A 57,051-nucleotide genomic window follows, 5' to 3' on the forward strand; every position below is an offset into this window, starting at 1 on the left:
GCTTCGACGAGTACGGCAACCCCGCCACCACCCTTCCCGCGACCGGGGCCGGGACCCGCTACGGCTGGCACGGCGCCGATCAACGCGCCACCAACCCCACCAGCGGCCTCATCCTCATGGGCGCCCGGCTCTACAACCCGGCGACGGGGTTGTTCACGACGCGGGGTCCTATTGCTGGGGGTAACACCACGACCTACGCTTACCCACAAGACCCGATCAACCAAGAAGATACAAGCGGGCTTTGGGGCAAGAAAGCTTGGCGATTTGCCAAAAAGGCGTGGAAAAACCCATGGGTTCAAGTCGGCGTAACGGTCGGGTTAGCCTTCATTCCAGGTGGCCTCGCCATACGAGTCGGTCTCGGAATACTGTCGAAGTCCGCTCGTATAAATTCTGCGTTGCGTGCGTCGTCAATGGTTCGCAGGAGTCCAATCCGAAGCATGTCACGTCACGGTTTGAATCAATCTATTAATAGGAAGATATCTCCGCAGAATTTGCGATCGGCGGTCGTTCATCCAATTGCAATGAAGCCGCAATTGAGAAAGACTGTCTACTTTGGCGCACGGGCCTCGGTCGTTCTAAATTCCGAAAGGCGACTGGTTACGGTTTGGAGAAACAGTCTATGGCGAAAGAAGAAGTAACTACGGGTGCAGCTTTGAACAGGAATAGTGTGAAGACCATTGCCAGGACGACTAGTCGAGAGCTGCGGGCTATTCGCCCTGCGCTCATTGATGCGGATGTTCCTGAAGACGAATGGGATGATCTTTCGTTTCGAATAGTCCGATGGGTTCTAGAGAAGCATTCATGCGAATCGGCACTCGTTAAGGCCGTTGAGTATCTCAATCTAACAGTGGGAGTCTCATTGGGACAGATGCAAATTGAGGGACTAGAAAGAATTGTGGATGCTGTCCATGAGAAGATAGGCGAATAGACGTATGTCAGTGAACTAATCTAACAAGTAAAGCCGAAAAACGAGAGGGTAGCAAGTATGGGATCACGCGAGTTGGACCATCTCGTCCAGCCGCGCAGGTTGCCGGTTGCAGCAGGGCGACTCGATCCAGGTGCACTTGGTCGATTATCGACTCGGCTGCGGGGTTTTACAATGCAAGACTAAAGGAGGTAAAGTACGTGTCCCGACACTACCAGAAGCATAGAAAATGCCCCCCGGGTCAAGCAAAGAGCTGTCGATGAACTGGAACATACACGAGGAGCTTCACCTCGTGCACAGAGATTTTACCGAGCAGATTTCTTGTATCGAAGAACATCTGGCGAGTCTCAAGTCCCATGAAATTTTGAGCTTGCACGAATATTTGACGGCGCGGGCAATCGATCGATTAACTTCTGTTCCGCTCGATCCGTTATTGGCGCACCAGTATGATCTCGAGAAACCGAGCATGGACGAATTTCCGGTGGCCATGGTATGGTTCGAGCAATTGCGGACCTCCATCATGGGATTTCACGCCTACAGTGTCCTCTGCGGACTTCCGCCGCTCACCTCGACCGATGCGCCGAGCCTTTCGGCTCCGCCCTATGCTGATGTTTTCGATGATTCGGAGATGGCGTGGATGGCAGGCAACATCGGCCGCTCCGTCCTCAGCGACCTCATCCCCACGGCTTACGAAACAGAATCTGGTGAGATGTGGCCGCGCCATATTCGAGGCCGCGGTGCCTCAGAGCTTGTCACCATCTGCTATGAGCTGACGGACTCTCAGCGGAAGAAAAAGTTCAAAACCGAAGCCCGTCGCTACTGGGGCGCGATGGAAAGTGCGGTTGAAAAGATAAACACTTCTGAGTCTTGGTGGGAATGGTTCAGGGGTACCAACGTTCGGGAAATACGAATCAAAGCAGCTCCGGCCGTTAGCACTGCCGAGGCCTCGCCTCGGCAGTCGACATCGAAACTGGTCGGGCGAAGGCACGAGGCCATTCTGAGTCCGTCATTCGGAAGCATGCCCGTGGAGGACGGCCAACTGATCGTGGACGTTCGCCTGGATCTAGTGAACATACTGGCGCAGGTGGAGAGCTCCTCGCCAATTCCTCAGGAGTGGAACTTCGACGGATGACCCCGTCGTCTTCGGAGTCTTCCTTTCGCAGCGCCCGCTGGCGCGTCGGCTGGCCTCCACACGGACTGGATTGATCTGGATGTTAAGGACGACTTCGGCTCGAGCCTCGGACAGGACCACCTCGATGACGCCGCTGTCGACGGCTTCGCTGACGCAGACCTCGACGACCCTGATTACGAGGCGTCGGCGACGAACGGGCCTAGTGGGGTCGCGGTCGCGTCGCCGCAGCCGCGAGCCGGCACTCGGGAACGCGTTGCTGGCGTGGAGGCGGTGTTGGAGGCGGAGTGAACCGCCCTGGGTTTAGTTCCGATCTCCTATGGAGAGGATTGCTGCCGCGAGCGGACTCGTGGGACATGATTTCAATGTCGGTGTCCACAAGAAGAAGATTCGTCATTGAGGAAGGAGGCGGTAGGCCGTGCCCGACATAACGTTCTCGGCCTACCTGGGCAGCCTCGCCCTCATGGCGGTCCTGTATGCCGCGCGAGCCTTCGCCCTACTGCGTTCAGGCGTTAATCCACTCTCGCTAGGGCACCTATGGCTGTTGTTATTAATTGCCTTGGCCCCGATCTCGTCAGTACTTGTATCCCTTCGAATGCATGAGCCCATGGACATGGCATTCGTGTTTGGGTTGTTTGTCAACATCTCCATAATTGGTTTCACGCGGGCGGATCCGCTTCAAGCCTTCTCTGGCAGGGAACCAACTCGGGATTCAATGTGGGGAAAGAGATACTATGACGATTCGAAGTCGCTTAACCGCTCGCTCTACACGTGGATTATTCTCACTCTGGTGGCATCGTCTTTGTGGTACATCTTCGTCGACGGAGCCTAGGAGCCAGATCCCGGTTCCAGGCGGGGATCGAGGTGCGCGATAAGGCGAGCGGGCTTCGAGACTAGATGAAAGTAGTTCTTCGGCGACTTTCTTAGTGCGATGTAATGGATCGTGGAGTTCGTTTGTCCGAAGTCCCGTCCGCCTCCCTGGAAGGTTCTCCAGGTCCGGACCCTGTGGTCCACACTGTGGATATCCCGGAGGCCGGGACGAACGCGGTGAATGGTGGTGGGCTGCGACGACGATTGAGCACTACGTCAACCAGACCACCACGGTCACCCGGTTCGAGGACGTCATCGGTGGGGATCTCGGGATCGTCATCGAGAAGGGCACGGTCAAGCTCTCTGTTAACAACCCCCACGGGGACACCGTCGCGACCGTGACCCTGCCGTCCAGCGGCAACGCCCAGGGCATCGACTCCTGGTCGAGTTTTGATGAATACGGGAACCCGGCGGGGGCGTTGGATGCTATGGGTACTGGGACCCGGTATGGGCGGCATGGTGCTGGTCAGCGGGCGTTGAATCCGACGAGTGGCCTGATTCTGATGGGTGCGCGGTGGTATTACCCGGCGACGGGGTTGTTCACGACGCGGGATCCTGTTGCTGGTGGCAACACGACGACTTACGCTTACCCACGAGACCCGATCAACAAAGAAGATGTGTCGGGCGCATGGTCAAAGTGGAAGAAATCGTGGCAAACCGCAAAAAATGGACCAAGCGGGGATGGGGCGGGCTCGGAGGTACGTACGGAGTCCTGAAAAAGATATCGACCATTAGCGGCTTCTTTGGTCCGGCAGGTGTCGGTATCTCACTAGCTACCGGAGCGGGTGTCGCATATCTCGACTATAAACGTGGAAACAAGAAGGCCTAGCGAAACTATGCGGTGTCCGCTGTTGCGGCGGTGACTTTTGTTGGCAAAGGCATGGCCATGGCCCGAGCCATCAGATCCGTCGGAGGTAAGGCCGCGGCGAGGAGTGAAAATAGGTACAAACGCTACAACAACTATGCCTCCGAATTCCTGGGGGCTGGCCAGAACTATGAATGTCGGGCGGGCAATTGGTACGGGAAAAGTCTCGACGATGCTAAGGGAAGAAGTGTGTAATGACGAGTGATGTTGGCATATTTATATCATTCCTCCTCACCATCTCCCTAGCGGTATTGACCGTCTACCTGTGCCTGAAATCGGCTCATAAAGTGGATGATCTCGGCGCTCAAATCCCAGTGCTGTTCATATTAATTGTCGGCCCCCCGGGCATCATAATTCTCGGTGGAGCAGATTGGGATTCCTTGGTCCTATCCGTGACTCACGTATCGGCAATCTCTTTAAGTCTGCTCGTCGCTGGCGCTGGTTACCCTTCGCGTATTGTCGGCCATTTGGCTCGGCATACCGAACGGGTTGTAGGGGAGAAGCATATCGAGCCAGAGTCGTACGAACTCAAGAAGAATGCGTTGCGCAGATCTCGACCCTTTGCTCTGGCGTTTCTTGGAATTCTTCCGTTAATGTGGATTGGTTTCTTGATTTTATTTGGTGAGCTTATGCTTGCTGGAAACTCACGTTGAGATATATAAGGGTCGCCTTCCCTTCGGGCCCTGTCTTTTCGTGGACGTCCGCGCGGCCGCACGACGGCGATTCCCGCGGCGGGGACGAACGCACCCAAGGGTGGTGCTGGCGGGGCTGGGATCACGATCGCGTACTACGCCAACGACACGGCGAAGACGATCAGCCGCAACGGGCACAACAGCACGATCACCATGGATGCGTCCCTGCGCCGTCACGTCATCTAGGACATGAACGGAGGCACCCGGTACCGGTACGGGGACACCTCGGACAACCCGGCCTGGACCACCAACTACGTCAACCAGACCACCACGGTCACCCGGTTCGAGGACGTCATCGGTGGGGATCTCGGGATCGTCATCGAGAAGGGCACGGTCAAGCTCTCTGTTAACAACCCGCACGGGGACACCGTCGCGACCGTGACGCTGCCGTCCAGCGGCAACGCTCGGGGCATCGACTCCTGGTCGAGCTTCGACGAGTACGGCAACCCCACCACTTCCCTGCCCGAAAGGTATTTTGGTTCAATGGCAAATCTGGTAAGAAGATAGATGTTTTCTACTGGGGGAACAAGGAGATGAGTCGAGTGAGGTTTAGCGCGGCACCCCTCTATGAAAAGTTGAAGCAGGATGGCGAACTTAACATCGGCCCAATTTCCGGTGATCGAAATGCGTCAAGCTTCGAGATGGAATGCGATGATGTGTTAGCACTCGTTGTTTCAGGCGATCTGTCCCACAACCCTCACGAGTCTCAAACGAGTATGATTGTAGGCTTTGAGTATGGTCATCATATAAAAGGTGTGTCGATTCCAGATAAATCTGCATACATATATGGCTGGTTTTCCGGCGTTGTGGGGCGGATGGTTCCAGAGGGGTTTGGAAAGCCAGAATCTGAGGAGTATTTGCAGTTCTTGTTGGATGACCTGCTGGAGAAAGGGTATTCTGATCGAATCACTGACTCGAGCGAATCATGCCTGACGCTAGGATTCTCATCTCGCGAGCTCATGGTTGAAGTTCAGGATAAATCCCTAGTGGTCATTGCAGTCAAGAGCGAAATTAAATTTGGTCTGCCGTTCCACCTGAATTCACAAAGCACATCTTGGGTTTTGGGGATGCTTGATGGATTGACCGGTTATGAAAGCGTGGATGAGTAGGCATGGGTGAAAAATTTATGGGACCTATATCCGCTTCCAATCGCAGTGAAAAACATGGGTAAGTATGCAAATCTAAAACCTCGCCTTGGCCCTTTGGTGCCGCTTCGGGGTGGCGGCGGAGGGATACCTCATGGAGCAAGGTAAAGCTTTGAAGGCCTTGCGCCGGCTGAGCCGGAATTTCGATGTCGCGTCGAGGGTTCTGTACCCGGAAAGGGACAGCATTGAAGATCTCTCCCAGATTTCTGAGCTTCATCCCGTGCGGGCTGTGGTGATGGACGAGCCGGTGAAGTATTTCCCGGTGGACTACTCGTGGGAGTCGCTGGAGCGGCTGACGGCGCAATGGGACGAGCGATGGGCCCCGGCGCTTCGGGCGCCGGGGTTGCGATGGATCGATTTGAGTCGGGCGGATCAGTCTGCCCTGGATGCGCTCGACCGCTCCCTGGACACGCCGGAAGGATTCGGACGCCTGTACCTTCACGGGTTCGTGCAACGGCCTGGGGCCGCGTGGTTCCGGGAGAAGTTCGTCTCCGACTTCGTGGGTATCGAGCAGAGCCGACAGGTGGATTTCACGCACGCCGGACCATTCTGTTCGATCGGTCTGCTCAGTCTGGGGGATGTGAAATCGGTCAGGGGTCTGGCGCACTTGTCACAGCAGGGAACCATCAGATTGCTCGACCTGACTGCAGTTAAGTTTGAGGACCCCGACGAGTTCTGGAACATCCGTGCCGAGCGGATTGCGCTCTCTCCGCGAAATCGGAAGGAGGCCGCCTGGTTCTACGAAGCTTGGGACCGGCGACCCCCGGACTGGATGGATCGCGTCCGTTTCGGCGAGTTCCTCGCCCAGGACCTGTACCCGGACTGGGCCGACTTGGAGATCAAGGACGGCTTCTACGCCAGCTTCGAACAAGAGGACCTCGTTGACATCGGTGTCGACGATCTCGATGACGCTGACGTTGAGGAGGTTGCGGGAGGCGGGCCTAATCGGTCGGGTGACTCGTCGCCGCGACCGCGAGCCGGCTCTCAGGGACGCGTTGTTGGCGTGGAGGCGGTGTCGGTGGTGGAGTTTTGGGAGGTGGTGGAGGGTTCCCGTCGGGTGGCTGGTGGGGATGTTGAGGCGCAGGTGGAGGCCCTGCAGGGGGCTCTGGGGAGGTTCGCTCCGGAGCGGATCGCCGGGTTCGAGCAGGTGTTCGTGTCGTTGCATCGACGGCTCTATGACTGGGGTCTCTGGGGTGTGGCGTATCTGCTGCTGGGCGGGTGCAGCGATGACGGGTTCGTGGACGTGCGGTCCTGGGTCATCGGTCAGGGGCGTGACTTCTACGAGCGGTGCCTGGCTGATCCGCGGGCTCTGGCCTCCGGTGGCCTGGAGGATCGGGAGGACATCGGGGATGCTGAGCTGCTGGCCTATGCCGCGGGGGAGGCGTACGAGGAGGTCACGGGCCGGGAGCTGGAGGAGGACTACCCGGACCTGGGCGGGGTCTTCGACGTCGACGAGCCTACCGGCGAGCCCTGGACGGACGAGGACGACCTCCAGGCCCGCTTCCCCGACATCGAACCACTGGACTGACGGTCGGTCCCGCGAACCGGCACCTGCACAACGAGGAAGGAATTCATCCGTTGGAGAGCATGGTTTACTCGTCCGGACTGAGTCGTCGGCATTGACGCAGGGATTGACGCGTGGCACGTGTAGCGAGACTCTATGGCCTGGAATTCCGGCCCGGTCGAATTCTTCGGGAGCGCGTTGTAGGGCCCGAGAAGAATCATCGTCTATTGACTTTCAATCTCAATCGAATGATGCTCGATATGTGAACAAGCCGCTGGTCCTGTCCCTTCGAGCCGTCCTCATTCTTTTGCTCGCGGCTGCGCTCACCGCGCAGATCCTGATCCCGTTCGCGGCGGAGAAGCTGGGCGGACCCTTCGAAGAAGTCAGCCATCTCGTGGCGCCGTACTCGGTGGCGGGCATCCTCTCGCTGCTCTGCTGGCAGGTCGCCCTGGTGGTGGTCTGGCGCCTGCTGTCCCTCGTCAGCCGTCGGCAGTTCTTGGCGACGAGGTCGATCAAGTCGGTCGGGGCCATCATCTATGCGGTGGCCGGAGCCGCACTGCTACCCGCCCTCACCATGCTGCATCTTCTGTTCGTCGCGGGCGTCGGGGGTCCCGGCGTCGTTCTGGGGGTCGCGTTCTGCTTGATCTGCGGGGCAGCGCTCGTCGTGGTCTTGATCGTCATGAGAGCACTCCTCGCCATGGCGGCGGAGAATCAGGGCGGACTCGACGAGGTGATCCAGTGCCCACAGCTCGACGTCGGCCACCCCACGATGGTTCACCGCGGCACTGATGAGAGGGAGAGATGAGCGGTCCGAACTACCTGGAGCGTCGGCTTGCCTCCATGTTCCCGACTCTTAATGTGCGCTCCTGGTACGAGGCAGCCGCTCTGGCCGGGGAAGGCGCCCAGTGTCTGGGAATCGAGGGGGAGGGCTTCAAGCTCGTCCTCTTTCAAGTCGCCGACGACGACTTCCGGCTGGAGGTCTATACATCTGCAGGCACCTGGGTCAGCGGCGAGAACAGCCAGATGTGGGCGCTGTGGAGAAGCGGACATCTTCACGATCGATTGGTCGATGCCATCGCGCGGCTGCTCGACGAAGCGGCATTCACGGGGTGGAGCCCGAACCACGACTATGTCGTGGACAGCAGGCCGATAGGGTTCGTGTTCGAGTACTCGCCCGAGTGAGGGCTGGTCTGGCGAGGCGTTAGCGGCCGGTTGCCGCGTGCCTCGGCCGCCTGAGCCTTCAGCGCCCGGTAGATCCGGTCCCGCGTGGTCGGCGGCGGGGCGAACCGCACGACCGTCTATGCTGAGCGGACGGGACCCTCCGCCGGCGGAAGACCATCCGGTCGACGCGACGGGAGGCCCGGACCCGCGCGCTCCCCCTGGATCAGCAGCGTGCCCCTGGATCAGCAGACAGGGCCCCACTGAGCTGGCTCGTCGGCCCTCGCCGACGACCGTCGACGTCGAGCACCGCAGTGCACTGCACCGCACTGTCCCAGGAGGCCCCGCATGAACGCCAGCACGAATGCCACTACGAACCCCGCCCCGTCCCGTCTCTGGATCAAGGACCCGCTCGCCGTCTTCACCGCCAACGGGCTCGACGCCGGGGGCGGCCTGGTGGTGGCGGACGGCCGGATCGCCGAGCTCGTCCCGGCCGGCGGCTCCCCGGCGCAGCCGTGCCAGGAGGCGTTCGACGCCGGCCGCCACGTCCTGCTGCCCGGCTTGGTCAACACGCACCACCACTTCTACCAGACCCTCACGCGGGCCTGGGGCCCGGTGGCCGATGCGCCCCTGTTCCCCTGGCTGAAGAACCTCTATCCCGTCTGGGCGCGGCTGACCCCCGAGGACCTGGAGCTCGCCGTGGAGGTGGCGCTCGCCGAACTGCTCCTCTCCGGCTGCACCACGGCCGCCGACCACCACTACCTCTTCCCGGCGGGACTGCAGGAGGCCGTCGACGTCGAGGTCGCGGTCGTGCGCCGGATGGGGATGCGGGCCACGCTGACCCGGGGCTCCATGTCCCTCGGCGAGGACGACGGCGGACTGCCGCCGCGCTCCACCGTCCAGCGGGCGGACGCGATCCTCGCCGACAGCGAGCGGGTGATCCGCGCCTACCACGAGCCCGGCGACGGGGCCCTCGTCCAGATCGCGCTGGCCCCCTGTTCCCCGTTCTCCGTCACCACCGAGATCATGGCGGAGAGTGCGGCGCTCGCCGAGCGCCACGATGTCCGGCTCCACACCCACCTCGCCGAGACGCTGGACGAGGAGGAGTTCTGCCGGCAGCGGTTCGGGTTGCGCACCGTGGACTATCTGGAGAGCGTCGGCTGGCTCGGCAACCGAACCTGGCTGGGTCACGGCATCCACTTCGACGACGCCGAGATCGCCCGGCTGGGTGCCGCCGGCACCGCGGTGGCGCACTGCCCGACGTCGAACATGCGGCTCGCATCCGGGACGGCGCGCGTCCTCGAGCTGGAGGACGCCGGCGTCCCGGTGGGGCTGGGTGTGGATGGGTCCGCCTCGAACGATGCCTCCAACATGATCCTGGAGGCGCGGCAGGCCCTCTATCTGCAGCGGCTGCGCTACGGCGCCCAAGTCCCCGTGGAGCGGGCGCTCGGGTGGGCCACTCGAGGCTCCGCGGCGGCGCTGGGCCGGTCCGACCTCGGTCAGTTGGCGCCCGGACTGCAGGCGGACCTGGCGCTGTTCACGCTCGACGAGCTGCGGTTCTCCGGCAGCCACGACCCGCTCGCGGCGCTCCTGCTCTGCGGCGCGGACCGCGCCGACCGGGTCATGGTGGGCGGCCGTTGGCGCGTCGTGGACGGGGCGATCCCGGGCCTGGACGTCCCGGCGCTCGCGGCGCGGCACTCCGCGGCGGCTCGCCGACTGGTGGCAGGTGCGTGACGACGCGGCGCGACGACGGGGCATGACGACGGGGCACGACGCCGTGGCTGGATCGGCGGGCGGGGGCTGCGTCCGGTCCCGCCGCGGCCTCCCTGAGGGGAGCGCCTGCTTCCGGTCCACGGAAATACTTTCCCGAAGACATTCCCAAAGAGCCGGAAGCGGGCTACTGTGATCCACATCTCGTGATCTCGGTCACGTAACCTGGGAGCAGCAGGCAGGGTCGTAATGAGCTGGCATCAACCGATGCCGGCTCATTTTTTTATGCCGCACCGTCACCCAGCCGCCGTCCCGGACCACCACGACGCATCCATCACCACGCAACCATCACCACGCAACCATCACCACGCACTCGTCACGACCCATCCATCACCTAGCACCGCGGCCACTCACCTGTCCGGCGACGACGCCGGCCAGAGACAGGACCAGCACCATGACCAGCAAGAAGACCAGCGCTTCGCAACGCCCCTCACGGCGCCCCTCCTCGGGGCCCGGACGGAACCGGCCGGCGTCCGGCCGGCCGGAGGACGAGCGGCTGCCCCTGGGCAGCACGTTCGCCTACGGCTTCCAGCACGTCCTGACCATGTACGGCGGGATCATCGCGCCGCCGCTGATCGTCGGCGCCGCGGCCGGCATGACCGCCCAGGACATCGGCCTGCTCATCGCGGCCTGCCTGTTCGTCGGCGGTTTCGCGACCATCCTGCAGACCGTCGGCATCCCGTTCTTCGGCTCCCAGCTGCCGCTGGTGCAGGGCGTCTCCTTCGCGGGCGTCTCCACCATGGTGGCGATCGTCCACGGCGGCGGGGGCATCCAGTCCGTCTTCGGGTCCGTGATCGTCGCCTCCCTGGTGGGCCTGGCCATCACGCCGCTGTTCTCGAAGATCATCAAGTTCTTCCCGCCCGTCGTCACCGGCACGGTCATCACCACCATCGGCCTGACGCTGATGCCGGTCGCGGCCAACTGGGCCATGGGCGGCAACTCGTCCGCGGAGGACTACGCCAGTGTCGCCAACATCGGACTCGCGGCGGCGACCACCGCCGTCGTGCTCCTGCTGAGCAAGATCGGCAACGCGGCCATCTCCCGCCTGTCCATCCTGCTGGCCATGGTGATCGGCACGCTCATCGCGGTCTTCACCGGCATGGCCGACTTCTCCAAGGTGGGCGAGGGCGCCATCGTCGCCTTCCCCACGCCGTTCGCCTTCGGCGCCCCGACGTTCGAGCTGGCCGCCATCATCTCCATGCTGATCGTCATCCTGGTGACGCTGACGGAGACCTCCGCCGACATCATCGCCGTCGGTGAGATCACCGGCTCCAAGGTCGACTCCAAGCGGATCGGCAACGGTCTGCGCGCCGACATGCTCTCCTCGGTCCTGTCGCCGGTGTTCAACTCCTTCACCCAGAGCGCCTTCGCCCAGAATGTGGGCCTCGTGGCCATCACCGGCATCAAGAGCCGGTTCGTGGTCAGCGCCGGTGGTCTGATCCTCGTGGTCCTCGGCCTGCTGCCCGTCCTCGGGCGCGTGGTCGCCGCGGTGCCGACGCCCGTGCTCGGCGGCGCCGGCGTCGTCCTCTTCGGCACGGTCGCGGCCTCCGGCATCCGGACCCTCGCCAAGGTCGAGTACCGGAACAACATGAACCTGGTCATCGTGGCCACGTCCATCGGGTTCGGCATGATCCCGATCGCCGCCCCGCACTTCTACGAGAACTTCCCCACCTGGTTCGCCACGATCTTCCACTCCGGCATCAGCTCGGCGGCCGTCATGGCGATCCTGCTGAACATCCTCTTCAACCACGTGAAGAAGGGGAACTCGGAGAACCAGTCCGTCTTCGTCGCCGGCACCGACCGGATCGTCACGGACCAGGACATCGCGTGCCTGTCCGAGGGCGACCACTTCGTGAACGGCCGGCTGATCGACTGCGATGGCCGGGAGGTCCCGGTCCGGTCCACCGCGGCCGAGCACTAGGGCCCGGTCCGCGCCGCAGGCCGGGAAAAGGAAGCGGGACCCCGGTGGCCCGGGGTCCCGCTTCTCGGATCGAAGGGAGAGGGACATGCGCAGCAGGTGCGGTGCCGACGCCCCGACCCTTGTCTGGGCTCTACGACCAGCCGGTGATCTGGGCGAACACCAGGATGACAATCGCGATGGCCACCCAGATCAGGAACAGGGGGAAGAAGAACTTCACCCATTTCTGCCAGGGGACCCCCGCGATCGCCAGCGTCGCCATGAAGTAGCCGGAGGTCGGGAAGAGGATGTTCCCGAAGCCGTCGCCCAGCTGGTAGGCCAGGACCGCGGTCTGCCGCGTCACATCCAGCAGGTCGGCCAGGGGCGCCATGATGGGCATGGTCACCAGGGCCTGGCCGCTGCCGGAGGGGATGACGAAGTTCAGGAGCATCTGCCCGATGAACATCCCGACGGCGGCGAGCGCGGCGGGGAGCCCGCCGACCGCCTGGCCGAGCGAGTGGACAATCGTGTCCAGGATCTGGCCCTCCTCGAGGACCACCGCGACGCCGCGGGCGATGCCAGCGATCAGCGCACCGACGAGCACGGCGCGGAAGCCGTCGTTGAAGGCCTCGGCGAGGACCGAGCCCCGCAGGCCGGAGACCACGCCGACGATGGCGCCGACGACGATGAAGAGGCCGGCCATCTCCATCATGAACCAGCCGAGCTTGAGCACGCCGAACACGAGGACGCCGAAGAAGGCGAGCGCCACGAAGGCTGCGATGCGCTGCCGGACGCTCATCCGCTGCGCCGGCCCGGCCTGCGAGTCGCGCGTGTAGTCCAGGCGCTTCTCCATCTCGGCCGGGCTGCCGTGCATGAGACTGGCCGTCTGGTCCCGGTTCACCTTCCGGGCGTAGCGGATGACGAACGCGATCGCGATGCCCACGGTGAGGACGAAGACGACCGCGCGCAGTCCGAACCCGGACCACAGGGGGACGCCCGCGAGCTTCTGACCCAGGCCGGTGTTGATCGGGTTGAGGATGCCCGAGGCGAAGCCCGCGGTCGTCGCGCAGAGGGCCACGGCCGCCGCGACGATCGAGTCGTACTTGAGGGCGATGATCAGCGGGAGGATCACCGGCACGTACACGAGCGCCAGCTCCTGGGTCCCGATGAGGGTCGCGACGACCGAGAAGACGCTCATCAGCACGGCGATCAGCACCGGACCGCGCTTGGAGAACCGCTTGGTCAGGGCCTCCACCGCGTGCTCCACCAGGCCGGTCGCCTTGAGGACGCCGAAGAGCCCGCCGATCATCAGGGTGAAGATCACGACCTCCGCCGCGGAGACCATCCCGCGGGGGATCGCCAGCATGAAGTCCACGAGCGTCGTCGGCTGGGAGCCGATGTAGCGGAAACTGTCGGGATCGATCGTGGTCCGGCCGTCGGGGCCCTCGACGCGGTCGTAGGTGCCGCCGGGGACGAGGTAGGTGGCCACGGCGGCGAGTGCGATGAAGGTGAAGAGGATGATGTAGATGTGCGGGACGCCGAGGCGACGCCGCTTGACCGCGACCTCCTCGCTCTCCGGCGTGGTGCCTTCGATGCTGGATTTCATGGTTCAGCCCTCCTGGGCAATGGGGGTGGGGGTTGCCGCTACCGATTCCGGGAGCGGCCAGCCGGTGACCTGCTTGGGTCGCGGCGGCGCGTAGGTGCGCACCTTGGAGGTCGAGAGGCCGAGGCGGACCAGGCCCTCCGCGATCGTCACCGCGGCGCGGACGCCGTCGACGATCGGCACGCCGGTGGCGGCGGAGACCGCCTCCTCGAGTTCGGCCATGCCGCCGCAGCCGAGGCAGATCACCTCGGCGTGGTCGCGCTCCACGGCCTCGCGCGACTGCGCCACGATCGCCTCGACGGCGCGCTCCGGCGAGGACTCGAGCTCGAGGACGCCGAGTCCGGACGCCCGGACGGACGCGCACCGGGCGTCGAGGCCGGCGAGCTTGAGCCGGTCCTCGATCAGCGGGACGGTCCGGTCCAGGGTGGTGACCACGGAGTACTTGTGGCCCAGGTACATCGCGGTGGAGGCCGCGGCCTCGGTGATGTCGACGACCGGCACGTCGAGCAGCTCCTGGAGCCCCTCGCGGCCGTGCTCGCCGTAGCCGGCCTGGATGACGGCGTCGTACGGCTCCGGGTAGGAGGTCACGACGTCCATCACGGCCAGCGCCGCGAGGTAGGACTCGAAGTTCCCCTCGCAGGAGTCCGCGCCGAAGCGCGGGGTGAGGCCGACGATCTCGGTCCCGGCGGAGGCGACCGCCCGGGCCGAGGCCGCGATGGCCTCGGTCATGGACTCGGTGGTGTTGACGTTGACGACGAGGATGCGCATAGGGGACTCCTAGTGGGTGCTGGCGACGGCGATCGGCTCGCCGGAGACGTCGGTCATGGGGGCGCGCCGGTCAGCCACCAGCAGGTAGACGACGGCGCCGAGCCCGGCTCCGATGAACCAGGAGAAGGCGGAGACGACGGCGAACGCCGGGACGAAGGCCAGGAGCATGGCGATCACGGCGGTCGGGACGAGCGCCGCGACGGCCCGGGGGTTGAAGCCGCGCTTGAAGAAGTACTCCGACTCCGGGCGGTCCCGGTAGAGGTCCGGGACGTTCACGCGGGCGCGGCGGATCAGCCAGTAGTCGGCCATGATGATGCCGAACAGCGGGCCGAGCAGGGCGCCGAGGCCGCCGAGGAAGTATGTGATGACCACGGGGGAGTTGTAGAGGTTCCAGGGCAGGATCAGCAGGCCGAGGACGCCGGAGACGAGGCCGGCGCGGCGGAAGTCCAGGACCTTCGGGAAGAGGTTGGACAGCGCGTAGATGGGGGCGACGAAGTTCGCCATGAGGTTCACGGCGATCGTCAGCACCAGCAGCGCGAGGCAGGCCAGCACCAGGAACAGGGTGTTCGGGACGGTCTGGACGATGTCCGCGGGGGACTCGATGACCGTGCCGTTGATCTTGAACTGGGCGCCGGCGAGGACCACGACGATCGCACCGAAGAGCAGCATGTTGATCGGGATGCCGTAGAAGTTGCCGCGGACGATCGAGCCCTTGGAGTGGGCGCCGCGCGTGAAGTCGCAGAAGTTCAGCACGAACGTGCCGTAGATCGAGACCCACAGCGCCGCGCCGCCGAGGATGGCCAGCCACATGTCGAGGCCGGTCTTCGAGTCGGGCGTGCTCCAGGCGATCGAGCCGCCGGCCTCGACGAACATCCACACGGCGAGGGCGGCCATGGTGACCAGGATGACCGGTCCGGCGAACGCCTCGTACTTGCGGATCATCTCCATGCCGTAGCTGACGATGACCAGCTGCAGGGCCCAGAGGAGGACGAAGGAGATCCAGCCCAGGGCCGAGAGGCCCAGGTAGTCGCTCTGGTCGAGGGCGGCCGCGCCGGGGATGACCGCGACGATCATGATGCGGAAGACGACCGAGGCGAGATAGGTCTGGATGCCGAACCAGGCGATGGCGACGGCGCCGCGGATCAGGGCGGGGATCTGGGCGCCGCGGATGCCGAAGGCGATGCGGCTCATGACGGGGAACGGCACGCCCGTCTTCTCGCCCATGAAGCCGGAGAGGTTCAGCAGGACGAACAGGAAGGCGCCGCCGAGGCCGAGGGCGAGCAGGATCTGCCAGCCCCCGAGGCCGAGGGCGAAGAGCCCGATGGCGAAGGCGTAGTTGCCGAGGCTGTGCACGTCGTTGGCCCACAGCGTGAAGATGCTGTAGGCCCGCCAGGTGCGGCCCTCCCGCTTGGTGGGGGCAAGGTCCTGGTTGTACAGGCCGGGACTCAGGTCGAAGGGATTGTTCTCACGGACCGTGCCGGTCGCACTGCCCGGGTCGACGCCCGGGGTGTTCGTCACGGCGACCGGGGTGCCGGCGGCGCTGCCGGCGGGCGGGGAGAGGGTTTCGTCGGTGGAGCTCATAGGACGGCCTTCTGTCGTGCCGCATGACGCGGCGGATGGGGGAGTGATTTCATAGTGCGGAAACAAGATTCCGCGAACTGTGAGGTTAAGTAACGCCCATCACATCGAGGCTGTCAACACTTTCTCGCATCGCGACAACGATTCGTCGCATGGCGAGAGGACCCCCTTGACAGGTGTTCGAGGCCACACCTACGCTTCTCGTAATGCAGAATAAGGTTTCCACGATCAGGAAACCCGGCGAAACGAAGGGAACCGCGATGTCCTACACCGTGAACTGCTCGATCCTCCTGACTGAGCTGCCGCTGCTGGAGCGCCCGGCTGCGGCCAAGGCGGCCGGCTTCGACCGGGTCGAATTCTGGTGGCCGTTCGCCGAGTCCGTCCCGGCCGACACCGAGATCGACCAGTTCGTCGGCGCGCTGAAGGACGCCGGCGTGCAGCTGACCGGCCTGAACTTCAACGCCGGCGACATGCCCGGCGGCGACCGCGGCCTCGTCTCCTGGATCGGCCGCGAGGACGAGTTCCGCGCCAACATCGACGTCGTCGCCGCGATCGGCGAGGCCACCGGCTGCCGCCACTTCAACGCCCTCTACGGCAACCGGCAGGACGGCCAGGACCCCGCCGCGCAGGACGCGCTCGGCGTCGAGAACCTGGTCCTGGCCGCCCGCGGCGTGGAGCGCATCGGCGGCACCGTGCTGCTGGAGCCGGTCTCCGGCACCGAGGCCTACCCGCTGAAGACCGCCCAGGACGCGCTGGACATCATCGCCAAGACCCAGGAGGCCGGCGTCGACAACGTCCGCCTGCTGGCCGACTTCTACCACCTGTCCGTCAACGGCGACGACGTCAGCGCCGTCGTCGAGCAGCACGCGCCGCAGTTCGGCCACATCCAGATCGCCGACAACCCCGGCCGCGGCGCCCCCGGCACGGGCACCCTCCCGCTCGGCGAGTGGGTCACCCGCAGCCGCGACCTCGGCTACGCCGGCCCGATCGGCCTCGAGTACAAGGCCGCCCAGGAAGACGCCTTCGGCTGGCTCATCCGCCAGACCGCCTGAGCCACCCACGAATTCTCCAAGGAGCTGAACATGAGCAAGAACATCGCTTTCATCGGACTGGGCATCATGGGTCTCCCCATGGCGAAGAACCTGGTCTCCGCCGGATTCAACGTGACCGGCTACAACCGCAGCCCGGGCAAGGCCGCCGAGCTCGAGGCCGCCGGCGGCAAGGCCGCCGCCAACATCGGTGAGGCCGTGGCCGACGCCGACGTCGTCATCACCATGGTCCCGGACTCGCCGGACGTCGAGGCCGTCGTCACCGGCGAGAACGGCGTCTTCGCCAACGCCAAGGACGGCGTCCTGTGGATCGACAACTCCACGATCCGCCCCGACGTCGCCGTCCGCCTGGCCGAGGAGGCCCGCGCCGCCGGCGCCCGCCCGCTCGACGCCCCGGTCTCCGGCGGCGAGGCCGGCGCCATCGACGGCGTCCTGTCCATCATGGTCGGCGGCGAGAAGGAAGACTTCGACGCCGCGGCCGACGTCTTCGCCGCGGTCGGCAAGACCATCGTCCACGTCGGCCCGGCCGGCTCCGGCCAGACGGTGAAGGCCGCCAACCAGCTCATCGTCGCCGCCAACATCCAGGCCCTCTCCGAGGCCGTCGTCTTCCTCGAGGCCTACGGCGTGGACACCTCCGCGGCCCTGTCCGTCCTCGGCGGCGGCCTGGCCGGCTCGAAGGTCCTGGACCAGAAGGGCCAGAAGATCCTGGACCGCAACTTCGACCCGGGCTTCCGCCTCGCCCTGCACCACAAGGACATGGGGATCGTCACCTCCGCGGCCCGCGAGGCCGGCGTCGTGCTCCCGCTCGGCGCCGTCGTCGCCCAGCTGGTCGCCTCCACCGTCGCCACCGGCGACGGCGGCCTCGACCACTCGGGCCTCTTCCGCGGCGTCCAGCGCGTCTCCGGCAGCCTCGACGCCGCCACCGAACCGACCCCCACCACTGCCTGAGCCGGACCCCCGGTCCGTCCCAGCACCAAGGAGCACCCCATGACCCGCATGCGCGCAGTAGACGCCATCACCCTGATCCTCGAGAAGGAGGGCGCCACCGAGGCCTTCGGCCTCCCCGGCGCCGCCATCAACCCGCTGTACTCGGCGATGAAGGCCCACGGCGGCATCCGCCACACCCTCCACCGCCACGTCGAGGGCGCCTCGCACGCCGCCGACGGCTACTCCCGGGCGACCGGCGGGATCGGCATCTGCATCGGCACGTCCGGCCCGGCCGGCACCGACATGATCACCGGCCTCTACGCCGCGATCGCCGACTCGATCCCGATGCTCTGCATCACCGGCCAGGCGCCGACCTCCGTGCTGCACAAGGAGGACTTCCAGGCCGTGGACATCGAGTCCATCGCCAAGCCGGTCACGAAGTTCGCCTCGACGATCCTGGAGCCGGGCCTGGTGCCGGGGACCTTCGCCAAGGCGTTCCAGGTCATGCGCTCCTCGCGCCCCGGCCCGGTCCTGCTGGACCTGCCGATCAACGTGCAGCTGGCCGAGATCGAGTTCGACATCGACGCCTACGAGCCGCTGCCCGCGCTGCGCCCCGAGGCCACGCGCGGCCAGGCCGAGAAGATCGTGGACCTGCTGGTCGCCTCCGAGCACCCGCTCCTCATCGCCGGCGGCGGCGTCATCAACGCCAACGCTTCCGACCTGCTGGTGGAGCTGGCCGAGGAGCTGAACATCCCGGTCTCGCCGACCCTCATGGGCTGGGGCGCCATCCCGGACGACCACCGCCTGCAGGCCGGCATGGTGGGCATCCAGACCCACACCCGCTACGGCAACGACACGTTCCTGGCCTCCGACTTCGTGCTCGGCCTGGGCAACCGCTGGGCCAACCGCCACACGGGCGACCTGGAGACCTACCGCGAGGGCCGGAAGTTCGTGCACGTCGACATCGAGCCGACCCAGATCGGCCGCGTCTTCGGCCCGGACCTGGGCATCGTCTCCGACGCCGGCGCCGCGCTGGAGCAGATCCTCGCCGTCGTCAGGGAGCGCCGCGCCGCCGGCACCCTGCCGGACTACTCGGCCTGGGCCGACGAGTGCACCGCCCGCAAGGGCACCGGGCACCGGAAGACCAACTTCGACAACGTGCCGATCAAGCCGCAGCGCGTCTACCAGGAGATGAACGCGGCCTTCGGCAAGGACACCACCTACGTGTCCACCATCGGCCTCTCGCAGATCGCCGGCGCGCAGATGCTGCACGTCTACGGCCCGCGCCAGTGGATCAACGCCGGCCAGGCCGGCCCGCTGGGCTGGACCGGCCCGGCCGCCCTCGGCGTCGTCCGCGGCAAGCCCGGCCAGACCGTGGTGGCCCTCTCCGGCGACTACGACTTCCAGTTCATGATCGAGGAGCTGGCGGTGGGCGCGCAGTTCAACCTGCCGTACATCCACGTGGTCGTGAACAACTCGTACCTGGGCCTGATCCGCCAGTCCCAGCGCCCGTTCGAGATGGACTACCACGTCTCGCTCGCCTTCGACAACATCAACTCCCCGGAGACCAACGGCTACGGCGTGGACCACGTCAAGGTCGCCGAGGGCCTGGGCTGCAAGGCCGTCCGCGTGGAGGACCCGTCCCAGCTCGCCGAGGGCTTCGCCGAGGCCGGCCGCCTGGCGCAGGAGCACCGCGTGCCGGTGGTCGTCGAGGTCATCCTCGAGCGCGTCACCAACATCTCGATGGGCGCGTCGCTGAACGCGGTCAACGAGTTCGAGGAGCTCGCGGCCTCCGCGGAGGACGCCCCGACGGCCCTCGTGCCGCTGGCCGCCTCCCTCAAGGACGTCGTGGCCGAGCCGGTCGGCGCCGGGGCCTGAGGCACACCGTGTACGTGCTCATCGCTCCGGACAAGTTCAAGGGGACCCTCGCGGCGGCGGACGTCGCCGCGGCGGTCGCCGCCGGCCTGGCCGAGGTGCTGCCCGGGGCGACGATCGCGACCATCCCGGTGGCCGACGGCGGCGAGGGAACCGTCGCCGCGGCCCTCGGGGCCGGCTACACGGAGATCCGGCGCACCGTCGCCGGGCCGGACGGCCGCCCGGTCGAGGCAGCCCTGGCCGTCCTCGGCGAGACGGCCGTCGTCGAGCTCGCCGCGGCCTCCGGCCTGGACCTGGTGCCGGAGGCCGAGCGGGACGCCCGCACGGCCAGCAGCCGCGGCACGGGCGAGCTCATCGGCGCCGCGCTCGACGCGGGAGCCCGCCGGATCGTCCTCGGCGTCGGCGGCAGCGCCTGCACCGACGGCGGGGCCGGACTGCTCGCCGCGCTCGGGGCGCGCTTCCTGGACGCGTCCGGGGCCGTGCTCGACGACGGCGGCGCGGCCCTGAACCAGCTCACCTGCGTGGACCTCTCGGGCCTGGACCCGCGGATCGAGAAGGTGGACTTCGTCCTCGCCAGCGACGTCGACAACCCCCTGCTCGGGGAGCGCGGCGCCGCGGCGGTCTTCGGACCGCAGAAGGGGGCGACGCCGGAGATCGTGGCCGAGCTCGAGTCCGGGCTCGCCCGGTTCGTCGAGATCTTCGAGCGCGTCGCCGGCCCGGAGCGGGCCTCTGCCGCCGTGCAGCCGGGCGCCGGCAGCGCCGGCGGCGTGGGCTTCGCGGCCCTGGCCGTGCTGCGGGCCTCCCGGCGCCGCGGCATCGACGTGGTCATGGAGCTCACCGGCTTCACGGCCGCGCTGGACGGGGCCGACGCCGTCGTCACCGGCGAGGGGCGGCTCGACACGCAGACACTCGAGGGGAAGGCGCCCGCCGGAGTCGCCGCGGCGGCGGCCGCGCGCGGCATCCCCGTCTACGCGGTCTGCGGCCGGCTCGACCTGGACGCGCAGACCCTGGCCGCGGCCGGGATCGGCACCGCGATCGCCCTCACCGACGTCGAGCCCGACGTCGCCACCTGCATCGCCCGTCCGGGGCCCCTGCTGCAGGAGGTCGGCGCACGCATCGGGCGCGCGATTGAGCAGCGCGTCCCGAGCACTGCATGATTTGAGCACCGGCCCGCCACGGCGGGTCCAGACACGAAGGAGACAGCCTTGAGCATCGACAGCAGCGCCGCGTCCGCGGCCACCGTGCCGGGGTCCGGCGATACCGCGTTCGACCTGGTCGTGCGCGCCGAGCGGATCCTCACCCCGGACGGCATCGTCGCCGGCGAGGTCGGCATCCGCGACGGCCGCGTCGCCGTCGTCGAGCCGCGCGGCAGCGGCCTGACCGGCACCGAGACCGTGGAACTGGGCGCCGAGGAGGTCATGATCCCCGGCCTCGTGGACACCCACGTGCACGTCAACGAGCCCGGCCGCACCGAGTGGGAGGGCTTCGACTCGGCCACCCGCGCCGCGGCCGCCGGCGGCGTGACCACGCTGATCGACATGCCGCTGAACTCCATCCCGCCGACGGTGGACGTCGCCGCGCTCGAGGAGAAGAAGGCCGTGGCCGCGCCGCAGTCCCACATCGACGTGGGCTTCTGGGGCGGGGCGATCCCGGGCAACAAGGCCGACCTGCGCCCGCTGCACGACGCCGGCGTCTTCGGCTTCAAGTGCTTCCTGCTGCACTCGGGCGTGGACGAGTTCCCGCACCTGACCGCGGACGAGATGGAAGAGGACATGGCCGAGCTGGCCACGTTCGACGGCCTGATGATCGTCCACGCCGAGGACTCGACGACGATCGACGGCGCCCCGCAGCCCGAGGGCAACGCGTACGAGCGCTTCCTGGCCTCCCGGCCCCGCGAGGCCGAGAACATCGCCATCGCCCAGGTGATCGAGCGCGCCCGCCGCACCGGCTCCCGCGCCCACATCCTGCACCTGTCCTCGTCCGACGCGCTGCCGATGCTGGCCGAGGCCAAGCGCGACGGCGTGCGCCTCACAGTGGAGACCTGCCCGCACTACCTGACCCTGCTCGCCGAGGAGATCCCCGCCGGCGGCACCGCCTACAAGTGCTGCCCGCCAATCCGCGAGGAGGCGAACCGGGAGCTGCTCTGGCAGGGCCTGGAGGACGGCACGATCGACTTCATCGTCTCCGACCACTCGCCGTCGACCGTGGACCTCAAGCACGTGGAGACCGGCGACTTCGGCACCGCGTGGGGCGGCGTCGCCTCCCTGCAGCTCGGGCTGTCCCTGATCTGGACCGAGGCGAAGAAGCGGGGCATCGCCCTGGAGCGCGTGGTGCAGTGGATGTCCTCCAACCCGGCACGGTTCGCCGGGCTGGAGCGCAAGGGCCGGATCGAGCCGGGCGTCGACGCCGACTTCGCCGTCTTCTCCCCGGAGGCGTCGCAGATCATCGACGTGACCCGCCTGCACCACCGGAACCAGATCTCGCCGTACGACGGCCGCGAGCTGGTCGGCGAGGTGTCCGGCACCTGGGTCCGCGGCCAGAAGGTCGACTTCCAGACCCCGCGCGGACGCCTGATCCGCCGCGGCGAGGCCTGAGCCTCACGAGAGCTCCGCGGCCGGGGGCTTCGTGTCGTCGCCGGCCGCGGTAGCGGGGACCCCAGGGTCCGCGCGCACCCGGTGCGCTCTGCTCAGCGCGCCGGCCAGGGTGGAGGGGATCGCCGGCCCCTCCACCCGGCAGAGCGACCAGCGGCCACCCCGGGACGGACGGGGTGGGCGCTGGTTTTTCGCTGTGCCGGCGTCGGCCTAGACGCCGAGCAGGTCGCGCAGGCGCGAGACGTGGCCCTGGGCGGCGACGTTGTACTCGGCGTGCTGCACGCGGCCGTCCGGGCCCACCACCACGGTGGTGCGCAGGACGCCCGTGGAGCGCTGGCCGTTGAACTCCTTCTCGCCATAGGCGCCGTAGGCCTGTGCGACCTCCGCGCCCTCGTCGGAGAGCAGCGGGAAGGTCAGGGCCTCGTCGGCGGCGAACGCCTCGAGATCGCCGATCGGGTCCGGCGAGATGCCCACGACGTCGTACCCGGCGCCCTGCAGCGCGGAGAGGCTGTCGCGGAAGTCGCACGCCTCGGTGGTGCATCCGGGGGTGGCGGCCTTCGGGTAGAAGTAGACGACGACGCTGCGGCCGGCGTAGTCGGCGAGGGCGGCCGTGCCCCCGCGGGCGGTGGGGAGTTCGAAGGCCGGGGCCTGGTCGCCGGGCGCGAGCCGGTTCTGCTGGTCTGTCATGGGAGACTCCTCGGTTCAATATTCCGTCATGCGGTAACGCTTTCTCATACTACGAACTGTGCTGGGGTAAGTACAGGGCTGCTCAGTCACCGCGTCGATCGTCGCCGGTCAGCCGCTGGCTCAGGTAGACGGGGATCATGGAGACCAGGATCAGGACGGCGGCGATCACGTTGACCACCGGGGCCTGGTTGGGCCGGGCCATGTTGTTGAAGATCCAGATCGGCAGCGTCTCCGTGCCCGGCGGGGCCGTGAACGTGGTGACCACGATCTCGTCGAAGCTCAGGGCGAAGGCCAGCAGTCCGCCGGCCACGAGCGCGGACCGGAACCCCGGGAAGGTCACCTGCCAGAACGTCTGCCAGCTGGTCGCCCCCATGTCCATCGCCGCCTCCTCGAGGTTCCGGTTCATGCGGGGCAGGCGGGCCTGCACGTTGTTGAAGACCATGACGATGCAGAAGGTCGCGTGGCCGACGATGATGCTGAACATGCCCAGGCCGATGCCGAGCGGGTCCAGGACCGTCTTGAAGGTGTTGGACAGGGCGACGCCGGTGACGATCCCGGGCAGGGCGATCGGCAGCACGACGAGGAGGTTGACCGTGCTCTTGCCGAAGAAGCTGTAGCGGGAGAGCGCGAAGGCGACGAGCGTGCCGAGCACGAGGGAGATGAGCGTGGCTGCGGCGGCCACGCGCACCGACGTCGCGATCGCCTCGCGCGCGCCCTCGTTGTTCCAGGCGGCCGTCCACCACCGGGTGGTGAAGTCGGTGATGGGGAAGCTGCCCGACGTGGTCGCGTTGAACGAGTTGAGGATGACGAGCAGCAGGGGGAGGTAGACCGCTGCCATGACGAGCCCGGCGACGGCGCGGAGGGCCGAGCGGGATCCGGCGGAGAACTGCATGGCGACTCCTAGAAGTGCTTCAGCGCGCCGGACCGGCGGGCGGCGAGCAGGTAGAGGACCACGACCGCCAGCGGGACCATGCTGAAGGCCGCCGCCAGGGGCGGGTTGAGGTTGATGTTGGACGCGATCACGGTGCCGATGACCTGGGTCTTGCCCCCGACGAACTGCGCCGCGATGTAGTCGCCGAGGCTGAGCGAGAACGTGAAGATGGAGCCGGCGATCAAGGCGGGCTTCAGCAGGGGCAGCGCCACGTGGCGGACCGTCGCCCAGCTGCGGCCGCCCAGGTCGGAGGACGCCTCGAACAGGTTCTCCGGGATCTGCCGCAGGGCCGAGTACACGGGGACCGCCATGAAGGGGAACCAGAGGTACGCGAGCGTCACGACGAGCGCCCCCGTCCCGTAGCCCGGGGCGTCCAGGCCGAACGGACGCAGCAGCCAGTCCAGCGGCCCACCGGTGGTGAAGGAGATCCGCCACGAGTAGACCTTGACCAGGTATCCGGCCCAGAGCGGGAGCGCGATGCCGATGGCCAGGAGCGTGCGGACGCGCCGCGAGGCGACCTTCGCCATGTAGAGGCCCAGGGGCAGGGCGACCGCCGCGCAGAGCAGCGTGACGGCGAGCGAGATGCCGATGGTCCGCAGTGCCGTCGCCTGGTAGGCGGGCTCGGTGGCGAGACGGACGAAGTTGTCCAGCGTGAAGGCCGGCTGGACCTTCGACGTGAAGGTGTCCACGCGCCAGAACGCCGTCGCGAACAGCAGGAGCAGCGAGCCGATGTAGAGGACGCCGAGCCAGGCGAGCGGCAGGACCAGGAGGGCGCCGAGCCGGACGCGGGGGCGCGAGTACAGCCAGCGGGACAGCGCTCCGCTGCGCCGGGCCGCCGGCCCGTCCGATGCGGCGGACCGGACGGAAGGCGGGGTGATGACGGCTTGTCGGTTCATGGGTGGCAACTCTCTCCGGGTGGGTGGGCGGGACGCGGGTCCCGCCCACCCACCCGGGTCGGGGTGGTGGCCGGTCAGCCCTTGACGCGGGTCCAGGCCTCGGTCCACTGCTGGTAGTTGGTGCACGTGACGTCGGTGCGGCCGTCGAGGCACTCTTCCACCGGCGTGGTCCACATCCAGACGTTCTTGTAGTACTCCTCGTCCGTCGCGTGGAACGTCTCGCAGTGCGCGATGTTCGCCTCGCTGCCCTCGCACGCGAGCGTGTTGGCCGGCGCCATGCCGAAGTTCTGGGCGATCGCCGCGTTCACCTCGGGCGAGGAGGCGTAGTCGATCCACTGGTAGGCGCAGTTCTGGTTCTTCGCCTCGGCGTGGATCATCCAGGTGTCGGACCAGCCGGTGGCGCCCTCCTTCGGGAGGACGGCCTCGACGGGGCCGCCGTCGTTCTGGGCGAGGTTGACGATGACCTGCCAGCCGGTGCCGAGGGCCGCCGTGCCGCTCGAGATGGAGGAGACGGCCTTCAGCGCGTCGTTCCAGTACTCGCCGGCGATCCCGTTCTGCTGCTCCAGCAGTTCGACGGCGGCGTCGAGCTGCGTCTCGTCGAGCGCGTACGGGTTGGTGATGCCGAGATCGGGCTGCGTCGCCATGAGGTACAGGGCGGCGTCGGCGATGAAGATGGGGGAGTCGTAGGCCATGATCTTTCCGGCGTACTCGCTGTCCGGCTCCCAGGTGGCGGCCCAGGAGTCGGGCGCCTCGGGCACCAGGTCCGTGTTGTACATCAGGACGTTGGCGCCGCGCCCGATCGGGACGCCGTAGCTCTTGCCGTTGAGGGTGTCGTAGATCTGGCCCTTGAGCCCCTCGACGAGGTTCCCGAAGTTGGGCACCAGGTCCGTGTTGATGGGCTGGACGTCACCGCCGGCGATGAGCCGCAGGGAGGCGTCCCCGGAGGCCGAGACGACGTCGTACTCGCCGGTGCGCATGAGCTGGACCATCTCGTCCGAGGTGGCGCCGACCTTCCGGTTGACCATGCAGCCGGTCTGCTCCTCGAACGCCGACACCCAGTCGGCGTCGGGGTTGGTGGTGCCGTCCTCGACGAAGCCGGCCCAGGCGACGATGTTGACCTCGCCCTCCCCGTCGCCGACCTCTGTAGCGGCGGGGATGTCCGGGACCGTGATCCCGCCCCCGCCGGCTGCGGCGTCCGTACCGCCGCTGCAGCCGGTGAGCGCCAGCGCGCTCGCGGCTAGGACGGCCAGCGGGAGCATCGTCCGGCGCAGCTTCTTCGCTCCGCGATCTTCACTCATGATGGTTCTCCTTCTCGGTGATGGATCTCGATGGGTGGTTCGGGGGTCCCCGCCGCCGTCGCGCCGGCCGGGGACCGCGTGCGCGCGTCAGACGGCGTAGGTGAAGCGGCGGTCCCACTCGAGCCGGACGCGGTCGCCGCGGGTCGCGGCCGGCGTGGGGCCGTCGTTGCCGGCCAGCGCGATCAGGACCTCGCCGTCGTCCGTCTCCACGGCGTACCGGGTGGCGGGGCCCGTGTAGACGACCTCGCGGACCGTCGCCGCGACGCCGTGGGTTCCCGGGGCCGGCTGCCGGTCCAGCGGCAGGAGGCGGATGTGCTCGGGGCGGACGCTGTGCAGGTCCGGGCGACCGGTCAGGCGTTCTGCGAGCGCGCCCTCGATCAGGTTCGTGGTGCCCAGGAACGAGGCCACGAAGCGGGTGGCCGGCCGTTCGTACAGGTCCTCGGGCGTCCCGATCTGCTCGACGACGCCCTCGTTGAACACGGCAACCCGGTCGGAGAGCGTCAGCGCCTCCTCCTGATCGTGCGTGACGAACACGAAGGTGATGCCGACCCGGCGCTGGATCTCCTTCAGCTCGATCTGCATCTGCTCGCGGAGCTGCTTGTCGAGCGCGCCCAGGGGTTCGTCGAGGAGCAGCACCTCGGGCTTGAGGACCAGCGCCCGGGCGAGGGCCACGCGCTGGCGCTGGCCGCCCGAGAGCTGGGACGGCAGCCGGTCCGCCACGTGGGGCAGGCGGATGGTCTCCAGCGCCTGCTCCACCTCCCGCCGGCGCTGTGCCTTGGGGAGGCGGCGCAGCTTCAGGCCGTACTCGACGTTCTGGAAGACGGACATGTGGGGGAAGAGGGCGTAGTCCTGGAACACGGTGTTCACGGAGCGGTCGAACGGCGGGGAGGACGTGACGTCCCGGCCGCCCAGGCGCACGGAGCCGCCGCTGGGCGTCTCGAAGCCGGCGATGAGCCGGAGGACCGTCGTCTTCCCCGAGCCGGACGGCCCGAGCAGGGAGAAGAACTCGCCCCGCCCGATGTCCAGGTCCAGGCTGCGGACTGCTGTGAAGTCCCCGAACTTCTTGACGATGCCCTGCAACGAGATGGCGGGGGAGCCGGGTCCCGTCTCCTGCGGCGTCGTCTCTGCACGCGTCTGGGTGGCCGTCATGGTGGTGTCCTCCGGTGGCTGCGATGCGACGCCGATGTGCTGTGCGTCACCCTGTCGGAGGTTAAACATATGAACTTAGATCTTAAATGTCTAGGGGCTGCGCGTTTCGGTCTGCTCGCCTCCACCGAGCCTCCGGAAGATCTGACAAGCTGTTCCCATGCCGACCCGATCGCCGTCGAACCCCCGACTCCGCGCCGCCGTCTTCTCGCCGCTGAGCGAGGACGGCAAGGCGCGCCAGGTGGAGGACCGGCTGCTGCAGGGCATCGTGGCCGGGATCCTGGCCGACGGGGACCGGCTCCCACGCGAGAGCGAGCTGGCGGCGTCGTTCGGGGTCTCCACCGTCACCGCCCGGGAGGCGCTCGTGGGCCTGCGCTCGCTCGGGCTCGTCCGGACCCAGCGCGGGCGCGAGGGCGGGAGTTTCGTGACCGTCACGGAGCAGGACCGCTCCCAGCTGGTCCGGGACCGCCTGGCCGGCATGACGCGCGTGGCACTGCGCGACCTCGCGATCCACTACGCGGCGATCGCCTCCAGCGCCGCCGAGCTGGCGACCCGCTACGCTGACGGCGACGACGTCCGGCTGCTGCGCGAGATCCTGGGCGAGCCGGGGGCCTCCTGGCTGCGCGCCTCGGGCAGCTTCCTGATGGAACTCGCCGCGCTCAGCCAGTCGGCCCGACTGACCCGAGAATTCGTGGAGCTGCACGCCGAGTTCGGGCTCCTGCTGCACTGCGTGGGCGACGACGCCGGGCTCGGGGCGGAGGCCCTGCGGCAGGGCGGCCTCGTGGCCGACGCCGTGGCGCAGGGCGACGCCGACGCGGCCCGGCACCGAACCGCGGGGTTGCTCGAGGAGCTGCTGCGCCGACTCATCCGTGAACAACGGGCGCTCCTGCGCTAACGTCGTCCACATCACACGCACCGCCCGAGAGGCCGCCCGCGCGGCAGCTCCGGGCCGCCCCAGGAGGCACGATGGCAGAAACCAGCGGCGCCGAGGCGCGCATCGCGGAGTACTTCACGGAGGTCGTCGATCTCGTCCGGCCCTGGGCCAGCAGCGTCGGCCGCCTCTTCGACGACGGGCGGCCCCCGTCCGCCCAGGCCGTCGACTCCGCCGTGGCGGCCCTGGTCACCCCGACCCTGCGCAGCACTCGTCGGCAGGTCGTCGGCGCCGGCTTCATCGCCGCGCCCGACAGTCTGTCCGGCACCACGTGGCACATGGCCTGGTGGCAGGGACCGGAACCGCAGCGCCTGGCCACCGTCTCCCCGGCCGAGGCCGGCGAGATCTACGCCAGACGCGAGTGGTTCACGGTGCCCATGGAGACGGGCGAGCCGCACATCACGGGTCCCTACGTGGACTTCCTGTGCACCGACGACTACACGGTCACCATCACCGTCCCGGTCCCCGCGGCGACGCCGGCCGGTGTGGTGGGGGCGGACCTCCTGGTGGCTGCGCTGGAGGAGCCGCTCGAACGCGAGCTCGCCGCCGTCGCGCCGACGGCCTCGCTCGTGAACCGCGCCGGCCGGGTGCTGGTCTCGGCTGATCCCGAGGTCGCGGCGGGGACCGTGCTCGTCGGCCCGTGGCGGCACGGCGGGCCGGAGGTTGGCAGGGGAGGCGGTGCAGCCGCCGACACCGTCCAGTCCGGTTGCCGCCTGCTGCCGCTGCCCGCGCTGCCGCTCGCCGTCATGGTGCCGTAGTCACGGCGCGGCGGCGGCGTATCCTCGGAGCATGAACTCTGCGGCCCTCTCGTCCCTCTCCTCAGGAACGGCCGCTGTCCTCGCCGTCATCCTCCTGTACTCGGCCTGGGGCAAGATCCGGACGCCCGAGGCGACGCTCGAGGCCTTCGACGCCTTCCGTCTGCCGCGCTGGACTCGCCGGCGGTGGCTGGCGCGGATGCTGCCGGTGGGCGAGGCCGGGCTGGGTCTGGCTCTGCTGCTGGCGCCCGGCTGGTGGTTCACGGGCGCAGTCGCGGTGTCGGTCGCGCTCTTCGGGGCGTTCTGGTGGCTCGTCGCCGCCGCCGTCGGGCGGAGGGAGGAGGCCTCCTGCAACTGCTTCGGGAAGGCGGCGTCCCGGATGACGGTCCATACCGTGCGCCGGAATCAGATGCTGACCGGAGCGGCGCTGCTGGCGCTGGTCTGCTCGCTCGGCGGGCCCGGCGCGCTGCCGTGGAGCCCGGGGTGGGCCGCCGCTCTGGCCGTGGTGGTGCTCGCCGCGCTCGTCTGGGCCGGTACCCGCGCTGCGACCCTCGATGCGGCGGCCTCCGCCCGGGACCGGGTGGACGTGGTGCGCCACGGCGGGGAGCTGGGGCTGCGCACGGCGGACGGATCCCTCTTCCCGCTGGCCCGTACGGCCCGGCAGGGTGCGGTGCTCCTCCTGTTCGTGCAGGCAGCGCACGAGGAGAGCCTGCGGGCGCTCGAGAGCGCCCTGCGCTGGCAGGCGGCGGACCCGGAGGCACGGCTGGTCCGCTTCGTCGTCAACGAGAGCGAGCTCTCCCGGAACGTCCCCCCGTCGCTGGAGGGGCAGGAGGTGCTGTTCGACAGCGCGCGGACGAGTACGCGCCTGATCGGCCTCGAGCGGTACCCGGCGATGGTGCTCGTGGGTGCCGATGCGCGCTTCGCGATCGAGCCCGTGGTCGGCGCGAAAGACATCGAGGCGCTCCTCGGCGACCTGGATCAGGTCTGGCCGAGGAGCGCCTCGAGTACGGCGTGAGCGGCTGACTAGACGCCGGTCATGAGGCCCGTGTGGTTCACGGTGCCGGCGCCGGCGATGACCGTGCCGGTCGAGAGCTGACCGGTGACGTCCCAGCAGAGCGTGACCGGGCAGGTCAGCTCGAGGAGGCTCGGCAGGCCGACGACGACCATGTTGAAGTCGACGCAGAGGCGTGCCGGGGCGGTCGGCCCGTACGGCGGGAGGGCGTCGTTGGCGTAGGGGATGCCGCTGAACGTCCCCGTGTAGTTGAACGCGCTGATCGCGCCGAAGGTTCCGGCGCCGGTGCCCAGTCCGAGGGCCGACGAGTAGGTGGTGCCGTCCGACATGGTGAGGCGGGCAGCCGTCATGATGGCGGTGTAGGCCGGCTGGAACAGGCTCAGGTCGGCGCAGGACTCGGTGCTGACGTTCAGCACCGTGGTGACGGCAACGGTGCCGGTGTTGCCCAGGACGACGGCCTGAGCGCTGAAGGCCGCGCCGGAGCCGGCGGTGAAGCACTCGGGGCAGGTGGGGTCCGGGGAAGCTGCTGCGAGCGGCGCCGAGACGGCGGCGGCGAGGACCGGGAGGCTCCAGGCAGCGCCCTTGGCCACGGTACGGCGATCGATGCCCTGCGGGCTGTGGTTGTGCTCGTGCACGGTGGTCTCCTTGCATGGGTGCGGGCCAGTTCCCGCCAACACCTATTTAGCGGGCTGAGAATTGTCTGGGAATACAGGTTTTGCTCAAGATGGCGCGAAACAGACGAGTTGTGTCGCAGAACATGCCACTCAGGCGCTGTGCATCCGTGTATGACGGGCGGATCGTCCCCTCCGTGGCCGCGAGGATCATCCTCTGGGTGGATTATCCTGCGGGACCGCTGCAGTAGGGTGCAACTGCCCGGGCCGCATCCGGCTGCCGGGGCACCCCAGGTCTAAGGACTCCCGACACATGCTCTTGCGTCTCATCGCGCAGTACTCCAAGCCGTACGCCGGGTGGATCGCCGCCGTACTGCTGCTGCAGCTGGCCACCACCATCGCCACGCTCTACCTCCCCAGCCTCAACGCCTCCATCATCGACGAGGGCGTGGTCAACGGGGACATCGACTTCATCTGGCGCACCGGCGGCGTGATGCTCGCCGTCGCGCTCGTCCAGGTCCTCACCGCCGTCGCCGCCGTCTACTTCGGTGCGAAGACGTCGATGGCCGTCGGCCGCGACATCCGCCGGTCCGTCTTCCACTCCGTGGCCGCCTTCTCGGCCCGCGAGGTCAACGAGTTCGGCGCGCCCACGCTCATCACCCGCGGGACCAACGACGTCCAGCAGGTCCAGATGCTCGTGCTGATGGGCCTGAACTTCATGGTGACGGCCCCGATCATGTGCATCGGCGGCGTCATCATGGCCCTGCAGGAGGACCCCGGGCTCTCCTGGCTCGTCTGGGTCTCGGTGCCGGTCCTCCTCGTCGTCGTCGGATTCCTCGTGGTGAAGCTGATGCCCCTCTTCCGCGTCATGCAGGAGCGGATCGACGGCATCAACGGCGTGCTGCGGGAGCAGATCACCGGCATCCGCGTGATCCGCGCGTTCGTGCGCGAGCCCTACGAGACGGAGCGCTTCCGCGAGGCGAATGAGAAGCTCACCGAGACCGGCGTGAAGGTCGGCCAGCTGTTCGTCCTGATGTTCCCGGTGATCGGGCTGATCCTGCACCTCGCCACCGCCGCCGTCCTGTGGTTCGGCGGCCAGCGCGTGGACGCCGGCGACATCCAGCCGGGCGCCCTCACGGCCTTCCTGCAGTACCTGCTGCAGATCCTCATGGCCGTCATGATGGGCACGTTCATGGCCATGATGATCCCGCGCGCCCTCGTCTGCGCCGAGCGCATCGGCGAGGTCCTCGACGTCGAGCCGTCGCTGCACGACCCGCAGACCGGGTCCGGGCTCCCTACGGCCGGCCGCGGCCGCGTCGAGTTCCGCGGCGTCTCCTTCGGCTACCCCGGTGCCGAGGAGCCGGTGCTGAAGGACATCTCCTTCACCGCCGAGCCGGGCCGCACCACGGCCATCATTGGCTCCACGGGCGCGGGCAAGACCACCCTGCTGAACCTGATCCCCCGCCTGTACGACGCCGGCCGCGGCCAGGTGCTGATCGACGGCGTCCCGGTGGACCGGCTGACGCGTCAGGCGCTGTCCGACGCCGTCGCGGCCGTCCCACAGAAGCCCTACCTCTTCTCCGGCACCGTCGCGTCGAACCTGCGCTACGGCGCCCCGGACGCCACGGACGAGGACCTCTGGACCGCGCTCGAGATCGCGCAGGCGACGGACTTCGTCCGGGACAAGGAGGGCGGGTTCGACGCCCCGATCTCCCAGGGCGGCACCAACGTCTCCGGCGGGCAGCGGCAGCGGCTCTGCATCGCCCGCGCGCTGGCGGCCCGGCCCTCCGTCTATCTGTTCGACGACTCGTTCTCCGCGCTCGATGTGTCCACCGACGCGCGGCTGCGGGCCGCCCTGAGGGAGAGCATCGCCGACGCGACCGTGATCCTGGTGGCCCAGCGCGTCGCGACCATCACCGAGGCCGACGAGATCCTCGTGCTCGACGACGGCCGGATCGTCGGCCGCGGCACCCACGAGCAGCTGCTCGAGACCAACGAGACGTATCGCGAGATCGTCGAATCCCAGATCACGGCGGAGGAGGTGGCCTAGATGGCCTGGAAGCGGAAGACCTCCGGCGAGGACTCGGGCGTCACGGTGGACGAGCCGAAGACGGCCCCCGAGGAGCTCACCGAGGAGGAGCTCAACGTCACCATCTCCGACGGCTTCGGCGACATGGCGCCCCCGCGCAAGCCCAAACACTTCTGGCCGTCCGCGAAGCGGCTCATCGGCCTGCTGGCGCCGCAGAAGGTCGGCCTGGCGCTCGTGTTCGGCTTCGTGACGATCGCCGTCGTCCTGAACGTGATCGCCCCCAAGGTCCTCGGCTACGCCATGGACGTCATCTTCTCCGGGTTCATCGGCGCGCGCATGCCCGCCGGGGCCACCCAGGAGCAGGTCGTCGCCGGACTGCGCGCCGAGGGGCAGGACGACGTCGCGCAGATGATCGCGAGCATGGAGCTCGTCCCCGGCACCGGGATCGACTTCCAGCGGCTCGGCCTGATCATCATGATCGTCCTGGCCATGTACTTCGTGTCCAACATCTTCATGTGGGCCCAGGGGTACATCCTGAACAACCTGGTCATGCGGGTGGTCTACAACCTGCGCCGCGACGTGGAGGACAAGCTCAACCGGCTGCCGCTGAACTACTTCGACACCCGCCAGCGCGGCGACGTGCTCTCCCGCGTCACCAACGACGTCGACAACATCCAGAACGCGCTGCAGCAGGCCTTCGCCCAACTCGTCCAGTCCGTGCTGACCGTCGTCGGCATCGTCGTGATGATGTTCGTGGTCTCCTGGCAGTTGGCCCTGATCGCCCTCATCGCCCTGCCGCTCTCCGCGGTCGCCGCCGGCGTCATCGGCGTCCGCTCCCAGAAGCTGTTCACCGAGCAGTGGCGGGCCACGGGGACCCTCAACGGCCAGATCGAGGAGGCGTTCTCCGGTCACGACCTGATGAAGGTCTTCGGTCGCGAGGACGACGCGCTGGCGCAGTTCGACGCGAAGAACGAGGCGCTCTTCAAGGCGTCCTTCGGCGCGCAGTTCGTCTCCGGCACGATCTTCCCGGTGATGAACTTCGTCTCCTACCTCGCCTACGTGGGCATCGCCGTCGTCGGCGGCCTGCGGGTGGCCTCCGGCCAGATGAGCCTGGGCGACGCCACCGCGTTCATCCAGTACTCCCGCGAGTTCACGCAGCCGCTCGGGCAGATCGCCGGCATGGCGAACATGCTGCAGTCCGGCGTCGCCTCGGCGGAGCGCACGTTCGAGCTGCTCGACGCCGACGAGCAGGACCCGGAGACCGCCGAGGAGCACCTGCCCCCGCGCACGGACGGCCACGTCGAGTTCCACCGCGTGTCCTTCTCCTACACGCCCGAGCGCCCCTTGATCGAGGACCTCTCGTTCGAGGCCGCGCCCGGGCACACTGTGGCGATCGTCGGACCCACCGGCGCCGGCAAGACCACGCTGGTCAACCTGGTCATGCGCTTCTACGAGCTCGACGCCGGCCGGATCACGCTCGACGGCGTGGACATCACCCGGCTGTCCCGCTCGGAGCTGCGCTCCAAGGCCGGCATGGTGCTGCAGGACGCGTGGCTGTTCAACGGCTCCATCATGGACAACATCCGCTACGGACGCCTCGACGCCACCGACGAGGAGGTGTACGTCGCGGCCCGCGCGACCTACGTGGACCGGTTCGTGCGCGCGCTGCCGGACGGCTACGAGACGGTGATCGACGACGGCGGGACCAACGTCTCCGCCGGTGAGCGCCAGCTGATCACCATCGCCCGCGCCTTCCTGGCGAATCCGTCGCTGCTGATCCTCGACGAGGCCACCTCCTCGGTGGACACGCGCACGGAGGTCCTGGTCCAGCACGCCATGAACGCCCTGCGGACCGACCGCACGTCGTTCGTCATCGCGCACCGGCTCTCCACGATCCGGGACGCGGACACGATCCTGGTGATGGAGGACGGGCGGATCGTGGAGCAGGGCGACCACGAGGAGCTCCTGGAGGCCCGCGGCGCCTACCACCGGCTCTACACCAGCCAATTCGCCGGGCCGGCCGAGGACCCCGACGCCGAACCGGACGGGAGCACGGTGCCACAGGTCGACGCTGGGACCGCCGCGCCCGGCCGGTAGCGGTCCCGGCCGGGCGCGGTGCGCCGATATCGTGGCACGTATGCATGACATCCAGCAGCCGTCGCCGTTCCCGGCGCCCCCGCGTCGCAGACAGCCCGTCTTCGACGCGGGGCGCTTCCGGCTCGCCGACGCCGTGGTCCTGGCCCTCTACGCGGGCCTGCTCATCCTGGGCGTGGCGGGTCTCCTGCTGTTCGTCCCCGCCTACCGGGAGCAGTTCCCCACGGACACGCTGGCGCTCTTCTCGGTCAACCTGCTGACCTATGCGGTCCTCTTCACGGCCGTCATGATCGTGGTGGCACCGAAGCTCCTCGAGAGCTTCCGGACCTTCCGCTACCACCCGTGGGCCAAGGCGTTCCTCATCCCGGGCCTGTGGCTGGCCTCCATCCTGACGACGGCGGGCATCCTCATCGCGGCGGGCGTGGACCCCACCAAGAGCGAGAACCAACTGGCCATCGAGGTCATGACCCGCGAGGTCCCCTTCGCGACCATGCTGGTCACCACCGCGATCATGGGCCCCATGGTGGAGGAGTACGTCTTCCGCCACCTGCTGATCGGCAAGCTCGGGCGGAGGATCCCGGTGTGGATCTGCGTGCCGATCTCGATCGTCGCGTTCGCCGGCCTGCACTTCGTCGGCTCCGGGACGTTCGACCCGGTCTCGGCGATCCCGTACCTGGTGCTCGGCACGGTCATCAGCCTGGCCTACGTGTTCAGCGGCCGATCCTTGGCGTACGCGTACGTCCTGCACGCGTTCAACAACGTCGTCTCGCTGGTGCTCTCCTACCTCATGCTGCCGCTGCTGGGCGGCTGAGCCCGGGGCCCGGATCAGACCAGCGGCATGGGCCCGATCTCGTCGACCAGATCGCCCGGGCCCGGGTTCTCCGAGCTGCTGGAACCGCCCAGGTGGTTCACCACGCCCCAGACCGCGTTCAGACCCGTGGTGACGGCGCCCTCGGCCCACCCGGCCGTGAAGGAGACGTCGTCGCCGGCCAAGAAGATGCCGCGCTGGTGCGCGGGCAGCCGGTCCTGCTTGAAGTGCGTGAACAGGCGCTGCTGGTAGCGGTAGTGCCCCGGCAGGTTCGCCTTGAAGGCGCCCATGAAGTTCGGCTCGGCCTCCCAGGAGACGGTGATCGGCTCGCCCACGATGTGCGAGGCGATGTCCACGTCCGGATAGATCTGCGCGAGCGAGTGCAGCATGAGGCGCACGCGCTCGTCCGCGTCGAGCGCCAGCCACTTCAGGGCGTCGTCGTTCCACGTGTAGGAGAGCAGGATGACGGCGGGCTGGTCCGGGCCGTTGTCCAGCAGGTACGTGGCGCGCGGAAGCCGGTCCGTGAGGGTCATGGACAGGACGTCGCGGCCGGTCTGCGGGTCGCGCTCCTTCCAGAACGGGCGGTCCACCATCACGAAGGTCTTGGAGGACTGCATGTAGTGGTTGCGCTCGATCGCGGTCCACAGGCCGGGCTCGAAGAGCGCCTCCTCGGTGTCGATCCGGGTGGACAGCAGCCAGGTCTGGCAGGTGACGACGGCGGTCGGGTACGCGGCCGTGTGGCCCCATTTGTCCGTGATCAGCAGGTCGCCCTCGGGGCGCTCGTCGGTGGCCGGACCGCGGGAGATGCGGGCGACGGCGCCGCGGGTGCTGCCGTGGTGCAGGCTCGCCAGGGAGGTGCCCGCGGGCCAGTGCACGAGGTCCTCGGGCGCGTGGTTCCAGAGCGCCTCCGGCAGGCGCTGGGCGCCGCCGACGATCCCGCGGTGCTCGTCGTCCGCGTTCGTGTAGACCACGCGCAGGATCTCGAGGATGGAGTTCGGGAAGTCGGTGTCCCAGCCGCCGCTGCCGAAGCCGACCTGCCCGAACGCCTCGCGGTGCTCGAAGCCGGCCTCCTTGAAGGCCCGGCTCGCGGCGACGAACCCGTAGAACGTCTGCTCGTCGAAGGAGGGGATCATGGCGTTCCAGATCTCCTTGATGCGGGGCACGTCGCGGAAGCGCAGCGCCTCCTGCATCTCCTCGAACATCGCGTGCTCCTTCAGCGCGGCGCTCCACGCGTCGGAGACCTCGCGGAAGAAGGCCGGCAGGTCCGCCTCCTCCTCGGCGTAGTGCTTCTCGCCGGCGAGCTCGATCACCGTGCTGCTGGTGGCGGGGGAGAGCGGGTTGGGGAAGTCCTCGGTCTCCAGGCCGAGCAGCTCCACGTAGTGGTAGAAGGACTTGCCGGAGACGGGGAAGCGCATCCCGCCGAGGTCCACGGTGACGCCGGGTGCGCCGTCGAACGACGCCGTCTTGAGGCGTCCGCCGATGTGCCCGGCCTCGTAGATCACGGGCTTCAGGCCCAGCTTCATCAGCTCGTAGGCGGCGACCAGGCCGGAGAGGCCGGCGCCGACGACGGCGACCTCGGTGCCGTACTGCTCCGGCGGCACGGCGCCGAGGCCGGCCGGGTGCTGCAGGTAGTGGTCGTAGCTGAACGGGAAGTCCGGGTTCAGCATGGTGACCGGGGGGAGGTCCGTGCTCAGCCCGCCGTGGGCGGTGGCCGTGGACGGTGACGTGGAGGCTGTGGTCATCTCAGCGGTGTTCCTTAGCGGTGGGGCGCGCCGCGGGGCGCGGGTGTTCGAAAGAGCGTGCGGGGCGGGCCGATCCGGCGGCCCCGGCGCGCCGCGCGCCGCGGGTTCGGGGCGCGGGGCCGGGCGCCGGGCGCCGGGCGCCGGGAACGGCCGTGGTGGTCGGCCGTCGTGGTCGGCCGCGGTGGTCAGGCGTCGGCGCCGTGCTGGTCCGCCTCGGTCCGGGCGGCGAGGCTGGCCTGGGAGTGCCGGCGGCCGTAGCCGAGGTAGACGAGCGCGCCGACGACCATCCAGGCGAGGAAGACCCACCAGGTGGTCAGGCCGAGGTTCACCATCAGGTAGACGCACATCGCGGCGCCGAGCAGCGGGACCACCGGGAAGAACGGAACCCGGAAGGTGCGCTCCATGTCCGGGCGACTGCGCCGCAGGTAGATCACGGACAGGTTCACCAGCATGAAGGCGAACAGGGTGCCGATGCTGGTGGCGTCCGCGAGCTGTCCCAGCGGGATCAGGCCGGCGATGACGGCGATGACCACGCCGCAGATCAGCGTGCCGGCGGCGGGAGTCCCGGTGCGGCGGTCGACGCGGCCCAGGATCCGGGGGACCAGGCCGTCGCGGGCCATGGTCATCAGGATGCGGGTCTGGCCGTAGAGCACGGTCAGGACCACGGAGGCGATGGCGACGACCGCGCCGATGGCGAAGATCAGCGAGATCCATTTGGCCCCGGTGATCTCCTGCAGGATGACCAGCAGCGCGGCCTCCGTGCCGTCGAACCAGTTCCACTCGCGGGCGCCGACGGCGGCGACGGCCACCAGGATGTACAGGGCGGTGACGATGACCATGGAGGCGATGATGGCCCGGGGCAGGTCCCGCTGCGGGTTCTTGGCCTCCTCGCCGGCCGTGGACGCGGCGTCGAAGCCGATGTAGGAGAAGAACAGGCGCGAGGCCGCGGCAGACATGCCGGCGACGCCCATCGGCATCAGGGTCTCGTAGTGCGCGGCCTGGAACGCGGTGAAGGCGATGCCGACGAAGAGCAGGAGGACGGCGATCTTGATGACCACCATGACCGTGTTGACCCACGCGGCCTCGTTGACGCCGCGGATCAGCAGGAGCATGGCGAGCAGGACCAGGACGATGGCCGGCAGGTTGATCAGGGAGCCGTCCGCCCCGCCCGGAGGCGCGGAGAGCTCCACGGGCAGGCCGAGCCCGAAGATCCGCAGCGTCTCGTTGACGTACTCGGCCGAGCCGACCGCGACGGCCGCCACCGAGACTCCGTACTCGAGGACCAGGCACCAGCCGCAGACCCAGGCCAGGCCCTCGCCCATGGTCGCGTAGGTGTAGGAGTAGCTGGAGCCGGAGACGGGGACCGCGCCGGCCATCTCGGCGTAGGAGACGGCGGAGAGCAGCGCGGCCAGGCCGGCGATCAGGAAGGAGATCCAGACGGCGGGGCCGGCCATCGGCACGGAGGAGCCGAGCACCACGAAGATGCCGGTGCCGAGCGTGGCGCCGACGCTGATCATGGTCAGCTGCCACACGCCCAGGGAGCGCTTGAGCCGTCCGCCGCCCGCGGAGCCGTCGGTGCCGGCAGCGGCGACCATCTGCTCGATGGGCTTGCGGCGCTTGAGCTGCTGGGCCAACGGCTCCCGCGGCAGCGTTGACGCGTGAGTGTCGATCATAGTGAGTCCTGTTCTGGCGGGGGTGCGGGTCCGCTGCGCGGATTCCTCGGCCGGTCGCCCACCAGCGTGCCATGTGAGCTGACTAACAAAATGGGCGGAATCGTCCTAGAGTTCTCCAGTATGAGTCATTCTGCACCACAACCGGACATCGGCGGCCTGGCCACCGTGCCCCTCGAGCGCTTCCTGGCGGCCCTGCCGCCGGGCAGCCGCCGGGTGTACGACGCCGGGGCCGACGGGGGTGCTCCCGCCGCCGTGCGCTGGGTCGAGCCGAGCGAGCTGGAGGACCCGACGCCGTACCTCCTCGAGGGCGAGGTGGTGATGACGGCCGGGCTCCCCTTCGAGGGCGCCGGCGGAGCGCCGGAGGCGGTGGACCGCTACGTGGCCCGGCTCGTGGGGGCCCAGGTCTCAGCCCTGGTGTTCGGCCTCCAGCCCTACTTCGAGCACGTCCCCGACGCGCTGGCCGCGGCGTGCCGCCGGCACCGGCTCACGCTGGTGGAGGTCCCCTCGGAGATCCCCTTCGCGGCCCTGGGCCTCGAGTTCTCACGGCTGCTGGAGGCGGAGAACGTGCGCGTGATGCGGCGGATGGCCGAGGGGAACCGGCACCTCATGCGCGCCGCCCTGGCACCCCGGCCGGAGGCGGAGCTGCTCAAGGCGCTCACGCTGACAGTGCCCGGCTGGGCGCTCGTCGTCGGGGCGAACCGCAGGGCCCGCGCCCGGGCCGTGTCCTCCCGGTCCCAGGCCGGGGTCCCCGGCCAGGAGGTCCTGGACGAGGTCCTCGATGCGCTCTTCGCCGGCCGCGGGCCGCGGGTGGAGACGCGCCAGCTGGAACCGGCCGGGGCGGGGTGGATCGCCGCGCATCCTCTGCGCAGCGCCCGCGACGGCACGCTCGGGGCGCTCGTGCTGGGGGCCGTGCAGCCGCTCGAGGCGGCGGAGCAGTCCGTGGTGGGCACCGCCGTCGGACTGCTGGAGGCGCTGCTGCGCCAGCGCACCGAGGGCGCCTTGGCGCCGAGCCAACTGGCCACCGGCCTGCTGCTCCGGACCGACGCGGAGACCCGCGGCGGCGAGGGGGTCGCCGCACTCGCGGCCCAGAGCGCGGCCGCACCGGTGGGCGCCCCGCTGCGCGTGGTCCAGGGGTTCCCGGTGGAGGGGCGTCCGACGCCGTCCCAGCCCGCGCCCGGTCGCGGTTCCCGGCCCTCGGCGCGGATCGACGTCGCCAGCGCGGTCCTGCGCTGGCGGCGGGTCTTCGACACGAAGCTGGTGGAGCTGACGGAGACCGGCTTCACGGCTGTCACCCGGCTGGCCGTGGACCGGTCCCTGGTCAACGAGGTGGAGGCCCTCGGGTGGCGCCTGGTGATCTCCGAGGCGGTGCCGGTCGCCGAGCTGCCGGAGACGCACCGGCGGCTCAGCGCGCTCCGGCACCAGGCCATGGAGGCCGGCCGGACGCTGCGGGCCTCCGGCGACCCCGTCTCCGTGCCCGGTCTGCTGGGGCGGCAGGCCGGCGAGCTGCTGTTCGCGGAGGCGTTCTCCCCGCTCGCGGAGCTGGAGGCCGACCGGGCCGCCGGACTCCTCGACGTCCTGGAGGCCTGGCTCGGCGCGCACGGCGGCTGGGACGCCACGGCCAAGGCGACCGGGCTGCACCGCAACAGCGTGCGCCGCCAGATCGCCCAGCTCGGGGAGCTGATCGGCCGGGACCTCGACGACGCGCAGACGCGGGCCGAGCTGCTGATCGCGCTGCGGTACCGGCCGTCGTCGTACCTGACGCGCACCAGCTGAGGCGAGCGCTCGATCGCCGCGGTGGGGCACCTCCGGGCAGCCCGCGGCGCCCCGGGGTCCGCGGTCAGGACTCCGGGCGCCGCAGGCGGTCGCGCAGTCCCGCCAGGAGGGCCGTCAGGCCGAGCTCGAAGGCGGCCGCGGCGCTCGACGCCGCCGCGTTCCCGGGTGCGAGGGCGCGACGGATCGCGGGCAGGTCCGCCGGGAGGGCGTCCGCGGTCAGCAGGTCCGGCGGGGCGACCAGGTCCAGGGCGGCGCCCAGGACGAACGCCTCGACCGTGCGCATGGCCGCGACCGCCTCGCCGGGGGGCCAGCCGCCGCGGACGAGGCCGTCCACCACCTGCTCGTACATGCGGTAGGTGGTCTCGTCGCGGATGGGCGTGGTGGCCAGCAGGCGGATGCACGCCGGATGCGCGCCGAACGCTGCGGCGTAGGACCGGGCCCACCGCTCGAGCGCCGCGTCCCACGGCACGGCGGCGAAGGCGGACGTGTCGATGGACGCGACGATCTCCGCGCGGATCAGCTCCACCAGCTGCGGGCGCCCGCTGACGTGGTTGTAGAGGGAGGACACGCGACGGTCGACGCGGGCCGCGAGGTTCCGCATGGACAGGGCGTCCTCGCCCTGCTCGTCGAGCAGTTCGAGCGCGGCCGCGACGAGGGCCGGGCGACTCAGGTGCATGCTGCTCCGATCTCAAGGGTGTGGGCTGGGTCACAGAAATCGCTTGTCAGCCCCTCCGCCTGGGCGTACCCTACCAATCACCCGGTACGAACACTGTTCGTACCGGGTTTCGGACGGAATGCATCCGACGGGATACGCCCGACGAGATGCGGCGGAGGTTCCGCGCGGACGGGGCGAGTACGGACGAGTGCGAGGGAGCGCGAGTGGCTGGGAGCATCTATTTCGACGGCGGCACGGTCTGGCTGGGCCCCGAGCACGGGGAGGCCGACGCGCTCCTGGTCCTCGACGGGCGGATCGCCGCCGTCGGCGCCGAGGCGCGCGAGCGGGCGCACGAGGCGGACCGGCGCGAGGACCTCGGGAACGGGTTCCTCCTGCCGGCCTTCGGGGACGGGCACGCGCATCCGCAGTTCGGGGGACTGGAGGACGTCGGCCCGGCCGTGGCGGGCTGCGGGTCCGTCGAGGAGGTCGTCGCCGAGGTCCGCCGGTACGCCGCCGAGCACCCCGACGCCGAATGGATCACGGGCGCCTCCTACGAGGGCAGCCTCGCGCCGGAGGGGCTCTTCGACGCCCGCTGGCTCGATGCGGCGGTCGCCGACCGGCCCGTGATGCTTCGCGCCAACGACTACCACACGGCCTGGTGCAACACGCGGGCCCTGGAGCTCGCCGGCATCACCGCCGCCACGCCCGAGCCCGAGCTCGGCGAGATCCCCCGCCGGCCGGACGGCAGCCCCCTGGGCACGCTGCGCGAGTGGGGCGCCGTCGAGCTCGTCACCGCCGTCGTGCCGCCCCGGGCCCTCGGGGAGCGCGCGGCCGCGATCGACCGGGCCGCGGACTACTACCTGGCCCGCGGCGTCACCTGGGTGCAGGACGCGTGGGTCGAGCCCGACGACGTCGAGGCGTACCTCGAACTCGCCCGCCGCGACGCGCTGCGGCTGCGCCTGAACCTGGCGCTGTACGCCGATCCGCGGCGGTTCGACGAGCAGCTCCCCGTCATGCTCCGCTCGCGGCGTGCCGTCGCCGACGCCGGGAACCCCCGGCTGACGGCGAACACCGTGAAGTTCTTCGCGGACGGAGTGGTGGAGAACCAGACCGGTGCGCTGCTCGAGCCGTACTGCTCCGGCCTCCACGACCACGGACTGCGGGTCTGGGACCCGGCGGCGCTGGACGACGCCGTCCGCCGGGTCGACGCGCACGGGTTCCAGATCCACATCCACGCGATCGGCGACGCCGCCGTCCGGCAGGCGCTCGACGCGATCGAGCACGCGGTCGCCGCCAACGGGCCGCGGGACCGCCGCCCCGTCATCGCCCACGCCCAGCTCGTCGACGCCGCCGACATGGCGCGCTTCGCCGAGCTCGGCGTGATCGCCTGCATGCAGCCGCTGTGGGCGCAGCTCGACGCGCTCATGACGGTGCTGACCGTGCCGCGGCTGGGCACGGAGCGCTCCGAACGCCAGTACGCCCTGCGGTCGCTGCTGCGGACCGGGGCGACGCTGTCCTTCGGGTCCGACTGGCCGGTCTCGTCCGGGGCGCCGCTCGAGGGGATCTCGGTGGCCGTCTCGCGGACCACGGAAGCCGGCGACCCGGCCGGCGGCTGGACGCCGCACGAGATCCTCGACGTCGGCGTCGCGCTCGACGCCTACACCCGGGCCGTGGCCTTCCAGGCGTTCGCGGATGCGTCCGACGCGCCGTGGGGGCGGATCGAGCCGGGCGCGAGCGCCGACCTCGTCTGGCTGTCCGCGGACCCGCGGGCCGTCAGCGCACCGGACATCGCCCGGCTCGAGGTCCGCGAGACCTATCTGGCCGGCCGGCCCGCCGAGGTCCGGACGGCCACCCACTGACGCCCCGGGGCGCCTCCTGCACCTCCTCGGAAAGGTCTCGACATGTCGCACGAATCAACAGCAGTCCGCCTCGGAGCCGTCGCCGGACGCGGGGAGCCCCGGCTGCTCCGGGTGCTGGGGACGCCGTCCCTGGTGTTGTTCGGCCTGGTCTACATGGTTCCGCTGACCGTCTTCACGACCTACGGGATCGTGACGGAGACGACGGGCGGGCGCGTGCCCGCCGCCTACCTCGTGACCCTGGCCGCGATGGTCTTCACGGCGAACTCCTATGCCCGGATGGTGCGGGCGTACCCGGTCGCCGGGTCCGCGTACACGTACACGCAGCAGAGCTTCGGTGCCGCACCCGGCTTTCTCGCCGGCTGGTCGCTGCTGCTCGACTACCTCTTCCTGCCGATGATCAACTACCTCGTCATCGGCCTCTACCTCAACGCCGCGCTCCCCGCCGTGCCGGCGTGGGTGTTCGTGCTGGCCGCGATCGCCCTGGTCACCGTCCTCAACGTGGTCGGCATCGTCTCGATCGCGCGGACCAACGCCCTGATCATCGCGGTCCAGGTCGTCTTCATCGCCGCGTTCGTCGTCCTCGGAGCGGCCGCCGTCTCCGGGGCCGGCGTCGTCGACCCGGTGGCCCCGCTGGCCGGGGACGGCTCCGTGGAGGGTCCGGGCGCGCTGTTCGCGGGCGCGGCGGTGCTCTGCCTGTCCTTCCTCGGCTTCGACTCCGTCTCCACGATGGCGGAGGAGGCCCGGGACGCGCGGCGGTCGGTGCCGCGGGCCATCCTCTTCACCACACTCGTCGCCGGTGCCACGTTCATCGGGCTGTCCTACCTCGCCCAGCTCGTGTTCCCGTCCAACGAGTTCACGGACGTCGACTCCGCGGCGCTCGACGTCATGGCGGCGGCCGGCGGTCAGTTCCTGGCCGTGTTCTTCACGGCCGCCTACGTCGCCGGGGCCCTGGGGTCCGCGCTCACGTCGCAGGCCGCCGTGGCGCGGATCCTCTATGCGATGGGGCGCGACGGAGTGCTGCCCCGCTCGGTCTTCGGCCGGCTCTCGGCCCGGTTCAACTCGCCGGTCCCGGCGATCCTCTGCGTCTCGGCGGTCTCGTGCGCCGCTGTCTTCATCAGCCTGGGGCTGCTGGCGGAGATGATCAGCTTCGGCGCCCTCATCGCCTTCTCGGCGGTCAACCTCTCGGTGATCAAGCACTACGTCGTGGACGAGGGGAGGCGGAGCGGACGTGACCTCGCGGCGTACCTCGTACTCCCGGGGGTCGGCTTCGCCCTGACGGTCTGGCTCTGGACCAGCTTGTCTCCGCGGACCCTCGTCGTGGGCCTCGTCTGGATGGCCCTGGGCGTGGTCTACCTGGCGTGGCTGACCCGGGGGTTCCGGCGGCGCACTCCCACGCTGGACCTCGCCGAGGAGGCCTGAACGGTCCGGTCCGAGCCCGGCAGTCGCAGTCCGGCCGTTCGCGAGGGGGCGGGGGCGACCGGGGCCGGCGCAGCGTCAGCGGTCCGCGGCCCACTCCCGGTAGACGACCGGGCGGCGCTCGCGCAGGTACGGGACGCGCGCGCGGGCGGCCGCAGCGTCCTCGGCGGAGACCTCCGCCGTGATGAGCGTGAGCTCGGACGGCCCGGCCTCGTGCCGGGCCGCGCTCGCCACGAGCGTCCCCGTGGGCCCCACGACGAGGCTGCCGCCGCCGAGCTGGATCGGGCCCTCGAGCGACGGTGCCGGCCCGGCGTGGTTGGCGTACGCGATCGCCACCTGGGACTCGAGCGCCCGCGCCGGCAGGAGGATGTCCTGCACCTCCGTGAACTCCGCCGTCAGCGCGGTCGGGACGGCGATCAGGTCCGCCCCCGCCTCGGCGGAGGCGCGCACGGACTCGGGGAACTCGACGTCGTAGCAGATCAGCAGGCCCACGTTCAGCCCGTCGATCCGCACCACCGGCGGCGCTGCCGTGCCGGCGGTGAACACCTCCTGCTCCTCGCCGCCGAACAGGTGGACCTTCGTGTAGGTGGCGAGGCGCTCGCCGGACGGCGCCACGATGCCGGCCGTGATGCCCCACGCGTCCGCGGCGCGCCGGGGCGCGCTGTAGACCAGATGCAGGCCGTGGGCGCGCGCGATGTCGGCCGCGCCGTCGTCGATCCGGCGGACGACGGTGTCCGTCAGGTGCGGCGCGATCGTCGCCGGCGAGTAGCCGGTGGTGAACAGCTCCGGGGTGATGAGCAGGGACGCGCCCTCGGCGGCTGCCTGCCCCGCGGCCCGGTCGATGCACGCCAGGTTCTCGGCGACGGCCGCCTCCAGCGGGACGCCGCCGCCCGGGACGGAGGCCGTGGCCTGCATGACGCTGATCCTCATGGTGCTCCTGTGCTCTGACGCGGTGGCGTGTCCTGCCGGGGTGCTTCTGCTCAGCATAGGCTCCGGCGACGCCGGGCGCTCCGGGATGTTTCATCCCCTCCGGGGGTGGCCCGGGTCCAACCGTCCCGGCCGCCGCCCCTCCCGGGGCCGCCCCTCTTGAGGCCTCACCCCCCGTGCCCTGCCGGCCTCCGCCAGCGAGCGCAGCTGCCCCCGCCGGCGGCGGCCTTACCCCGCGTGCCCCGACGGGCCCAGCCGGGGCCCGGGGCGGCATAGGCTGTGAGCGTGGCAGACGGCGGCAGGGTTCCCTCCGGCTCCGGGCCCGGCTGGGAGGGCCACCTCCCCGGGAGCCCGGCCTTCCGGCGCGTCATCGTCGCGCTGTTCGCCGCCGGCGTCGCCGCCTTCTGCCAGCTGTATGCCACGCAGAGCATGCTTCCTGCGCTGGCCCGGGAGTTCGCGGTCTCCGAGGCCCGCGCCGCCCTCAGCGTCTCCGCCGCCACGGCGGGGCTGGCCTGCGCCGTGCTCCCCTGGAGCGCCGTCGCGGACCGGCTGGGGCGGCGGACCACGCTGCTCGCCGCACTGACGGCCTCGGTGGTGATCGGCGCCGGGGTCTGCCTGGCCCCCGACTACTCGTGGCTGCTCGTGGCTCGGTTCGCGCAGGGCGCCGCCATCGCCGGCGTCCCCGCGACCGCCATGGCGTACCTCTCCGAGGAGCTCAGCCGCGCAGCGGTGCCCGTGGCGGCCGGGCTCTTCGTCGCCGGGAACACCGTCGGCGGCCTGACCGGGCGCCTGATGGCCGGGCCCCTCGGCGAGCTGGTCTCGTGGCGGCTGGGCGTCGGGGCCGCCACCGTGCTCGCCGCCGGCGCGACCCTGGTGTGCCTGCGCGCCGCGCCGCGCCCGCGCGGCTTCGTCCCCGTCTCCCGGGCCTCGGGGGACCGGGGTCCCTCCTTCCTCGCGCGGCTGGGCGTCGCCGCGCGGGACCGCCGGCTGCTGGCGCTCTACGGCCAGGCGTTCCTGCTCATGGGCGGCTTCGTGGCGGTCTACAACTACCTCGGGTTCCGCCTGGAGCATGCACCGCTGAACGTGCCGCCGGAGCTCACGGCCTTCGTCTTCCTCGCCTACCTCGCGGGCACGTGGTCCTCCAGCCGGGCCGGCCGGACCGTCCGGCGGTTCGGGCGCCTCCGCACGCTGCTCGGCGGCACGGCCGTCATGGTCGCCGGGCTGGCCCTGACCCTGGTGCCCTGGCTCCCGGGAATCGTCGCCGGCATGGTCCTGCTGACGGCCGGGTTCTTCGTGGCCCACTCGGTGGCCACCGGCTGGATCTCCGCCTTCGCCCCGCAGGGCCGCGCCCAGGCGACCAGCCTCTACAACCTCGGGTACTACGGCGGCTCGAGCCTCTTCGGGTGGGCCGTGGGGCTGGCCTTCGCCCCGCTCGGCTGGCCCGGCGTCGTCGTCGGGGTCGGCGCCCTCGCCCTCGCGGCCGCGGCGTGGGCCGTCGTCGCCCTGAGCGGGCAGCCCGGCGGCGGCAGGCCGCACCTCCAGCGCTAGGCTGGTGCGGTGACTGCCTACCGACCCGCCACGCAGCCGCGCCGCGGCCTCGGCCGTGCCATCCTCGCCCTCGCGATCCCGGCCCTCGGCGCCCTGATCGCCGAGCCCCTCTTCCTCGCCGCGGACACCGCGATCGTCGGCCACCTCGGCGTCCCCGAGCTCGCCGGCGCCGGACTCGGCGTCACCGTGGTGGGCACCGGCGTCGGACTCCTGATCTTCCTCGCGTACTCCACCACGCCGGCGGTCGCCCGGCACGTGGGCGCGGGGCGCCTGCCGGACGCGTTCGCCGCGGGGCGCGACGGCGTCTGGCTCGCCCTGGCGCTCGGCGTGGTGCTCGCGGTGGCCGGGTGGCTCACCGCGCCCGGGCTCGTGGCCGCCATGGGCGGCGCGGGCGCCGTGGCGGGCTTCGCCGTCGACTACATCCGCTGGTCCATGCCGGGACTGCCGGCGATGCTCCTGGTCCTCGCCGCCACCGGCGTGCTGCGCGGACTGCAGGACACCCGCACGCCGCTGCTCGTCGCGACGGTCGGGTTCGGGGCGAACATCGGCCTGAACTGGCTGCTCGTCTACGGGGCCGGGCTGTCCGTGGCCGGCAGCGCCATCGGCACCTCCGTGGTCCAGTGGGCCATGGCCGCGGTCTACCTGGCGCTGCTGGTGCCGCGCGCCCGCGCCGAGGGCGTCCGGCTGCACCCGCACGCCGCGGGCATGATCGCGATGGCCCAGGTGGGCTCGTGGCTGATGCTGCGCACCGTCAGCCTGCGTGTCGCGATCCTCGCCACCGTCTGGGTGGCCACGGCGCAGGGCGCCGTCACGCTGGCCGGGCACCAGCTGGTCTTCACCCTCTTCACGTTCCTGGCGTTCGCGCTGGACGCGCTCGCGATCGCCGCGCAGGCGCTCATCGGCAAGGAGCTCGGCGCGGGCCGGACCGACGTCGCGCACGAGCTCACCCGCACCATGATGCGCTGGGGCGTCCTCTTCGGGCTCGTCACCGGCGCCGCGCTGGCCGTCGCCGCACCGTGGGTGCCGTGGCTCTTCACGCAGGACCACGACGTCGCCCGCGCCGCCACCGTGGGCCTGTGGGTCCTCGCCGCCTCGCAGCCGGTGTGCGGGTTGGTCTTCGTGCTCGACGGCGTCCTGATCGGCGCGGGCGACGCACGCTACCTGGCGCTCGCCGGATTGGTGGCGTTCGCTCTCTACGCGCCGTTGCTGGCGATCGCCGCGGTGGCCGACGTGGCGCAGCCGATCCTCGCGCTGTGGCTGGCCTTCGGCATCGGCTATCTCTGCGCCCGCGCGCTCACGCTCGTCTGGCGCGTGCGGAACGACGCGTGGATGCGGGTCGGCGCCGCGTAGACGCTTCGGCGGCAGCGCCTAGACTCGGAGGGTGCCTGCCAACGCCATCTCCGCCGACCTCGCCGCCGCGTACTGGAAGCCGACGCTCTACCGCGGCGTGCTCGCCGCGGCCTTCGGTCTGACCAGCGTGTTCTGGGCGGACCCGCCCGCCGGGACGCTGGCCTGGATCTTCGCCCTCTTCCTCGTCGTCACCGGCGTCGCCGTGCGGCGCATGGCCATGCTGGAGGAGACGCCGTCGGCGGCCAAGGGGTACTGGGCGCTCGTGGTCGTCGCATGGCTGATCGGCGCGATCGCGCTCGTGTTCCTCGGCACAGCCAGCGGGCTGATCTGGGCCGGCGGACTGGCGTGGATCGTCGGCGGCCTGCTGCAGCTTCTGGCCTGGTTCAAGCTGCGCACCACGTTCGGGCCCGCGCGCGACTGGCTGGTCCCCGCCGTCGTGGAGATCGGCATCGGCGCGGGCCTGTTCATCGTCCCGGGGCTCGACGCGCACGGCATCTTCGGCATCGCCGGCGGAGGCCAGATCGTCGTGGCCGTCTTCACGCTGATCGCGGGCTTCGGCCTGCTCTTCGACGCCCGCCGCCGCGGTGGAGTCGCAGCGGCCGACCGGTAGACTGGATCCGTTCAGCAACCCTTTCTCTGGAGGCATTTCCCGTGGCCAACAAGCCCAAAGCGCCGTGGCAGCAGGGCATCAAGGCACCCCTGGTCTTCTCCCTGGTCATGGCCCTGATCGCCGGCGTCGTCGCCACGTTCGCCGCCGCCGGGGGCACCGAGAACGGCCTCCGGATCGACATCGGGCTCATCGCCTTCGGCGTGGCCTTCATCGTCTCCCTCGTCGTCATCTCGCTGATGATCATGGCGGGCCGGGAGAACGACAGCGACTTCGGCACCGGCTCCGGCGTCAACCGTTCGTCGAAGCACCCGGACCGCAGGGCCTCGGACAGGCACACCGGCGAGTACGGCCAGAAGAAGGGCCACTAGTCGGGCCGTCCCGGCTCACGCCCGCAGGGCACCGCAGCGGAAGCGGGTCCGAGCGCCTGAGTGAATCCCCTGATCCGCCCTTGCTGAAGGCCGCCCCGCGGGCGGCCTTCCCTCGTCCGGGCACCTTGCGGGGGTTGCGATTTGATAACGGACCTGTATCGTCGGATAACGTTCCGGTAACGGAGGGGGGGTCGAGGTGCCTCTGCGGAGCACCTCGGCGCCGCTCGGCCGGAGCGCCCGACCGCTGTCTATCAAGGTAATCCCATGTCCCACTTCTTCCATGACGCCCGCACGCCGACCGAGGACGCCGTCGCCCTGCCCCGCCGCATGCGCTCGCTCGCGCTGGGCGCGGCCGGCATCCTGACCATTGCCGGCGCCACGCTGGCGGGACCTGCGCCGGCCTCGGCCCATGACACGGCTTCGACCGAGCAGTCCACCGAGCAGGCGAGCTACGCCGAGCCCGCTTCCGCCGAGTCTGTCGGCGGAGCCTGGGAGCACGCCGTCCAGTGGGCCGTCGACAAGGCCAACGATCCGAACGTCCACTACGGTTGGGGCGGCACGGGGCCGAACAGCTACGACTGCTCCGGATTCACGGAGGGTGCCCTCGCCGAGGCCGGCATCGAGGCGCCGCGCACCTCCGGCGACCAGTTCGCCGCGGCCAGCGAGCACGTCTCGCTGGACCAGCTGCAGGTCGGCGATCTCGTCTTCTGGTCCAACGACGGCACCGCCGAGGGCATCTACCACGTGGCCCTGTACATCGGCGACGGTCAGATCGCCCACGCCCGCAACGCGGAGATGGGCGTCGCCGTGACGGACGTGGACTACAGCCCGCACAACATGCTCGACGTCGCCGCGCGCTACTGACCCGACGGCGTCCCGTCCGGAGGGCGGCTCCACGGCAGCGTGCCGCGGGGCCGCCCTCCGTCCTCCCCGCACGGGAGCCGAAGCAGGGGACCGCTCCCGGAGCGGGCTTAGCCGGCGTGGATCGCCGTGCCCACCGCCGCGATGTCCCGCGGGGTCGTCCGGCAGCAGCCGCCGATCAGTCGGGCACCGAGCGCCCGCCACTCGGCGACCCCGTCCGCCGGCCCGGAGAGCTCCGCTCCCGCGGACGTCGTCGCCGGCGCAGGAGACCAGGTCTTCGTCGTGGGATCGTAGGCCTCGCCCGAGTTCGGATAGGCGATGAGCGGCAGATCCGACGCCGCGCCCAGCGTCGTCAGCGCCGGCGTCACCAGCTCCAGCGGCACGCAGTTCACCCCGATCGCCGCGACCCGCGGCTCCACGGCGCACCGCGCCGCCACCTCGTCCAGCGACGTCCCGTCGCTGAGGTGCCCGCCGTCCCGCAGCGTGAACGAGAACCAGGCCTCGACGTCGTACTCCGCCACCAGTTCCAGCAGGGCCTCGGCCTCCGCGGCCGAGGGCAGGGTCTCGCAGGCGAGGCAGTCCGCCCCCGCGGCGACGAGCGCCTCGACGCGCGGCCGGTGGAAGTCCTCGAACGCGGCGCGGCCCAGCCGGTAGTCGCCCCGGTACTCCGATCCGTCGGCCAGGTAGGCGCCGTAGGGGCCCACCGAGCCGGCGACCACCAGCTCCGCCGATCCCGCGTGCGCTTGCGCGTAGGCCGTGCGCGCCGCATCGGCCAGGTGCACGCTCGAGGCGACCAGCTCCAACGCCGTCGCCTGGTCGATGCCGCGCTGCGCGAATCCCTGCGGCGTCGCCTGGTAGCTGGCCGTGATGGCGATCCGGGCGCCGGCCTCGAAGTACTCGCGGTGGACCCGCTCGATCAGGTGCGGCTGCTCGAGGAGGACCTTGGCGGACCACAGCGGATCCGCGAGATCGCACCCGTGCCGTTCCAGCTCGGTCGCGAGGGCGCCGTCCACCACCAGGTCCTCGCCGGCGGCGAGGAGGCGGCTCAGGCGGGTGCTGCGGGGCATGCGGTCCTCCAGGGGGCGGGATCGGAGTCGAAGCGGATCGGCTCTGGGCGGGGTCAGCGAATCGGTCGCGAGCGGACGGTCCGCCGGAGCCTGAAGTGATAGTAGGCGTAGCACGCGCCGACGAACGGGAGGCCGAAGTAGAGGGCCGCCACCTGCTCGGGATCGAACGCGATGCCGATCAGCGAGACAAGGCAGAGCGCGAAGGCCAGGATCGGGACCACCGGGAAGAAAGGCGAGCGGTACGGCAGATCGGCGATGTCGCCGCCGGCGCGGACGAAGGCCCGCCGGTGGAAGAAGTGCGAGGCGGTGATGGACATCCAGACCCCGACGACGGCGAAGCCGGAGATCGAGACCAGGACCAGGAAGACCGTCTCCGGGGCGATGACGCTGCTGATCAGCGACGCCAGCCCGCCGAGCATGCTCACGGAGAGCGCGACCAGCGGGATGCCGCGGCGGGTGACCCGGCGCAGGACGGCGGGGGCCTGGCCCTCGTCGGCGAGCGAGTAGAGCATGCGGGCGCAGGAGAACAGGCCGCTGTTCCCGGCGGACAGGAGGGCCGTGATGATGACGAAGTTCATCAGGTCCGCCGCCCACGGGATGCCGATGGTCGAGAAGACCGTGACGAAGGGACTCTCATCCACGCCGACCTCCTGGTACGGCACGGTCGCCGCGATGACGGCGATGGCACCGACGAAGAAGATCAGGAGCCGGATCACGGTGCTGCGCATGGCCTTCGGGATGCTGGTCGCCGGATCCTTGGTCTCGCCCGCGGCGACGCCGATCAGCTCCGAGCCGGAGAACGCGTAGAAGACGGCCAGCGTGGTGATCAGGACGCCCGTGAAACCGTTCGGGAAGAGGCCGGCGGTGGTCTGGAAGTTCTCGAAGAGGAAGGGGTGGTCGCCGCCCTCGCTCAGCGGGCGGAAGCCGAGGAGCGCCGCGCCGCCGAGGACGATGAGTCCGATCACCGCGGCGACCTTGACCAGGGCGAACCAGAACTCGGCCTCGCCGAAGAACTTCGACGAGACCGCGTTGAGTCCGAAGAGCAGGGCCGCGAAGACCAGGCACCAGATCCAGACGTCGACGGCCGGGAACCAGCGCTGCATGAGCAGGCCAGCGGCGGTGAACTCCGAGCCGAGCGCGACGGCCCAGGTCAGCCAGTACAGCCAGGCGGTCGCGAAGCCCGTGCCCGGGCCGATCGAGCGGGTGGCGTAGACGTGGAACGCGCCTGAGACCGGGTAGGCGACGGCGAGCTCGCTGAGGCAGGACATCACCAGGTAGACCACGAACGCGCCGATGAGGTAGGCGATCACGGCACCGAGCGGGCCCGCCTGCGAGATCGTGTAGCCGGAACTGACGAAGAGCCCGGAGCCGATCACCCCGCCCATGGCGATCATGATCAGGTGCCGCGGACCGAGGGACCGCTGGAGGCCGGTCTCGGCAGGCTGCGCGGCGGCGCTCGCCGCTGCCGGGGCGGCAGAGATCGAGGGGTTCATGGGGACTCCCGGGAATCGTCGTGTCAGAGGTGGGCGTGCCGGTGCCGCTGCCGGAGAGGCGAGAGGGGCGCGGGCGACGGAAGGACTTTACCGGCGCGTCGGGAGCGGGTTCGCCCCGGAGTCGGTCGGTTACAACGGCCCGGGAGGCGCCTCGGAAGATGACCCGGCATGACGTTCCGAGTCGGCATTGTTACTGCCCAGGCATGGCACTTCACGCCAAGGGATGGGGTAGGCCGGAACTCCGTCGCGAGCTCTCCTAAGCCAGGGAACGGGCCGCATGGCCCGCGGCCGCCCCGGTCAGGCGGACCGTGCCTTGCGCTCGCGGTAGGCGCGGACGTGCTCGCGGTTCGCGCAGTTGCCCGTGTCGCAGAACCGCTTGGACCGGTTGCGGGACTCGTCCAGCAGCAGTGCCTCGCAGTCCTGCGCCGCGCAGACGCGCAGGCGCTCGAGCTCGCCGCTGCGGATCACGTCGAGCACGGCCAGGGCGATCTCCACGGCGATGCGCTCGGCCAGCGGTGCCTCCGGCGTGGTCGCGTGCAGGTGGTAGTCCCACCCGTCGTGCTTGACGAGCTGCGGGAGGGCACGCGCGTTGCGCAGGATGTTGTTCACCAGTTCGACGGCGTGGTCCTCCTCCGCCGTCCAGAGGGTGCGGAACACCGTCCGCAGGTGACGCACCTCGCGCAGCTCGCCCTCGGTCCGCGTCCGCGATCCGGTGAAGTCCTCCTCCTGCAGGAAGTGGTCCAGGTCGGCCATGGTCCGCAGGTCGTCCCCGGGCCCCGCCGCCGTGTTCACCAGGTGGACGGCCGTCTTCAGTGACAGCAGGGTGTCAGGGGCAAAGTGCATGACGGTTGTGAACCTCCGGGGATGAGCGCGTATCATCGTCTGTCAGGAGTCTAATTCATTTCACCCATGACCGCTCGGTGCCATCTCGGCGCAGCGGGAGGGGAGCGCGCGAGCCGGGGGCTCGGGGACGGGAGAGAGCTGTGGAGCAGCAGAGCGGGTCGGCGCCCGGAACGACGGAACGGGGCGCGGCGGGCGGTGCGGCCCTGGCGCCGCGCCGGCCTTCGGCGGCGGGTGTCTGGGTGGCCCTGCTGAGCGCGGCCGTGTTCGCGACGTCCGGGGCCTTCGCCAAGCCGCTGCTCGACGCCGGCTGGTCCAGCGGCGCGGCCGTCGGCGTCCGCATGCTCGGCGCGGCGGCGATCCTCCTGGTCCCGACCCTGTTCGTCCTGCGCGGCCAGTGGCACACGCTCGCCTCCAACTGGAAGCCGGTGGTGCTCTTCGGCGTCTTCGGCGTGGCCGTGTGCCAGTTCGCCTACTTCCAGGCGGTCCAGTACCTGGACGTCTCGGTCGCCCTGCTCCTCGAGTACATGGCGCCGGTCCTGATCGTCCTCGCCTCGTGGGCGGTCACGCGTCAGCGGCCCCAGTTGATGCGTGCCGGCGGAGTCCTCCTCGCCGTCGCCGGCCTCGTCCTGGTCCTCGACGTGACCGGCTCCCAGTCCGTCCACCCGGCCGGCGTCCTCTGGGGGCTCGCCGCGGCGATCGGCCTCGCCGTCTACTTCGTGGTGAGCGCCCAGCAGAACGACACCCTGCACCCGCTGGTCCTGACCACCGGGGGACTGTTCCTGGGCGCCTGCCTCATGTTCGGGCTCGGCGCCGTGGGTCTGATCCCGATGCGGGCCACCTTCGGGATGGTCGAGTTCAGCGGCTTCGAGACGCCCTGGTGGGTCGCCCTCGCCGGGCTCATCGTCATCGCCGCCGTGCTGGCCTACGTCTCCGGGATCATCGCGGCCCGCGCGCTCGGCGCCACGCTGGCCTCCTTCATCGCCCTGACCGAGGTGATGTTCGCCGTGCTCTGGGCCTGGCTGCTGCTCGCGGAGGTCCCGGCCCCCATCCAGATCCTCGGCGGCGTCTGCATCGTCGGCGGCGTGCTGCTGGTCCGTACCGACGAACTGCGGCGGATCCGGGCCGCCGGCGAGCCGATGGGCCCGGACCCGCTGCTCAGCGGGCCCGAGGCGACGGCGCCGATCCCGATCGTGCCGCCGCGCCCGGACTCCGCCGACTGACCCTGGCGCGCCGCCCGTTCTAGTGGGCGGATCCCGCCGCGGCCCCGGCCTCCGCGGTCGCGGCGTGATCCCGGGCAGCGTGGCCGTTGCCGTCCCGGCGCCCGAAGCGCAGCAGGCGGAGGCTGTTCAGGACCACCAGGACGGAGCTCGCGGCCATGGCGGCCCCGGCGATCATCGGGTTCAGCAGCCCGAACGCGGCCACCGGGATGCCCAGCGTGTTGTAGGCGAAGGCCCAGAACAGGTTGGTCTTGATGGTCCGCAGGGTCGCCCGCGAGAGCTCGATCGCCTGCACCACCTGACCCAGGTGGCTGCCCATCACGGTGATGTCCGCGGCCTCGATGGCCACATCGGTGCCGGAGCCCATCGCGATGCCGAGGTCGGCCGTCGCCAGCGCCGGCGCGTCGTTCACGCCGTCGCCCACCATCGCGACCGCCGCGCCGCCGGCCTGGAGTTCCTTCACCACGTCGACCTTGCCGGAGGGCAGGACGCCTGCGTAGACGTCGTCCGGGTCGATGCCCACCTCGGCGGCGACCTGCCGGGCCACACCCGGGTTGTCGCCGGTGAGGAGGACCGGGCGCAGCCCCAGGTCCTTCAGGCGGGCGATCGCCGCGGCGGAGCCCTCCTTGACGGTGTCGCGGAGCTCGAGCATCCCGGTCACCCGGGGCGCGCCGGCATCCGTCCCGGCGGTGCCGACGAGAATCGCCGTCGAGCCGGCGTCCTGCGCGGCGCGCAGGCGCCGCCGGACGTCCTCCGGGACGTCGACGCCGTTCTCGGCCAGCCAGGCGGCCTGCCCGACGACGACGGCCGTCGCCTCGACGCTCGCCCGGACGCCACCGCCGGCCGAGGAGGCGAAGTCGCGGACGTCCGGCAGGGAGCCGGCCGTCGCGCGGGCGTGCTCGACGATCGCGTGGGCGATGGGGTGCTCGGAGCCGGACTCGGCCGCCCCGGCGAGGCGCAGCACCTGCCGGCGGGCGTCGTCGTCGGACGCGGTGGTGCCCGCCGAGGGGTGGGCGAAGGCGTGGACCGCGGTGACCTCGAGCTGGCCGGCGGTGACCGTGCCCGTCTTGTCCAGGACCACCGTGCCGACGCGCCGGGTGTCCTCGAGGACCTCCGGGCCGCGGATCAGCAGGCCCAGCTGGGCGCCGCGGCCCGTGCCGGCGAGCAGGCCCACCGGGGTGGCCAGGCCCAGGGCGCACGGGCAGGCGATGACCAGGACGGTGACCGCGGCCGTGAACGCGGACTGCAGGTCGCCGGTCAGGACCAGCCACAGCACGAAGGTCAGCAGCGCGATGGCGAGGACGATCGGGACGAAGACGCCCGAGATCCGGTCCGCCAGTCGGGCGATGGGCGCCTTGCCCGTCTGCGCCTGGGAGACGAGGCGACCCATCTGCGCCAGCGTGGTCTCGCTGCCGACGCGCGTGGCCTTCACGAGCAGGCGTCCGGAGGTGTTGATGGTCGCCCCGGTGACGGCGTCGCCGGGCGCGACCTCGACCGGCACGGACTCGCCGGTGAGGAGGGAGGTGTCCACGGCGGAGGCGCCGTCGAGCACCTCGCCGTCGGTGGCGATCTTCTCGCCCGGGCGGACCACCAGGACGTCGCCGGGGACGAGGTCCTGCGCCGGGATGCGCTCCTCCCGGTCGCGCCCGTCCGGGCCGGGGCGCAGCACGGTCGCGTCCTTGGCGCCCAGGCTGAGCAGGGACTTCAGGGCGTCGCCGGCGCGCGCCTTGGCTCGGGCCTCGAGCCAGCGCCCGAGCAGCAGGAACGTCGCGACGACGCCGGCCGTCTCGAAGTACAGCTGGTGGTCCGCCATGGAGGCCATGTGGCCGCCGGCGTGCGCGGTGAGGTCCGGCGTGCTGATCAGCTGCCACGCGGAGAAGAGGTAGGCGGCGAGCACGCCGATCGAGACGAGCGTGTCCATGGTGGAGGCGCCGTGCCGGGCGTTGACGGCGGCGGCGCGGTGGAACGGCCAGCCGGACCACAGGGTCACCGGGGTGGCGAGCGCGAACGCGACCCAGCCCCAGTGCGGGAACTGGGCGCCCGGGACCATGGAGATGACGAACAGCGGGATGGTGAAGACGGCCGCGACGATCAGGCGGGTGCGC

General features: G+C 69.8%; 49 protein-coding genes (1 of these 49 only partly in view). 32 read left to right on the top strand and 17 right to left on the bottom strand.

Going from position 1 to position 57,051, the window contains the following annotated elements:
• The 12 genes from RIN46_RS07355 to RIN46_RS07405 all read left to right on the top strand — a co-directional run.
• The coding region (locus RIN46_RS07355) for an RHS repeat-associated core domain-containing protein (RefSeq protein WP_309081482.1) at window positions 1-638 on the top strand (638 nt) is incomplete at its 5' end.
• Window positions 620-928, top strand: a complete 309-nt coding sequence (locus RIN46_RS07360; RefSeq protein ID WP_309081483.1) for a hypothetical protein — start codon at window positions 620-622, stop codon at window positions 926-928. The genes RIN46_RS07355 and RIN46_RS07360, both read left to right, overlap by 19 nt.
• Window positions 929-1,184: 256 nt before the next feature.
• Window positions 1,185-2,057 (top strand): hypothetical protein, encoded by an 873-nt coding sequence (locus RIN46_RS07365; protein ID WP_309081484.1) that lies wholly within the window; start codon window positions 1,185-1,187, stop codon window positions 2,055-2,057.
• A 1,295-nt stretch (window positions 2,058-3,352) separates the two neighbouring features.
• Entirely contained in the window at window positions 3,353-3,640 is a 288-nt protein-coding gene (locus tag RIN46_RS14315) for an RHS repeat-associated core domain-containing protein (RefSeq protein ID WP_375141881.1), read from the top strand.
• Between the two features lie 343 nt (window positions 3,641-3,983).
• On the top strand, window positions 3,984-4,442 hold the full coding sequence (locus tag RIN46_RS07370; RefSeq protein ID WP_309081485.1) for a hypothetical protein: 459 nt from the start codon (window positions 3,984-3,986) through the stop codon (window positions 4,440-4,442).
• Between the two features lie 228 nt (window positions 4,443-4,670).
• On the top strand, window positions 4,671-4,988 hold the full coding sequence (locus RIN46_RS07375) for a hypothetical protein (RefSeq protein WP_309081486.1): 318 nt from the start codon (window positions 4,671-4,673) through the stop codon (window positions 4,986-4,988).
• A 35-nt stretch (window positions 4,989-5,023) separates the two neighbouring features.
• Entirely contained in the window at window positions 5,024-5,590 is a 567-nt protein-coding gene (locus RIN46_RS07380) for a hypothetical protein (RefSeq protein WP_309081487.1), read from the top strand.
• Window positions 5,591-5,720: 130 nt separating this feature from the next.
• Window positions 5,721-7,154: a DUF4240 domain-containing protein gene (locus tag RIN46_RS07385; RefSeq protein WP_309109448.1), complete on the top strand. Its 1,434-nt coding sequence runs from the start codon at window positions 5,721-5,723 to the stop codon at window positions 7,152-7,154.
• 238 nt (window positions 7,155-7,392) lie between these two features.
• Window positions 7,393-7,935, top strand: a complete 543-nt coding sequence (locus RIN46_RS07390; protein ID WP_309081489.1) for a DUF2975 domain-containing protein — start codon at window positions 7,393-7,395, stop codon at window positions 7,933-7,935.
• A complete protein-coding gene (locus RIN46_RS07395; protein ID WP_309081490.1) occupies window positions 7,932-8,312 on the top strand; it encodes a hypothetical protein in 381 nt (126 codons plus the stop codon). The genes RIN46_RS07390 and RIN46_RS07395 overlap by 4 nt, the downstream gene beginning before the upstream one ends.
• Window positions 8,313-8,636: 324 nt before the next feature.
• A complete protein-coding gene (locus tag RIN46_RS07400) occupies window positions 8,637-10,022 on the top strand; it encodes an 8-oxoguanine deaminase (protein WP_309081491.1) in 1,386 nt (461 codons plus the stop codon).
• Between the two features lie 430 nt (window positions 10,023-10,452).
• Entirely contained in the window at window positions 10,453-11,979 is a 1,527-nt protein-coding gene (locus tag RIN46_RS07405; protein WP_309081492.1) for a nucleobase:cation symporter-2 family protein, read from the top strand.
• A 130-nt stretch (window positions 11,980-12,109) separates the two neighbouring features.
• Here the strand turns inward: RIN46_RS07405 and RIN46_RS07410 are convergent, their stop codons facing one another.
• The 3 genes from RIN46_RS07410 to RIN46_RS07420 are packed head-to-tail and all read right to left on the bottom strand — an operon-like array spanning window position 12,110 to window position 15,907.
• Window positions 12,110-13,561, bottom strand: a complete 1,452-nt coding sequence (locus tag RIN46_RS07410; RefSeq protein ID WP_309081493.1) for an SLC13 family permease — start codon at window positions 13,559-13,561, stop codon at window positions 12,110-12,112.
• Window positions 13,562-13,564: 3 nt separating this feature from the next.
• On the bottom strand, window positions 13,565-14,326 hold the full coding sequence (locus RIN46_RS07415) for an aspartate/glutamate racemase family protein (protein ID WP_309081494.1): 762 nt from the start codon (window positions 14,324-14,326) through the stop codon (window positions 13,565-13,567).
• Window positions 14,327-14,335: 9 nt separating this feature from the next.
• Window positions 14,336-15,907, bottom strand: coding sequence for an NCS1 family nucleobase:cation symporter-1 (locus RIN46_RS07420; protein ID WP_309081495.1), 1,572 nt, complete (start codon window positions 15,905-15,907; stop codon window positions 14,336-14,338).
• Between the two features lie 257 nt (window positions 15,908-16,164).
• Between RIN46_RS07420 and RIN46_RS07425 the strand changes: the two genes are divergently transcribed.
• From RIN46_RS07425 to allB, 5 genes are read left to right on the top strand one after another with little or no spacing between them, the layout of a single operon-like run.
• Window positions 16,165-16,956 carry a TIM barrel protein gene (locus RIN46_RS07425; RefSeq protein WP_309081672.1) on the top strand — a complete coding sequence of 264 codons (792 nt, stop codon included), beginning with the start codon at window positions 16,165-16,167 and terminating at the stop codon, window positions 16,954-16,956.
• A 30-nt stretch (window positions 16,957-16,986) separates the two neighbouring features.
• On the top strand, window positions 16,987-17,901 hold the full coding sequence (locus RIN46_RS07430; RefSeq protein WP_309081496.1) for a 2-hydroxy-3-oxopropionate reductase: 915 nt from the start codon (window positions 16,987-16,989) through the stop codon (window positions 17,899-17,901).
• A 39-nt stretch (window positions 17,902-17,940) separates the two neighbouring features.
• Window positions 17,941-19,758, top strand: coding sequence for a glyoxylate carboligase (gcl, locus tag RIN46_RS07435; protein ID WP_309081497.1), 1,818 nt, complete (start codon window positions 17,941-17,943; stop codon window positions 19,756-19,758).
• Window positions 19,759-19,766: 8 nt separating this feature from the next.
• Window positions 19,767-20,912 (top strand): glycerate kinase, encoded by a 1,146-nt coding sequence (locus RIN46_RS07440; RefSeq protein WP_309081498.1) that lies wholly within the window; start codon window positions 19,767-19,769, stop codon window positions 20,910-20,912.
• 48 nt (window positions 20,913-20,960) lie between these two features.
• Window positions 20,961-22,349: an allantoinase AllB gene (allB, locus tag RIN46_RS07445; protein ID WP_375141875.1), complete on the top strand. Its 1,389-nt coding sequence runs from the start codon at window positions 20,961-20,963 to the stop codon at window positions 22,347-22,349.
• Between the two features lie 207 nt (window positions 22,350-22,556).
• Here allB and RIN46_RS07450 read toward each other — a convergent pair whose 3' ends face one another.
• The 5 genes from RIN46_RS07450 to RIN46_RS14320 all read right to left on the bottom strand — a co-directional run bounded on the left by RIN46_RS07450 (window position 22,557) and on the right by RIN46_RS14320 (window position 27,307).
• On the bottom strand, window positions 22,557-23,033 hold the full coding sequence (locus RIN46_RS07450) for a peroxiredoxin (RefSeq protein ID WP_309081499.1): 477 nt from the start codon (window positions 23,031-23,033) through the stop codon (window positions 22,557-22,559).
• A gap of 82 nt (window positions 23,034-23,115) precedes the next feature.
• The gene (locus tag RIN46_RS07455; protein ID WP_309081500.1) at window positions 23,116-23,925 is read right to left on the bottom strand and encodes an ABC transporter permease; all 810 of its coding nucleotides are present in this window, start codon (window positions 23,923-23,925) and stop codon (window positions 23,116-23,118) included.
• An 8-nt stretch (window positions 23,926-23,933) separates the two neighbouring features.
• Window positions 23,934-24,860: an ABC transporter permease gene (locus RIN46_RS07460; protein ID WP_309081501.1), complete on the bottom strand. Its 927-nt coding sequence runs from the start codon at window positions 24,858-24,860 to the stop codon at window positions 23,934-23,936.
• 74 nt (window positions 24,861-24,934) lie between these two features.
• Entirely contained in the window at window positions 24,935-26,158 is a 1,224-nt protein-coding gene (locus RIN46_RS07465; RefSeq protein ID WP_309081502.1) for an ABC transporter substrate-binding protein, read from the bottom strand.
• A gap of 87 nt (window positions 26,159-26,245) precedes the next feature.
• Window positions 26,246-27,307, bottom strand: a complete 1,062-nt coding sequence (locus RIN46_RS14320; protein ID WP_375141876.1) for an ABC transporter ATP-binding protein — start codon at window positions 27,305-27,307, stop codon at window positions 26,246-26,248.
• Between the two features lie 157 nt (window positions 27,308-27,464).
• On the opposite strand from RIN46_RS14320, the gene RIN46_RS07480 reads away from it, so the two are divergent.
• The 3 genes from RIN46_RS07480 to RIN46_RS07490 all read left to right on the top strand — a co-directional run bounded on the left by RIN46_RS07480 (window position 27,465) and on the right by RIN46_RS07490 (window position 30,005).
• Window positions 27,465-28,199: a GntR family transcriptional regulator gene (locus RIN46_RS07480; RefSeq protein WP_309081503.1), complete on the top strand. Its 735-nt coding sequence runs from the start codon at window positions 27,465-27,467 to the stop codon at window positions 28,197-28,199.
• 71 nt (window positions 28,200-28,270) lie between these two features.
• On the top strand, window positions 28,271-28,993 hold the full coding sequence (locus RIN46_RS07485; protein ID WP_309081504.1) for a cache domain-containing protein: 723 nt from the start codon (window positions 28,271-28,273) through the stop codon (window positions 28,991-28,993).
• 31 nt (window positions 28,994-29,024) lie between these two features.
• Window positions 29,025-30,005, top strand: coding sequence for a MauE/DoxX family redox-associated membrane protein (locus RIN46_RS07490; protein ID WP_309081505.1), 981 nt, complete (start codon window positions 29,025-29,027; stop codon window positions 30,003-30,005).
• Window positions 30,006-30,013: 8 nt separating this feature from the next.
• Here RIN46_RS07490 and RIN46_RS07495 read toward each other — a convergent pair whose 3' ends face one another.
• Window positions 30,014-30,637 (bottom strand): hypothetical protein, encoded by a 624-nt coding sequence (locus RIN46_RS07495; RefSeq protein WP_309081506.1) that lies wholly within the window; start codon window positions 30,635-30,637, stop codon window positions 30,014-30,016.
• Window positions 30,638-30,926: 289 nt separating this feature from the next.
• Between RIN46_RS07495 and RIN46_RS07500 the strand changes: the two genes are divergently transcribed.
• The 3 genes from RIN46_RS07500 (at window position 30,927) to RIN46_RS07510 (ending at window position 35,547) form a co-directional block, all read left to right on the top strand.
• Window positions 30,927-32,663: an ABC transporter ATP-binding protein gene (locus RIN46_RS07500; protein ID WP_309081507.1), complete on the top strand. Its 1,737-nt coding sequence runs from the start codon at window positions 30,927-30,929 to the stop codon at window positions 32,661-32,663.
• Between the two features lie 123 nt (window positions 32,664-32,786).
• Entirely contained in the window at window positions 32,787-34,739 is a 1,953-nt protein-coding gene (locus tag RIN46_RS07505) for an ABC transporter ATP-binding protein (RefSeq protein WP_309081675.1), read from the top strand.
• Between the two features lie 40 nt (window positions 34,740-34,779).
• Entirely contained in the window at window positions 34,780-35,547 is a 768-nt protein-coding gene (locus RIN46_RS07510; RefSeq protein WP_309081508.1) for a type II CAAX endopeptidase family protein, read from the top strand.
• Window positions 35,548-35,561: 14 nt separating this feature from the next.
• Here the strand turns inward: RIN46_RS07510 and RIN46_RS07515 are convergent, their stop codons facing one another.
• On the bottom strand, window positions 35,562-37,211 hold the full coding sequence (locus RIN46_RS07515; RefSeq protein WP_309081676.1) for an NAD(P)/FAD-dependent oxidoreductase: 1,650 nt from the start codon (window positions 37,209-37,211) through the stop codon (window positions 35,562-35,564).
• Window positions 37,212-37,471: 260 nt separating this feature from the next.
• A complete protein-coding gene (locus RIN46_RS07520) occupies window positions 37,472-38,959 on the bottom strand; it encodes an amino acid permease (RefSeq protein WP_309081509.1) in 1,488 nt (495 codons plus the stop codon).
• A 120-nt stretch (window positions 38,960-39,079) separates the two neighbouring features.
• Here RIN46_RS07520 and RIN46_RS07525 point away from each other — a divergent pair, with 120 nt between their 5' ends.
• The gene (locus tag RIN46_RS07525; protein WP_309081510.1) at window positions 39,080-40,732 is read left to right on the top strand and encodes a PucR family transcriptional regulator; all 1,653 of its coding nucleotides are present in this window, start codon (window positions 39,080-39,082) and stop codon (window positions 40,730-40,732) included.
• Between the two features lie 64 nt (window positions 40,733-40,796).
• On the opposite strand, the gene RIN46_RS07530 is transcribed toward RIN46_RS07525, so the two are convergent.
• A complete protein-coding gene (locus RIN46_RS07530) occupies window positions 40,797-41,408 on the bottom strand; it encodes a TetR/AcrR family transcriptional regulator C-terminal domain-containing protein (RefSeq protein ID WP_309081511.1) in 612 nt (203 codons plus the stop codon).
• 203 nt (window positions 41,409-41,611) lie between these two features.
• Here RIN46_RS07530 and RIN46_RS07535 point away from each other — a divergent pair, with 203 nt between their 5' ends.
• Entirely contained in the window at window positions 41,612-43,246 is a 1,635-nt protein-coding gene (locus RIN46_RS07535) for an amidohydrolase (protein WP_309081512.1), read from the top strand.
• 42 nt (window positions 43,247-43,288) lie between these two features.
• Window positions 43,289-44,665, top strand: coding sequence for an amino acid permease (locus tag RIN46_RS07540; RefSeq protein WP_309081513.1), 1,377 nt, complete (start codon window positions 43,289-43,291; stop codon window positions 44,663-44,665).
• 75 nt (window positions 44,666-44,740) lie between these two features.
• Here the strand turns inward: RIN46_RS07540 and RIN46_RS07545 are convergent, their stop codons facing one another.
• Window positions 44,741-45,592, bottom strand: a complete 852-nt coding sequence (locus tag RIN46_RS07545; protein ID WP_309081514.1) for a nitrilase-related carbon-nitrogen hydrolase — start codon at window positions 45,590-45,592, stop codon at window positions 44,741-44,743.
• 282 nt (window positions 45,593-45,874) lie between these two features.
• Here RIN46_RS07545 and RIN46_RS07550 point away from each other — a divergent pair, with 282 nt between their 5' ends.
• The 5 genes from RIN46_RS07550 to RIN46_RS07570 all read left to right on the top strand — a co-directional run bounded on the left by RIN46_RS07550 (window position 45,875) and on the right by RIN46_RS07570 (window position 50,329).
• Window positions 45,875-47,137, top strand: a complete 1,263-nt coding sequence (locus RIN46_RS07550; RefSeq protein ID WP_309081515.1) for an MFS transporter — start codon at window positions 45,875-45,877, stop codon at window positions 47,135-47,137.
• 9 nt (window positions 47,138-47,146) lie between these two features.
• Window positions 47,147-48,487 (top strand): MATE family efflux transporter, encoded by a 1,341-nt coding sequence (locus tag RIN46_RS07555; RefSeq protein ID WP_309081516.1) that lies wholly within the window; start codon window positions 47,147-47,149, stop codon window positions 48,485-48,487.
• A gap of 31 nt (window positions 48,488-48,518) precedes the next feature.
• Window positions 48,519-49,097 carry a hypothetical protein gene (locus RIN46_RS07560; RefSeq protein WP_309081517.1) on the top strand — a complete coding sequence of 193 codons (579 nt, stop codon included), beginning with the start codon at window positions 48,519-48,521 and terminating at the stop codon, window positions 49,095-49,097.
• Window positions 49,098-49,138: 41 nt separating this feature from the next.
• Complete coding sequence (locus tag RIN46_RS07565) at window positions 49,139-49,465, top strand: hypothetical protein (RefSeq protein WP_309081518.1); 327 nt, start codon at window positions 49,139-49,141, stop codon at window positions 49,463-49,465.
• A gap of 264 nt (window positions 49,466-49,729) precedes the next feature.
• Window positions 49,730-50,329 carry an NlpC/P60 family protein gene (locus RIN46_RS07570; protein WP_309081519.1) on the top strand — a complete coding sequence of 200 codons (600 nt, stop codon included), beginning with the start codon at window positions 49,730-49,732 and terminating at the stop codon, window positions 50,327-50,329.
• Between the two features lie 107 nt (window positions 50,330-50,436).
• Here the strand turns inward: RIN46_RS07570 and mmuM are convergent, their stop codons facing one another.
• The 3 genes from mmuM to RIN46_RS07585 all read right to left on the bottom strand — a co-directional run bounded on the left by mmuM (window position 50,437) and on the right by RIN46_RS07585 (window position 53,729).
• Window positions 50,437-51,393: a homocysteine S-methyltransferase gene (gene mmuM / locus RIN46_RS07575; protein WP_309081520.1), complete on the bottom strand. Its 957-nt coding sequence runs from the start codon at window positions 51,391-51,393 to the stop codon at window positions 50,437-50,439.
• Window positions 51,394-51,446: 53 nt separating this feature from the next.
• The gene (locus tag RIN46_RS07580; RefSeq protein ID WP_309081521.1) at window positions 51,447-52,886 is read right to left on the bottom strand and encodes an amino acid permease; all 1,440 of its coding nucleotides are present in this window, start codon (window positions 52,884-52,886) and stop codon (window positions 51,447-51,449) included.
• Between the two features lie 297 nt (window positions 52,887-53,183).
• On the bottom strand, window positions 53,184-53,729 hold the full coding sequence (locus RIN46_RS07585) for a CGNR zinc finger domain-containing protein (protein WP_309081522.1): 546 nt from the start codon (window positions 53,727-53,729) through the stop codon (window positions 53,184-53,186).
• A 140-nt stretch (window positions 53,730-53,869) separates the two neighbouring features.
• Between RIN46_RS07585 and RIN46_RS07590 the strand changes: the two genes are divergently transcribed.
• Window positions 53,870-54,949 carry a DMT family transporter gene (locus tag RIN46_RS07590; RefSeq protein ID WP_309081523.1) on the top strand — a complete coding sequence of 360 codons (1,080 nt, stop codon included), beginning with the start codon at window positions 53,870-53,872 and terminating at the stop codon, window positions 54,947-54,949.
• 19 nt (window positions 54,950-54,968) lie between these two features.
• Here RIN46_RS07590 and RIN46_RS07595 read toward each other — a convergent pair whose 3' ends face one another.
• On the bottom strand, window positions 54,969-57,051 hold the 3' portion of the coding sequence (locus RIN46_RS07595; RefSeq protein ID WP_309081524.1) for a heavy metal translocating P-type ATPase. 320 nt of this gene lie beyond the right edge of the window; 2,083 of the gene's 2,403 nt are visible here — the last part of the coding sequence; the start codon falls outside the window, past its right edge — the gene reads right to left on this strand; its stop codon occupies window positions 54,969-54,971.

Origin of the sequence: Zhihengliuella sp. (genome assembly GCF_031178195.1) — a bacterium.
Taxonomy (GTDB): Bacteria; Actinomycetota; Actinomycetes; order Actinomycetales; family Micrococcaceae; genus Zhihengliuella.

Bases quoted from the DNA above. Each gene is read 5' to 3' on its own strand.
- RIN46_RS07360 (WP_309081483.1), top strand. From the start codon at position 620: ATGGCGAAAGAAGAAGTAACTACGGGTGCAGCTTTGAACAGGAATAGT.
- RIN46_RS07365 (WP_309081484.1), top strand. From the start codon at position 1,185: ATGAACTGGAACATACACGAGGAGCTTCACCTCGTGCACAGAGATTTT.
- RIN46_RS14315 (WP_375141881.1), top strand. From the start codon at position 3,353: ATGGGTACTGGGACCCGGTATGGGCGGCATGGTGCTGGTCAGCGGGCG.
- RIN46_RS07370 (WP_309081485.1), top strand. From the start codon at position 3,984: ATGACGAGTGATGTTGGCATATTTATATCATTCCTCCTCACCATCTCC.
- RIN46_RS07375 (WP_309081486.1), top strand. From the start codon at position 4,671: ATGAACGGAGGCACCCGGTACCGGTACGGGGACACCTCGGACAACCCG.
- RIN46_RS07385 (WP_309109448.1), top strand. From the start codon at position 5,721: ATGGAGCAAGGTAAAGCTTTGAAGGCCTTGCGCCGGCTGAGCCGGAAT.
- RIN46_RS07395 (WP_309081490.1), top strand. From the start codon at position 7,932: ATGAGCGGTCCGAACTACCTGGAGCGTCGGCTTGCCTCCATGTTCCCG.
- RIN46_RS07400 (WP_309081491.1), top strand. From the start codon at position 8,637: ATGAACGCCAGCACGAATGCCACTACGAACCCCGCCCCGTCCCGTCTC.
- RIN46_RS07405 (WP_309081492.1), top strand. From the start codon at position 10,453: ATGACCAGCAAGAAGACCAGCGCTTCGCAACGCCCCTCACGGCGCCCC.
- RIN46_RS07410 (WP_309081493.1), bottom strand. From the start codon at position 13,561: ATGAAATCCAGCATCGAAGGCACCACGCCGGAGAGCGAGGAGGTCGCG.
- RIN46_RS07415 (WP_309081494.1), bottom strand. From the start codon at position 14,326: ATGCGCATCCTCGTCGTCAACGTCAACACCACCGAGTCCATGACCGAG.
- RIN46_RS07420 (WP_309081495.1), bottom strand. From the start codon at position 15,907: ATGAGCTCCACCGACGAAACCCTCTCCCCGCCCGCCGGCAGCGCCGCC.
- RIN46_RS07425 (WP_309081672.1), top strand. From the start codon at position 16,165: ATGTCCTACACCGTGAACTGCTCGATCCTCCTGACTGAGCTGCCGCTG.
- RIN46_RS07430 (WP_309081496.1), top strand. From the start codon at position 16,987: ATGAGCAAGAACATCGCTTTCATCGGACTGGGCATCATGGGTCTCCCC.
- gcl (WP_309081497.1), top strand. From the start codon at position 17,941: ATGACCCGCATGCGCGCAGTAGACGCCATCACCCTGATCCTCGAGAAG.
- RIN46_RS07450 (WP_309081499.1), bottom strand. From the start codon at position 23,033: ATGACAGACCAGCAGAACCGGCTCGCGCCCGGCGACCAGGCCCCGGCC.
- RIN46_RS07455 (WP_309081500.1), bottom strand. From the start codon at position 23,925: ATGCAGTTCTCCGCCGGATCCCGCTCGGCCCTCCGCGCCGTCGCCGGG.
- RIN46_RS07460 (WP_309081501.1), bottom strand. From the start codon at position 24,860: ATGAACCGACAAGCCGTCATCACCCCGCCTTCCGTCCGGTCCGCCGCA.
- RIN46_RS07465 (WP_309081502.1), bottom strand. From the start codon at position 26,158: ATGAGTGAAGATCGCGGAGCGAAGAAGCTGCGCCGGACGATGCTCCCG.
- RIN46_RS14320 (WP_375141876.1), bottom strand. From the start codon at position 27,307: ATGACGGCCACCCAGACGCGTGCAGAGACGACGCCGCAGGAGACGGGA.
- RIN46_RS07480 (WP_309081503.1), top strand. From the start codon at position 27,465: ATGCCGACCCGATCGCCGTCGAACCCCCGACTCCGCGCCGCCGTCTTC.
- RIN46_RS07485 (WP_309081504.1), top strand. From the start codon at position 28,271: ATGGCAGAAACCAGCGGCGCCGAGGCGCGCATCGCGGAGTACTTCACG.
- RIN46_RS07490 (WP_309081505.1), top strand. From the start codon at position 29,025: ATGAACTCTGCGGCCCTCTCGTCCCTCTCCTCAGGAACGGCCGCTGTC.
- RIN46_RS07500 (WP_309081507.1), top strand. From the start codon at position 30,927: ATGCTCTTGCGTCTCATCGCGCAGTACTCCAAGCCGTACGCCGGGTGG.
- RIN46_RS07505 (WP_309081675.1), top strand. From the start codon at position 32,787: ATGGCGCCCCCGCGCAAGCCCAAACACTTCTGGCCGTCCGCGAAGCGG.
- RIN46_RS07510 (WP_309081508.1), top strand. From the start codon at position 34,780: ATGCATGACATCCAGCAGCCGTCGCCGTTCCCGGCGCCCCCGCGTCGC.
- RIN46_RS07515 (WP_309081676.1), bottom strand. From the start codon at position 37,211: ATGCTGAACCCGGACTTCCCGTTCAGCTACGACCACTACCTGCAGCAC.
- RIN46_RS07520 (WP_309081509.1), bottom strand. From the start codon at position 38,959: ATGATCGACACTCACGCGTCAACGCTGCCGCGGGAGCCGTTGGCCCAG.
- RIN46_RS07525 (WP_309081510.1), top strand. From the start codon at position 39,080: ATGAGTCATTCTGCACCACAACCGGACATCGGCGGCCTGGCCACCGTG.
- RIN46_RS07530 (WP_309081511.1), bottom strand. From the start codon at position 41,408: ATGCACCTGAGTCGCCCGGCCCTCGTCGCGGCCGCGCTCGAACTGCTC.
- RIN46_RS07540 (WP_309081513.1), top strand. From the start codon at position 43,289: ATGTCGCACGAATCAACAGCAGTCCGCCTCGGAGCCGTCGCCGGACGC.
- RIN46_RS07545 (WP_309081514.1), bottom strand. From the start codon at position 45,592: ATGAGGATCAGCGTCATGCAGGCCACGGCCTCCGTCCCGGGCGGCGGC.
- RIN46_RS07570 (WP_309081519.1), top strand. From the start codon at position 49,730: ATGTCCCACTTCTTCCATGACGCCCGCACGCCGACCGAGGACGCCGTC.
- mmuM (WP_309081520.1), bottom strand. From the start codon at position 51,393: ATGCCCCGCAGCACCCGCCTGAGCCGCCTCCTCGCCGCCGGCGAGGAC.
- RIN46_RS07580 (WP_309081521.1), bottom strand. From the start codon at position 52,886: ATGAACCCCTCGATCTCTGCCGCCCCGGCAGCGGCGAGCGCCGCCGCG.
- RIN46_RS07585 (WP_309081522.1), bottom strand. From the start codon at position 53,729: ATGCACTTTGCCCCTGACACCCTGCTGTCACTGAAGACGGCCGTCCAC.